The organism is Pseudomonas sp. KB_15 (genome assembly GCF_052114525.1).
Taxonomy (GTDB): Bacteria; Pseudomonadota; Gammaproteobacteria; order Pseudomonadales; family Pseudomonadaceae; genus Aquipseudomonas.
Genome location: NZ_JBFREX010000053.1, coordinates 1 through 40,712, shown reverse-complemented (window position 1 = coordinate 40,712; position 40,712 = coordinate 1). Strand labels below are relative to the sequence as shown.

General features: G+C 59.0%; 36 protein-coding genes and 1 pseudogene. 23 read left to right on the top strand and 14 right to left on the bottom strand.

The window, feature by feature from the left end; translation table 11 throughout:
* Window positions 1-481 precede the first annotated feature (481 nt).
* The 7 genes and pseudogenes from AB4Z35_RS26700 to AB4Z35_RS26670 form a co-directional block, all read left to right on the top strand.
* A complete protein-coding gene (locus AB4Z35_RS26700) occupies window positions 482-2,533 on the top strand; it encodes a putative bifunctional diguanylate cyclase/phosphodiesterase (RefSeq protein ID WP_442100382.1) in 2,052 nt (683 codons plus the stop codon).
* A 275-nt stretch (window positions 2,534-2,808) separates the two neighbouring features.
* Window positions 2,809-4,155 carry an imelysin family protein gene (locus AB4Z35_RS26695; protein ID WP_442100381.1) on the top strand — a complete coding sequence of 449 codons (1,347 nt, stop codon included), beginning with the start codon at window positions 2,809-2,811 and terminating at the stop codon, window positions 4,153-4,155.
* A gap of 283 nt (window positions 4,156-4,438) precedes the next feature.
* Window positions 4,439-5,866, top strand: a complete 1,428-nt coding sequence (locus AB4Z35_RS26690) for a di-heme oxidoreductase family protein (protein WP_442100380.1) — start codon at window positions 4,439-4,441, stop codon at window positions 5,864-5,866.
* 27 nt (window positions 5,867-5,893) lie between these two features.
* Window positions 5,894-6,958, top strand: coding sequence for an imelysin family protein (locus AB4Z35_RS26685; RefSeq protein WP_442100378.1), 1,065 nt, complete (start codon window positions 5,894-5,896; stop codon window positions 6,956-6,958).
* A gap of 14 nt (window positions 6,959-6,972) precedes the next feature.
* Window positions 6,973-8,073 (top strand): DUF1513 domain-containing protein, encoded by a 1,101-nt coding sequence (locus tag AB4Z35_RS26680; RefSeq protein WP_442100377.1) that lies wholly within the window; start codon window positions 6,973-6,975, stop codon window positions 8,071-8,073.
* 197 nt (window positions 8,074-8,270) lie between these two features.
* Entirely contained in the window at window positions 8,271-9,419 is a 1,149-nt protein-coding gene (locus tag AB4Z35_RS26675) for an efflux RND transporter periplasmic adaptor subunit (protein ID WP_442100376.1), read from the top strand.
* A gap of 13 nt (window positions 9,420-9,432) precedes the next feature.
* A pseudogene (locus AB4Z35_RS26670) lies at window positions 9,433-12,339 on the top strand (multidrug efflux RND transporter permease subunit); the annotation flags it as partial.
* 200 nt (window positions 12,340-12,539) lie between these two features.
* Here the strand turns inward: AB4Z35_RS26670 and AB4Z35_RS26665 are convergent.
* The 5 genes from AB4Z35_RS26665 to colR all read right to left on the bottom strand — a co-directional run bounded on the left by AB4Z35_RS26665 (window position 12,540) and on the right by colR (window position 16,258).
* Window positions 12,540-12,767, bottom strand: coding sequence for a hypothetical protein (locus tag AB4Z35_RS26665; protein WP_277531404.1), 228 nt, complete (start codon window positions 12,765-12,767; stop codon window positions 12,540-12,542).
* A gap of 2 nt (window positions 12,768-12,769) precedes the next feature.
* Window positions 12,770-13,483 (bottom strand): lipopolysaccharide kinase InaA family protein, encoded by a 714-nt coding sequence (locus tag AB4Z35_RS26660; protein ID WP_442100374.1) that lies wholly within the window; start codon window positions 13,481-13,483, stop codon window positions 12,770-12,772.
* Window positions 13,484-13,487: 4 nt separating this feature from the next.
* On the bottom strand, window positions 13,488-14,156 hold the full coding sequence (locus AB4Z35_RS26655; protein ID WP_442100384.1) for a class I SAM-dependent methyltransferase: 669 nt from the start codon (window positions 14,154-14,156) through the stop codon (window positions 13,488-13,490).
* 154 nt (window positions 14,157-14,310) lie between these two features.
* Window positions 14,311-15,585 carry a sensor histidine kinase gene (locus tag AB4Z35_RS26650; RefSeq protein WP_442100373.1) on the bottom strand — a complete coding sequence of 425 codons (1,275 nt, stop codon included), beginning with the start codon at window positions 15,583-15,585 and terminating at the stop codon, window positions 14,311-14,313.
* Window positions 15,575-16,258 (bottom strand): two-component system response regulator ColR, encoded by a 684-nt coding sequence (colR, locus tag AB4Z35_RS26645; protein WP_007985839.1) that lies wholly within the window; start codon window positions 16,256-16,258, stop codon window positions 15,575-15,577. The genes AB4Z35_RS26650 and colR overlap by 11 nt, the downstream gene beginning before the upstream one ends.
* A 202-nt stretch (window positions 16,259-16,460) precedes the next feature.
* On the opposite strand from colR, the gene AB4Z35_RS26640 reads away from it, so the two are divergent.
* Entirely contained in the window at window positions 16,461-18,410 is a 1,950-nt protein-coding gene (locus AB4Z35_RS26640) for an LTA synthase family protein (RefSeq protein ID WP_442100372.1), read from the top strand.
* A gap of 54 nt (window positions 18,411-18,464) precedes the next feature.
* Window positions 18,465-19,208, top strand: a complete 744-nt coding sequence (locus tag AB4Z35_RS26635; RefSeq protein ID WP_442100370.1) for a phosphatase PAP2 family protein — start codon at window positions 18,465-18,467, stop codon at window positions 19,206-19,208.
* Between the two features lie 189 nt (window positions 19,209-19,397).
* Here AB4Z35_RS26635 and groL read toward each other — a convergent pair whose 3' ends face one another.
* From groL to AB4Z35_RS26615, 4 genes are all read right to left on the bottom strand, one after another.
* A complete protein-coding gene (gene groL, locus AB4Z35_RS26630) occupies window positions 19,398-21,044 on the bottom strand; it encodes a chaperonin GroEL (protein WP_007985845.1) in 1,647 nt (548 codons plus the stop codon).
* A gap of 49 nt (window positions 21,045-21,093) precedes the next feature.
* Window positions 21,094-21,387, bottom strand: coding sequence for a co-chaperone GroES (locus tag AB4Z35_RS26625; protein WP_007985847.1), 294 nt, complete (start codon window positions 21,385-21,387; stop codon window positions 21,094-21,096).
* A 248-nt stretch (window positions 21,388-21,635) separates the two neighbouring features.
* Entirely contained in the window at window positions 21,636-22,112 is a 477-nt protein-coding gene (locus AB4Z35_RS26620) for an FxsA family protein (RefSeq protein WP_442100368.1), read from the bottom strand.
* A gap of 66 nt (window positions 22,113-22,178) precedes the next feature.
* Window positions 22,179-22,910, bottom strand: coding sequence for a HugZ family pyridoxamine 5'-phosphate oxidase (locus AB4Z35_RS26615; RefSeq protein ID WP_442100367.1), 732 nt, complete (start codon window positions 22,908-22,910; stop codon window positions 22,179-22,181).
* Between the two features lie 165 nt (window positions 22,911-23,075).
* Between AB4Z35_RS26615 and AB4Z35_RS26610 the strand changes: the two genes are divergently transcribed.
* Window positions 23,076-23,834 (top strand): SDR family oxidoreductase, encoded by a 759-nt coding sequence (locus AB4Z35_RS26610; RefSeq protein ID WP_442100365.1) that lies wholly within the window; start codon window positions 23,076-23,078, stop codon window positions 23,832-23,834.
* A 123-nt stretch (window positions 23,835-23,957) separates the two neighbouring features.
* Here the strand turns inward: AB4Z35_RS26610 and apbC are convergent, their stop codons facing one another.
* Window positions 23,958-25,052: an iron-sulfur cluster carrier protein ApbC gene (gene apbC, locus AB4Z35_RS26605; protein ID WP_442100364.1), complete on the bottom strand. Its 1,095-nt coding sequence runs from the start codon at window positions 25,050-25,052 to the stop codon at window positions 23,958-23,960.
* A gap of 328 nt (window positions 25,053-25,380) precedes the next feature.
* Here apbC and metG point away from each other — a divergent pair, with 328 nt between their 5' ends.
* The 8 genes from metG (at window position 25,381) to AB4Z35_RS26565 (ending at window position 32,365) form a co-directional block, all read left to right on the top strand.
* Entirely contained in the window at window positions 25,381-27,432 is a 2,052-nt protein-coding gene (gene metG / locus AB4Z35_RS26600) for a methionine--tRNA ligase (RefSeq protein WP_442100362.1), read from the top strand.
* A 244-nt stretch (window positions 27,433-27,676) separates the two neighbouring features.
* Entirely contained in the window at window positions 27,677-28,246 is a 570-nt protein-coding gene (locus AB4Z35_RS26595; protein WP_442100360.1) for an Rnf-Nqr domain containing protein, read from the top strand.
* A complete protein-coding gene (gene rsxB / locus AB4Z35_RS26590; protein ID WP_442100358.1) occupies window positions 28,243-29,256 on the top strand; it encodes an electron transport complex subunit RsxB in 1,014 nt (337 codons plus the stop codon). The genes AB4Z35_RS26595 and rsxB overlap by 4 nt, the downstream gene beginning before the upstream one ends.
* Window positions 29,243-30,229: an RnfABCDGE type electron transport complex subunit D gene (locus AB4Z35_RS26585; protein WP_442100356.1), complete on the top strand. Its 987-nt coding sequence runs from the start codon at window positions 29,243-29,245 to the stop codon at window positions 30,227-30,229. Before rsxB ends, AB4Z35_RS26585 begins: the two co-directional genes overlap by 14 nt.
* Complete coding sequence (locus AB4Z35_RS26580; RefSeq protein WP_442100354.1) at window positions 30,226-30,837, top strand: RnfABCDGE type electron transport complex subunit G; 612 nt, start codon at window positions 30,226-30,228, stop codon at window positions 30,835-30,837. Before AB4Z35_RS26585 ends, AB4Z35_RS26580 begins: the two co-directional genes overlap by 4 nt.
* On the top strand, window positions 30,830-31,414 hold the full coding sequence (locus AB4Z35_RS26575) for an Rnf-Nqr domain containing protein (RefSeq protein ID WP_442100352.1): 585 nt from the start codon (window positions 30,830-30,832) through the stop codon (window positions 31,412-31,414). The genes AB4Z35_RS26580 and AB4Z35_RS26575 overlap by 8 nt, the downstream gene beginning before the upstream one ends.
* Window positions 31,415-31,439: 25 nt before the next feature.
* Window positions 31,440-32,078, top strand: coding sequence for an endonuclease III (gene nth, locus AB4Z35_RS26570; protein ID WP_442100351.1), 639 nt, complete (start codon window positions 31,440-31,442; stop codon window positions 32,076-32,078).
* Between the two features lie 107 nt (window positions 32,079-32,185).
* Window positions 32,186-32,365: a PA3496 family putative envelope integrity protein gene (locus AB4Z35_RS26565; protein ID WP_007972325.1), complete on the top strand. Its 180-nt coding sequence runs from the start codon at window positions 32,186-32,188 to the stop codon at window positions 32,363-32,365.
* A 79-nt stretch (window positions 32,366-32,444) separates the two neighbouring features.
* On the opposite strand, the gene AB4Z35_RS26560 is transcribed toward AB4Z35_RS26565, so the two are convergent.
* On the bottom strand, window positions 32,445-33,071 hold the full coding sequence (locus AB4Z35_RS26560; protein WP_007997493.1) for a response regulator transcription factor: 627 nt from the start codon (window positions 33,069-33,071) through the stop codon (window positions 32,445-32,447).
* 542 nt (window positions 33,072-33,613) lie between these two features.
* On the opposite strand from AB4Z35_RS26560, the gene AB4Z35_RS26555 reads away from it, so the two are divergent.
* The gene (locus tag AB4Z35_RS26555) at window positions 33,614-34,312 is read left to right on the top strand and encodes a hypothetical protein (RefSeq protein ID WP_442100349.1); all 699 of its coding nucleotides are present in this window, start codon (window positions 33,614-33,616) and stop codon (window positions 34,310-34,312) included.
* A 149-nt stretch (window positions 34,313-34,461) separates the two neighbouring features.
* On the opposite strand, the gene AB4Z35_RS26550 is transcribed toward AB4Z35_RS26555, so the two are convergent.
* Window positions 34,462-35,679, bottom strand: a complete 1,218-nt coding sequence (locus AB4Z35_RS26550) for an argininosuccinate synthase (protein WP_007985864.1) — start codon at window positions 35,677-35,679, stop codon at window positions 34,462-34,464.
* A gap of 129 nt (window positions 35,680-35,808) precedes the next feature.
* Window positions 35,809-36,714 (bottom strand): flagellar protein MotY, encoded by a 906-nt coding sequence (locus tag AB4Z35_RS26545; protein ID WP_442100348.1) that lies wholly within the window; start codon window positions 36,712-36,714, stop codon window positions 35,809-35,811.
* Between the two features lie 159 nt (window positions 36,715-36,873).
* Here AB4Z35_RS26545 and pyrC point away from each other — a divergent pair, with 159 nt between their 5' ends.
* Together pyrC and rnt are read left to right on the top strand one after the other, a co-directional pair.
* Window positions 36,874-37,920: a dihydroorotase gene (gene pyrC, locus AB4Z35_RS26540; protein WP_442100346.1), complete on the top strand. Its 1,047-nt coding sequence runs from the start codon at window positions 36,874-36,876 to the stop codon at window positions 37,918-37,920.
* Entirely contained in the window at window positions 37,917-38,594 is a 678-nt protein-coding gene (rnt, locus tag AB4Z35_RS26535) for a ribonuclease T (protein WP_007997489.1), read from the top strand. The genes pyrC and rnt overlap by 4 nt, the downstream gene beginning before the upstream one ends.
* A gap of 198 nt (window positions 38,595-38,792) precedes the next feature.
* Here the strand turns inward: rnt and AB4Z35_RS26530 are convergent, their stop codons facing one another.
* Window positions 38,793-39,395, bottom strand: a complete 603-nt coding sequence (locus AB4Z35_RS26530) for a peroxiredoxin (RefSeq protein WP_007971324.1) — start codon at window positions 39,393-39,395, stop codon at window positions 38,793-38,795.
* 312 nt (window positions 39,396-39,707) lie between these two features.
* Between AB4Z35_RS26530 and AB4Z35_RS26525 the strand changes: the two genes are divergently transcribed.
* Window positions 39,708-39,926, top strand: a complete 219-nt coding sequence (locus tag AB4Z35_RS26525) for a bacterioferritin-associated ferredoxin (RefSeq protein ID WP_008053520.1) — start codon at window positions 39,708-39,710, stop codon at window positions 39,924-39,926.
* Window positions 39,927-40,124: 198 nt separating this feature from the next.
* On the top strand, window positions 40,125-40,601 hold the full coding sequence (bfr, locus tag AB4Z35_RS26520; protein WP_007997488.1) for a bacterioferritin: 477 nt from the start codon (window positions 40,125-40,127) through the stop codon (window positions 40,599-40,601).
* Window positions 40,602-40,712 lie beyond the last annotated feature (111 nt).

The following is a 40,712-nucleotide window of genomic DNA, read 5'->3' as shown; positions in this document are numbered from 1 at the left end:
GATGCCCCCGGATGAATGCCGGAGCGAAGGAACCCCGAGCCTAAGCGAGGGGCCGTACGTCAGGGGCGAGCGTTTTTTTGCTTACTTTTTTTAGGCGCTTGTAAAAAAAGTGAGTCGCCGTAAGGGCGAAACCATAAGCCGCCGTTACCGCAGCAACGGATATGTACTCGATTAAAAACCCACCCCCCCCCCCCCCCAGAATCCAGGGCATTTTCCAACGATGAAACAAGCCTTGCTCCCCTTGCCCCACCGCTACAGACGACTAACATCAAACAAAAGGAAAATATCTCCACCCCTGCCCCTCAAGTTGAAGGACTCAACAACCGACACAGTGCTAATAGGCTAACTCATCAAGACAACTGCAATTCGGCCAAGCTGCGGGCAAAATCCTTCAAGGATGATTGTCCCTTTGACTGCCATCACGGGATTGCCAATACTCATGGCAACTTGATGCTACCCGCACGGAACAAGGAATAACCCTTTGAAGCTGGAACTCAAGAACAGCTTGTCGGTGAAGTTGCTTCGGGTCGTGCTCCTGTCGGCATTGATCGTCGGCGTGGTCTTGAGCTGCGCGCAGATTGTGTTCGATGCCTATAAAACACGTCAGGCCGTCGCCAGCGATGCCGAGCGCATCCTCGACATGTTTCGCGACCCCTCGACCCAGGCCGTCTACAGCCTGGACCGGGAAATGGGCATGCAGGTGATCGAAGGCCTGTTTCAGGACGCCGCCGTGCGCCAGGCTTCCATCGGCCATCCCAACGAAGCCATGCTCGCGCAAAAAACCCGCGAGCTGCAGCACTCCCACAGCCGCTGGCTGACCGACCTGATTCTTGGCAAGGAGCGCACCTTCACCACCCAACTGGTCGGTCGCGGGCCTTACAGCGAATATTACGGCGACCTGAGCATCACCCTCGATACCGCCACCTATGGCCAAGGGTTCATCGTCAGCTCGGTGATCATCTTCATTTCCGGCGTACTGCGCGCGCTCGCCATGGGGCTGGTGTTGTATCTGGTCTATCACTGGCTGCTGACCAAGCCGCTGTCGCGGATCATCGAGCACCTCACGGAAATCAATCCTGATCGTCCCAGCGAACACAAGATTCCGCTGCTCAAGGGGCACGAGAAAAACGAACTGGGCATCTGGATCAACACCGCCAACCAGTTGCTCGAGTCCATCGAACGCAATACCCATCTGCGCCACGAAGCGGAAAACAGCCTGTTGCGCATGTCCCAGTACGATTTCCTGACGGGACTGCCGAACCGGCAGCAATTGCAGCAGCAACTGGACAAGATCCTCATCGACGCCGGCAGGCTACAGCGCCGGGTCGCGGTGTTGTGTGTCGGCCTCGATGACTTCAAGGGCATCAACGAGCAGTTCAGTTACCAGACTGGCGACCAATTGCTGCTGGCCCTGGCCGATCGCCTGCGCGGTCATAGCGGTCGCCTGGGCGCACTCGCCCGCCTCGGTGGCGACCAGTTCGCCCTGGTCCAGGCCGATATCGAGCAGCCCTACGAAGCCGCCGAGCTGGCACAAAGCATTCTCGATGACCTGGAAGCGGCGTTTGCCCTCGACCATCAGGAGATCCGCCTGCGCGCCACCATCGGCATCACCCTGTTCCCCGAGGACGGTGACAGCACCGAGAAATTGCTGCAAAAGGCCGAGCAGACCATGACGCTGGCCAAGACCCGCTCGCGCAACCGCTATCAGTTCTATATCGCCAGCGTCGACACCGAAATGCGCCGCCGCCGCGAGCTGGAAAAGGACCTGCGCGATGCCCTGATCCGCAATCAGTTCTACCTCGTCTACCAGCCGCAGATCAGCTATCGCGAAAACCGCGTGGTGGGCGTCGAAGCCCTGATTCGCTGGCAACACCCCGAGCACGGCATGGTGCCACCGGACCTGTTCATCCCGCTGGCCGAACAGAACGGCACCATCATTGCCATTGGCGAATGGGTGCTGGACCAGGCCTGCAAACAATTACGCGAGTGGCATGACCAGGGTTTCAGTGACCTGCGCATGGCGGTGAATCTGTCCACGGTTCAATTGCACCACGCCGAACTGCCGCGGGTGGTCAACAACCTGCTGCAGATGTATCGCCTGCCGCCGCGCAGCCTGGAGCTGGAAGTCACCGAAACCGGCCTGATGGAAGACATCAGCACCGCAGCCCAGCACTTGCTCAGCCTGCGCCGCTCCGGCGCGCTGATCGCCATCGACGACTTCGGAACCGGGTATTCGTCCTTGAGCTATCTGAAGAGCCTGCCGCTGGACAAGATCAAGATCGACAAGAGCTTCGTCCAGGACCTGCTCGATGACGACGACGATGCGACCATCGTTCGGGCCATCATCCAGCTGGGCAAGAGCCTGGGCATGCAGGTGATTGCCGAAGGCGTGGAAACCGCCGAGCAAGAGGCCTACATCATCTCCGAAGGCTGCCACGAAGGTCAGGGCTATCACTACAGCAAGCCGTTGCCGGCACGGGAACTGGGCCTTTACCTGAAGCAAGCCCAACGCAGTAACGCGGTCATTCTCTGAAACAACGCAGCCTTTGTAGCATCTGGCGGAGCCTGCGTGACGACGCAGTTCGCCTGACACACCGAGGTGCCTGATCTCACGACGGCTGCGCCGCCGAACGCAGGCTCCGCCAGCTGCTACAAGGCTGCGATCTTTTGATTTTCCGCAAACCACCCGCTGAATAAGAAATATTTCCAGGTACAACCCTTTACACATAATGCGAAAGATTTGCATTATGTCGCAGTTTTGCGTGTGCATAGCACGACTCCACCCCTTATCGAAGCAGGATGTTCGCCATGATTCGTATGCCTCTGGCTACCGCCAGTCTGTTGGCCATCGCTATTTCCCTCGCCGGTTGCGGCGAAGGTAAAGACCAAGAAAAAGCTGCCGCGCCTGCGCCAGCTGCCAGCACTGCGGCGGCTCCAGCCGCTGCGCCTGCCGCTGCCGGTAAAGTCGACGAAGCCGCCGCCAAAGCCGTTGTCGCCCATTACGCCGACATGGTTTTCGCCGTTTACAGCGATGCCGAATCCACCGCGAAGACCCTGCAAACCGCCGTAGACGCCTTCCTCGCCAAGCCGAACGCCGACACCCTGAAAGCCGCCAAGGCTGCCTGGGTCGCCGCTCGCGTGCCTTACCTGCAGAGCGAAGTGTTCCGCTTCGGCAACACCATCATTGACGACTGGGAAGGTCAGCTGAACTCCTGGCCGCTGGACGAAGGCCTGATCGACTACGTCGACAAGTCCTACGAACACGCATTGGGCAACCCGGGTGCCACTGCCAACATCATCGCCAACACCGAAGTTCAGATCGGCGAAGACAAGGTCGATGTCAAAGACATCACCCCGGAAAAACTCGCCAGCCTGAACGAGCTGGGCGGTTCCGAGGCCAACGTCGCCACCGGCTACCACGCCATCGAATTCCTGCTCTGGGGCCAGGACCTGAACGGCACCGGCCCTGGCGCCGGCAACCGTCCGGCGTCGGACTACCTGGAAGGCAAAGGTGCAACCGGCGGTCACAACGACCGTCGTCGTGCCTACCTGAAATCCGTGACCCAACTGCTGGTCAGCGACCTTGAAGAAATGGTCGGCAACTGGAAGCCGAACGTGGCCGACAACTACCGCGCCACCCTGGAAGCGGAACCGGCTGAGTCCGGCCTGCGCAAAATGCTGTTCGGCATGGGCAGCCTGTCCCTGGGCGAGCTGGCGGGCGAGCGCATGAAGGTTTCCCTGGAAGCCAACTCCCCGGAAGACGAACAGGATTGCTTCAGCGACAACACCCACAACTCGCACTTCTACGATGCCAAGGGCATTCGTAACGTGTACCTGGGCGAATACACCCGTGTTGATGGCAGCAAAATGACCGGCGCCAGCCTGTCGTCCCTGGTGGCCAAGGCCGACCCGGCTGCCGACACCGCGCTGAAGGCAGACCTGGCCGCCACCGAAGCCAAGATTCAGATCATGGTCGACCACGCCAACAAGGGTGAGCACTACGACCAGCTGATCGCTGCCGGCAATACCGCTGGCAACCAGATCGTCCGTGACGCCATCGCTTCCCTGGTCAAGCAGACCGGTTCGATCGAAGCCGCCGCTGGCAAACTGGGCATCAACGACCTGAACCCGGACAACGCTGATCACGAATTCTGATCAACGCTGGCTGAGTGAGTAAAAAGGCGACCTTCGGGTCGCCTTTTTTGTGTCCGCCACAACTCATCCCCTGTGGGAGCGAGCTTGCTCGCGATAGCGGTAGCACATTCAACATTGATATTGGTCATGATGGCCCCATCGCGAGCAAGCTCGCTCCCACAGAGGGATCATCGTTTCCAGATAAACTCTGCCCCACATCAAGCAAACGATAATTCCTCTTATTCAAATTCCCATCCCCTGTTAGACTTTGCGCCCTTGTTTTGCTCGTCTTGCAGGATGTCTGATGCCCTCGCTGCCTCTTCGCTTGTCCGCACTGTTTCTGGCCCTGGGCCTGAGTGCCTGCGATGACGCCCCGAAATTCACCCGGGCCGAACCCGGTGAAGCCCGCTCCGGCGGCAGTGCGACGGTGCGCAAGACCGATCAGAACTCGTTTTCCATGCCCTCGGCGAATCTGCCGCCGTCACGGCGCGTGGATTTCAGCGTCGGCAACAGTTTCTTCCGCAGCCCTTGGGTGATCGCCCCATCGACGACGACCGCTCGCGATGGCCTCGGCCCGCTGTTCAACACCAATGCCTGTCAGGGCTGCCACATCAAGGACGGCCGCGGCCACCCGCCAGCGCCCAACGACGTAAATGCCGTGTCGATGCTGGTGCGCCTGTCGATACCCGACGCCCCGGCGTATGCCAAGGTCATCGAGCAGATCGGCGTGGTGCCGGAGCCCGTCTACGGCGGTCAGTTCCAGGACATGGCCGTGCCCGGTGTGGCCCCCGAAGGCAAAGTGCGGGTCGATTACACCGCCGTGCCGGTTCGCTTCAAGGACGGTACTGAAATCGAGCTGCGCAAACCGAGCCTGAACATCACCCAGCTGGGTTACGGCCCCATGCACCCCGACACCCGTTTCTCGGCCCGTGTTGCGCCGCCGATGATTGGCCTGGGCCTGCTCGAAGCGATCCCCGACGAGGCAATCCTGGCCAACGCCGAGGCACAGGCCAAGGCGGAAAACGGCATCAGCGGACGACCGAACCGGGTCTGGGATGACACCCGGCAAAAGACCGTTCTGGGACGATTTGGCTGGAAAGCCGGACAACCGAACCTCAATCAACAAAATGTTCACGCGTTTTCGGGGGATATGGGGCTCACGACCAGCCTGAGACCCTTTGATGACTGCACGGACGCGCAAACGGCCTGCAAGCAGGCACCGAGTGGCAACGGCCCGAATGGCGAGCCGGAAGTCAGCGACAACATTCTGCGCCTGGTGCTGTTCTATAGCCGCAACCTTGCCGTACCGGCCCGTCGTGACGTTAACGCTCCTGAAGTGCTGGCCGGCAAGACCCTGTTTTATCAGGCAGGTTGCCAGTCCTGTCACACACCGAAATACACCACCGCCGCCAACGCTGCCGAACCTGAACTGGCCAATCAAGTCATTCGCCCGTACAGCGACCTGCTGTTGCATGACATGGGCGACGGCCTGGCCGACAACCGTACCGAGTTCCAGGCCAGTGGCCGTGAATGGCGCACCCCGCCGTTGTGGGGTATCGGCCTGACACAGGCGGTCAGCGGCCACACCCGGTTCCTGCACGACGGCCGCGCCCGCAACCTGCTTGAGGCGGTGCTCTGGCATGGCGGCGAGGCGACAGCGGCGCAGCAACAGGTTTTGTCTTTCAATGCCGAGCAACGCGCTGCGTTGCTGGCGTTCCTGAATTCCCTTTAACACGCATTCCACTCGCGGGAGCCCGACATGTTCCGTCCCAAATTGTTGTTCACCAGCCTTGCCGCCCTCGCCTTGGGCGCCTGCTCGCCCCAGGACCCGCAAGCGGTCACATCGGCGGCCATCGCCAAATCGGTGATCCTGCCAACCTACACCCGCTGGGTTGAAGCCGACCGTCAATTGGCGGTCAGCGCCCTCGCCTACTGCGAAGGCAAGGAAACCCTGGAAACCGCCCGTGCCGATTTCCTGCACGCGCAAAAAGCCTGGGCCGAGCTGCAACCCTTGCTGATCGGGCCGTTGGCCGAAGGCAACCGTTCGTGGCAAGTGCAGTTCTGGCCGGACAAGAAAAACCTGGTCGGCCGTCAGGTCGAGCAACTGGTCATCGCCCAGCCGCAAATCGATGCCGCCGCACTGGCCAAGTCCAGCGTTGTGGTACAGGGTCTTTCGGCTTACGAATACATTCTGTTCGACAGCAAGCCTGACGTGGCCAACGCTGAGCAGAAGGCCAAATACTGCCCGCTGCTGGTCGCCATCGGTGAGCGCCAGAAACAGTTGGCCGAAGACATTCTGCAAACCTGGAACAACACCGACGGCATGCTCTCGCAAATGAGCAAATTCCCGAACCAGCGCTATGCGGACTCCCATGAAGCGATCGCCGACCTGCTGCGCGTGCAAGTCACGGCCATCGACACCCTGAAGAAAAAACTCGGCACGCCGATGGGCCGCCAGAGCAAGGGCGTGCCGCAACCGTTCCAGGCCGATGCATGGCGTAGCCAGTCGTCCCTGACCAGCCTCGAAGCCAGCCTCGCGGCCGCCAAAACGGTCTGGGAAGGTGTGGATAACAAAGGCCTGCGCAGCCTGTTGCCGAGCGAGCAGAAACCGTTGGCCGACAAGATCGATGCTGCCTACGCCGCCTCGTTGAAACTGTTTGCCGGCAACCAGCGCTCGCTGACCGAAATGCTCGGTGACGACACCGGCCGCCAGCAGCTCAACGACCTGTACGAAAGCCTCAACGTTGTACATCGTCTGCACGAGGCTGACCTGGCCAAAGCGTTGGGCATCCAACTGGGCTTCAACGCCAACGACGGTGACTGATGAGGGCAAGGTCCATGCTGCGACGCCAGGTTCTGACTTTAGGTAGCTTGTTGCTGGGTGCGGTGACGCTGGGCGGCTGGAAGTTGTTCAAGCAAAAGGACAGGAGTCCGTTGTTGCTTTCGGCACGGGACGATACCGATGGCCAGCATTACGCCGTCGGTTATCGGCTGGATGGCACTCAGGTGTTCGCCACCCGGGTCGGCCAGCGTTGCCACGACATCATTAACCACCCGACCCTGCCGATTGCGCTGTTTGTCGCCCGCCGTCCGGGGACCGAGAGCTACCTGATCGACCTGCGCGACGGCGCGCTCCTGCAAACCGTGGTGTCACAACCGAACCGGCACTTCTACGGACACGCGGTCATTCACCATAGCGGCGACTGGCTGTACGCCACCGAAAACGACACCACCGATCCGGGTCGCGGCCTGCTCGGCGTGTATAAATTCGAAGGCGAACAGCTGGTGCACAGCGGCGAGATTTCCACCCACGGCCTCGGCCCGCACCAGGTGTCGTGGATGCCCGATGGCGAAACCCTGGTGGTGGCCAACGGCGGGATTCGCACCGAGGCCGAAAGCCGGGTGGAGATGAACCTCAACGCCATGGAGCCGAGCCTGGTCCTGATGCAACGTGACGGCACCCTGCTGAGCAAGGAAACCCTCGCCCAGCAGATGAACAGCGTGCGCCATCTGGCCATCGCCAGCGACGGCACCATCGTCGCCAGCCAGCAATTCATGGGCGCGGCCCACGAGTCGTCGGAGCTATTGGCGATCAAGCGTCCCGGTCAGCCTTTCGTCGCGTTCCCGGTGCCCGAGCACCAGTTGCAGGCCATGGGGCATTACACCGCCAGCGTCGCGGTACACAGCGACTTGCGTCTGGTGGCGTTGACTGCACCACGTGGCAACCGCTTTTTCATCTGGGACCTGGACAGCGGTGAAGTACGCCTGGATGCGCCACTGCCCGATTGTGCCGGGGTCGGCGCGGTGGCCGATGGTTTTGTCGTGACCTCCGGTCAAGGGCGCTGCCGCTACTACGACTGCCGCCAGACAAACCTTGTCGCAAAACCGCTGGAGCTACCTGCAGGGCTCTGGGACAACCATCTGCATCTGATGGCGTAAATCATTGAAAAGATCGCCGCCCAGGGCCGCACCTGCGGGATGTACGTCATCCCGCAGGCGCGGCCCTGGGCGGCGAATCTTTCAGCCTTTCACCTCTCTAATACCTCACAACCTGTAAAAACGGCAGTTGGATTACCCTCTACACTCCCGGTAATGTGCCCCACTGTCTCACCTGATTTTCTCCAAGGAACTGGAATATGCTGCGTCGCCGCATGCTGTTCATGTTGGGTGTTGTTCTACTGATTGTGCTGGTCCTGGCCGCGTACAAAGCCTTCTCGATTTACACGATGGTTCAAGGCTACTCTGCACCCAGACCGGCCATCAGCGTTTCCGTGGCCACCGCCACCGAGCGCCCATGGCAAGCCCGCCTGCCTACCGTTGGCACGCTCAAGGCATTGCAAGGCGTGGACCTGAGCCTGGAGACAGATGGCACCGTCATCGATTTGCAGTTCGAGTCAGGGCAAAAGGTCAAGGCCGGTCAACCACTCCTGCGCCTCGACAGCGCCGTAGAAAGTGCCCTGCTGGAAACTGCTCTGGCCGACCTCGGGCTGGCACAGCTCGATTACGGTCGCGGTAGCCAACTGGTCGGCAGCCAGGCCATTTCCAAAGGCGAGTTCGACCGACTTTCGGCGGTGCTGAAAAAGAGCAAGGCCACGGTCAATCAACTCAAGGCTGCGCTCGGCAAAAAAAGCATCGTCGCGCCCTTCAGCGGTACCATCGGCATTCGTCAGGTGGACGTCGGCGACTATGTGGCCACTGGCACCATGATCGCCACCCTGCAAGACCTCAGCAGCCTGTATGTCGACTTTTTTGTGCCCGAGCAGTCGGTGCCGAAGATTGCTCTCGGCCAGCCAGTGCAGGTCATTGTCGCGGCGTATCCGACCCTGGAGTACCCCGGCACCATCAGTGCAATCAACCCTAAAGTCGAGAACAGCACCCGTAACGTGCAGGTCCGCGCCACCCTGGCCAACCCCGATGGCAAGTTGATGCCAGGCATGTTCGCCAGTCTCCAGGTGCTCCTGCCCGATCCGCAACCGCGCATCGTGGTGCCGGAAAGCGCGATTACCTACACACTCTACGGCAACTCGGTGTACGTGGCCGTACCAAAGAAGGCCGAAGACGGCAGCCCGCAAAAGGACGACAAGGGTCAACCGGTGCTGATCGCCGAACGACGTTTTGTCGAAACCGGCGAACGCCGCGATGGGCAAGTGATGATCACCAAAGGCGTGCAGAGCGGCGAGAAAGTGGTGACCGCCGGCCAGCTCAAACTGGACAACGGCGCACACATTGCCATCAGCGACGACAAGACCCTGGCCGAGCGGAACAGCCCGCCACGCGCGGACTGATCAAGGAATCCCCATGGCTTTTACCGATCCGTTCATCCGCCGTCCGGTTCTCGCAACCGTGGTCAGCCTGCTGATTGTGCTGCTGGGCTTCCAGGCCTGGGGCAAGCTGCCACTGCGCCAGTATCCGCAGATGGAAAACGCCCTGATCACGGTGACCACCGCCTACCCCGGGGCCAACGCCGAGACCATCCAGGGCTACATCACCCAACCGATGCAGCAAAGCCTGGCCAGCGCCGAAGGCATCGACTACATGACCTCGGTCAGTCGCCAGAACTTCTCGGTAATCTCGATCTACGCGCGCATCGGCTCCAATAGCGACCGTCTGTTTACCGAACTGCTGGCCAAGGCCAACGAGGTCAAGAGCCAACTGCCCCAGGACGCTGAAGACCCGGTGCTGAGCAAACAGTCTGCCGATGCGTCAGTGCTGATGTACATGAGCTTCTTCAGCAAGGAATTGAGCAACCCGCAGATTACCGATTACCTGTCACGGGTGATCCAGCCCAAACTGGCGACCTTGCCCGGCATGGCCGAAGCCGAGATCCTCGGTAACCAGGTATTTGCCATGCGCCTGTGGCTGGACCCGATGAAGCTGGCGGGTTTCGGCCTGAGTGCCAGCGATGTGACCAACGCAGTGCGCCAGTACAACTTCCTCTCGGCCGCCGGCGAGGTGAAAGGCGAATACGTGGTCACCAGCATCAACGCCAATACCGAACTCAAGTCCGCCGAAGCGTTCGGGACCATTCCGCTCAAGGTCGATGGCGACAGCCGTGTGTTGCTGCGCGATGTGGCACGTGTGGAAATGGGTGCGGAAAACTACGACACCATCAGCTCGTTCGGTGGCACCCCGTCGGTGTACATCGGCATCAAGGCAACGCCCGGCGCCAACCCGCTGGAAGTGATCAAGGAAGTGCGCAAGATCATGCCGGACCTGGAGGCCCAGCTACCGCCGAACCTCAAGGGTGAAATTGCCTACGACGCCACCCTGTTCATCCAGGCCTCGATCGATGAAGTGGTGAAAACCCTGTTCGAAGCGGTGCTGATCGTGATCGTGGTGGTGTTCCTGTTCCTCGGTGCCCTGCGGTCGGTGGTGATCCCGGTGGTGACCATCCCGCTATCGATGATCGGCGTCATGTTCTTCATGCAGATGATGGGGTACTCGATCAACCTGCTCACCCTGCTGGCGATGGTATTGGCCATCGGCCTGGTGGTGGATGACGCCATCGTCGTGGTGGAAAACATTCACCGCCACATCGAGGAAGGCAAGACACCGCTCGAGGCTGCCATTGAAGGCGCCCGGGAAATCGCCATGCCGGTGGTCTCGATGACCATCACCCTGGCGGCGGTGTATGCGCCGATTGGTTTCCTGACCGGCCTGACCGGGGCGCTGTTCAAGGAGTTCGCCCTGACCCTGGCCGGCGCGGTGGTGATTTCCGGTATCGTCGCCCTGACCCTGTCGCCGATGATGTGTGCATTTCTGCTGCGTCACGACGAGAATCCCAGCGGCCTGGCCCATCGCCTGGACATGATTTTCGAAGGCCTCAAGCGCCGCTACCAGAGCCTGCTTCACGGCACCCTCAACACCCGGCCGGTGGTGCTGGTGTTCGCCGTGATCGTGCTGTGCCTGATTCCGGTCCTTCTCAAATTCACCAAATCGGAACTGGCGCCGGATGAGGACCAGGGCATCATTTTCATGATAGCCAACGCCCCGCAACCGACCAACCTCGACTACCTGAACACCTACACCGACGAGTTCATCTCGATCTTCAAGGCGTTTCCCGAGTACTACTCGTCGTTCCAGATCAACGGTTTCAACGGCGTGCAATCGGGCATTGGCGGTTTCCTGCTCAGGCCGTGGAACGAGCGCAGCCGCACGCAAATGGCGATCCTGCCCGAGGTGCAGGGCAAACTGGAAAAGATCCCGGGGTTGCAGATTTTCGGCTTCAACCTGCCGTCCCTGCCAGGCACCGGCGAAGGCGTGCCGTTCCAGTTCGTCATAAACTCCGCCAACGATTACGAATTGCTGCTGCAGGTGGTCGAACGGGTAAAAAAACGTGCGAAGGAATCAGGCAAGTTTGCGTTTGTCCACGTTGACCTGGCCTTCGACAAGCCGGAAGTGGTGGTGGATATCGACCGCGCCAAGGCCGCGCAGATGGGGGTTTCCATGCAGGATCTGGGGGGAACCCTGGCGACCCTGCTGGGTGAAGCCGAGATCAACCGCTTCACCATTGAAGGTCGCAGCTACAAGGTCATCGCCCAGGTCGAGCGGCCGTTCCGCGACAATCCGGACTGGCTGAACAATTACTACGTGAAAAACACCCAGGGCGAACTGTTGGCGTTGTCGACCCTGATCACTGTCACCGACCGCGCTCGACCGCGACAGCTGAACCAGTTCCAGCAACTCAACTCAGCCATCCTCTCCGGCGTGCCGCTGGTGAGCATGGGGGAAGCCATCGACCTCGTGCGCCAGATCGCCCGGGAAGAGGCACCCGCCGGTTTTGCCTTCGACTACGCCGGCGCATCACGGCAATATGTTCAGGAAGGCAGTGCCCTGTGGGTCACCTTTGCCCTGGCACTGGCGATCATTTTCCTGGTGCTGGCGGCTCAGTTCGAAAGTTTCCGCGACCCGCTGGTGATCCTGGTCACCGTACCGCTGTCTATCTGCGGCGCATTGATTCCGCTGTTCCTGGGGTGGTCGAGCATGAACATCTACACCCAGGTCGGGCTGGTGACCTTGATCGGGCTGATCAGCAAGCACGGCATTCTGATCGTCCAGTTCGCCAACCAGCTACGCAAGGACAAGGGCCTGACGGCACGCGAAGCAGTGGAGGAAGCGGCGGCCATCCGGTTGCGCCCGGTCTTGATGACTACCGCGGCGATGGTGTTCGGCATGGTGCCATTGATCATCGCCTCCGGTGCTGGCGGGTTTAAGCATGGGCACGGCCCCTTGTAGGAGCCAGCCTGCTGGCGATGGTCGTTAACGATAACGCGTATGAACTGGATGAACGCGGCGCACTTGAGTCCATCGCCAGCAGGCTGGCTCCTACAGTTTCCCGGGATTGCGTGAAGAACCAAAAAAAAGGCCTCGCAAGTGCGAGGCCTTTCATTTGGGCTTCAATCGGTTCAACTTTGCGGCCTCAATCCCTGAGAAAGTCCGAACATGAACAACAACAAATCATGATCGGGTTGGGTGGCCACGGATGCCTTCGCAACCCGTGGCAACGGACAATGTTCATCTGCGCTTATCGAACTGAGAACCTGGGGGCGCGGTTGCTCCCAGGCTGCCATCGCGATCGATGCAACTGCCAAGGCTCCTACCAGAAACAAACCTCGTGCAATTTCGAGTTTCATCGCTATAAACCCTTGATAGCGCTGCCAAACGCCGTCTCATAAAAGTAGACGAGCTTTTTCCAGTCTGCGTCGCTGAACGACGAGTGGCGACGCAATTGCTTCATGTCATGGGTAGAAGCGCGATAGGCGGTCAAGCGCTGTCGGCTTTTCTCCAGATCGATCAGGGCAACTTCGACCCTGGCCGACTCGCCCTCACCCGTCACGCGAACAAACACGTGCTTTTCATACATGCAGCCGTGTTGCCAACGACCCTTGTGCATACGGGCCAGGTTTTCAGCCAGGTCCTTGAGCACACGGTCGTTTACGGCTTCACCATGGCGCTCGCGACCGCCACCGGCGTACCAGTGCTCGATTTCCTCGAAGCCATCCAGCGACTTGGTGACCAGCAGGGCACGCCATTTGTGCACAGGATCGCGCTGTGCGCCACAGAAAACGATATGCGGAACCCGTACGCCAAGCTCGGTCACACCGGTGAGCGCATCACGCTCGCGCAGTACCGTAGGTCGACCGAAAGGGTGCTGCCAGCTACGATGGATATGCCCGGTCTGGCGCTTGACGTAGAGCAACTGACCATCACTGCCCATCACTCGTTGAACGCCGCTCTCCCCTCCGCGACGGACGTTGGGTTCTTCTACCCATTCACCGCGCTGATTCCAAAAGTAATCGAAGCGGTCCTGGGGAACGACTTCCGTTTCTGCTGCACACTGCACTGCCATCCTGTTACCTCTTGCGTAATACGTAAACTCGCCACATCGCATAGAGCGGCAAAAAGTCCAGTTGTTCCTGGATGCGGAAACCCGCCTGCTCAAATTCCTTTTCTACGGTAGCGGCCGGTAACACGAAGCGATTTTGGTAACCTTCCTGCCCACGGGTTTTCTCCGAACGCTTGCGTTTCCAGGCCTTGAAGTTGCCATCGACCCACAGCGACAAGATCACGCTGTCACGGGAAACACGCTCGAATTCGCGCAAAATAGCCATGCGATGCTCGGCTTCACCGATGTGGTGGAGCAAGCGCATGCAAAAAATGCTGTCGACGGCATTGTTTGGCAAGGCAATGTCGAATGCAGAAGTGTGCAAGGGTTGTACCCGTTTCACCACTTCGGCCGGTTGCGCCTGGGTTGCGATCTTCAGCATGGACTCCGAGTTATCGGCGCCGATGATCACGCGGTTGGATTTTTCCGCCAGCAAGGGCCAGAAACGCCCTGCACCGCACGGCAAGTCGAGGACCAGGCCAGGCTCGCCAACCAGGGCCAGTGCCTTGCGCGCCAGTTGTTCGTCACGCCAATGGGACAATCGGCGTCCGAGACCATCCTGATGTTTGCGCAAATAGCGTTGCGCGTGTTGATCGTCGTATTTTTCGGAAAAATCGAGCTTGATCGGGCCGTCCATCATCAGGCCTCCTGAGCTTCTGATAACAACCACCTTAGGTTTCGTGGTGTTGGTGACAGGTGATCCGATTGTGAAAATTTCATTGTAGAAAACCCTGAAGTATTACAGGGTTTTACATAATTGACAGGGGCTGCCGGACGCCTGACTCAACTGATCAAGTTCGGAACAACTCCACCTGAAAACGGCAGCCATTAGGCTCCATGGTTGTCAGGCTGACGCTCCAGCCCTGGTTTTCACAGATCCGCTGCACCAGTGAAAGCCCCAGGCCCAAACCCTCCCCGCGCTTTTCGCTGCCCCGAACGAATGGTTCGAACATCGCCTCGCGTTTTTCCTCGGGAATGCCCACACCACTGTCTTCTACCAGAAAGCCCGCGCCCGTCAGGGTCAGGCGGATGAAGCCCTTTTCGGTGTAGTGCAAGGCATTGCGCAGCAAGTTACCCATCACCGCGTGCAGCAGCGTTGCATTGTAGCCCTTGGCCTCAGGCTCGCCCGGTTCGAAGATCAGCTTCAACCCTTTGCTTTCAATGGGTTCGCGCCACAGACCGAGCAGATCCTCGGCCACCTGGCCCAGGGACTGTTGCGGCGACATGCTGGCGTCTTCGCGCTGGGCACGGGCCAGCATCAGGAAGGTTTGCACCAGCTCACGCATTTCTTCACATGCCCGGGCGATGCGCTCGACCTGGGCACGGCCGCGTTGATCGATACCGGGGTTTTCCAGCAACAACTCGCAGGAGCTGGCCAATATCATCAGGGGGGTACGCAATTCGTGGCTGACGTCGCTGGTGAACAACCGCTCGCGGGTCAAGGCCTGACGCAAGCGCCCGAGGGTGGCGTCGAAGGCGACGGCCAACTCGCCCACTTCGTCGGCGGCATAGTCCGGGGCCAAAGGGGGGGCCAGGCCGAGCAGTTGATCGCGATGGCGCACCTGGCGGGCCAGCCGCACCACCGGCGCCATGACCTTGCGTGCCAGGACCCAGCCGAGAAACACCGCCAGCGCCAGGCTCAGTACGAACCCCACCAGCACCACGGCGAACAGCACCCGCTCACGCTCTTCGAAGTCGCTCTGGTCCTGCAACAACACATAACGTCGGCCGTCGACGATTTCGACCATGGCGTGGTATGACAGGTTTTCACGGAACACTTCATGGAAACCCGGCTCCAGGTGCCGCAAATCCTTGGGCAGCTGGAAGTCGCCCGGTCCACCGCTGAAGTAAAACAATTGGTCCGGTTCGGGGCGATGGCTCCAGTCCGTGACATTGTCCATCAGTAACAGGCGCTGCAAATCGCCGCCCAGGCCTGCCGAAATCAGTTTTTCTTCCACCAGGTGCACGGTCGCCACGATGCCCATGGCAAAGGCACCCGCCACCAGTGCGCTCGTCAGCGCAAAGGCAATGATGATTCGTTGAGCAAGGCTCTGCTTAAACTCCATCACGGCCCTCGGCCAAGCGATACCCCACACCGTGCACGGTTTGCAGCAATGGCTTGGCGAACGGCTTGTCGATCACCTGGCGCAGTTGGTGGACATGGCTGCGCAGGCTGTCGCTGTCCGGACAGTCATCGCCCCACAACGCCTCTTCAAGAATTTCCCGGCGCAGCACATGAGGGCTTTTCTGCATCAACACGGCCAGCAACTTCAGGCCGACCGGGTTGAGTTTCAGCAAGCGGCCTTCGCGAGTGACTTCCAGAGTGTCGAGGTCATAGCTCAGGTCGCCGACCTGCAAGGTCCGCCGCCCGCCGCCCTGGGTTCGACGCATGACCGCTTCGATACGCGCCGCCAGTTCAGACAGGGCGAACGGTTTGATCAGGTAGTCATCGGCGCCGGACTTGAAGCCTTGCAGACGGTCATCCAGTTGATCGCGAGCCGTGAGCATGATCACCGGCGTTTCGCGGCGGGCATCCTCGCGCAGGCGCTTGCACAGGGTGTAGCCATCGATGCCGGGCAGCATGATATCGAGTACGATCAAATCGTAGTGCTCGGTGGCCGCCAGATGCAGACCCGACAGACCATCCTGCGCGCAATCCACGGTATAGCCTTTGAGCCCCAGGTAATCGGCCAGGTTGGCCAGGATATCGCGGTTGTCTTCAACCAATAGAATTCGCATGGGTATCTCTCCGTCCACAGTAACGGCCGTCATGGCCCGCGCAGCTTAAGGCCAAGTGTGGCTCACGGCTAGGGGAAGGCCATGGGTGAATCAATTCGATCAACTGAAAGGTATGATTGACAAGTTTTTCACTATCGATTCACGTGCTGACTACAGTGGTCAGCCGAGACTCTCACGCGGTTGATAATAAGGAATGCAAAAAATGGACTATTTGAAGACGGCACCCATGCGCTTTTTGCTGCTGGTGACCGGCTCCTGGCTGGCAATTTTTTTTCTGACTCGAACAGTCCTGCTCCTCACGCATCTGAATGAGGCCGGTAGCGGCTTCCTGTCGGTGTTTGGTATCGGCCTGCTTTACGACCTGGGCTTTATCGCTTACGCAGCGCTGCCCATGGGCCTCTACCTGTTGCTGTGCCCGCCGGCCTTGTGGCGCACTCGTGGCCATCGATGGTTTCTTCAGGGTCTGCTGACCGTCAGTCTGTTCGCGATGCTGTTCACCTCGGTGGCCGAGTGGCTGTTCTGGGATGAATTCGGCGTGCGCTTCAATTTCATCGCCGTCGACTACCTGGTGTATTCCGACGAAGTACTGAACAACCTGCTGGAGTCATACCCGATCGGCACGCTGCTGAGCATTCTCGCCGTGCTGGCCGTCGCCTTGAGTCTGGCATTGCGCAAACCCTTCAACGCCGCACTTGATGCGCCCTTGCCGCCGCTGCGTGGCCGCCTGCTCAATGCACTCGGTTTGTTGATCGTCGCCGGCCTGAGCCTGCAGTTGCTCAGCCAGGACGCCCCTCGCGCCCAGGGCGGCAATGCCTATCAGAACGAACTGGCGAGCAACGGTCCATACCAGTTCTTCGCCGCGTTCCGTAACAACGAACTGGACTACCCGCAGTTCTACAGCACGCTGCCACCGGCGGTCGTGGCACAACAGATTCGCGCCGAACTGGCCGAGCCCAATGCCCGCTTCGTGGGTGAGGACCCGCAGGACATACGCCGGCAGATCGATAACCCGGGCGCCCCGCGCAAACCCAATATCGTGCTGGTCACCATTGAAAGTTTCAGTGCCAAGTACATGGGCAGCAACGGTGACAACCGCAACCTGACGCCCAACCTTGATGCCTTGCGCAAGCAGAGCCTGTATTTCAATAATTTCTACGCCACCGGCACCCGCACCGACCGCGGCCTGGAAGCCATTACCCTGGCGATTCCGCCGACCCCCGGTCGCTCGATCGTCAAGCGCGTGGGTCGTGAAAGCGGCTTTGCCAGCCTTGGTCAGCAACTCAATGCCGTGGGCTACGACAGCGTATTTGTTTACGGCGGCCGCGGTTACTTCGACAACATGAATGCGTTCTTCAGCGGCAACGGCTACCGCGTCGTGGACCAGAGCAGCGTCGAGGAGTCAGAGATTCACTTCAAGAATGCCTGGGGCATGGCTGACGAGGATCTCTACAACCAGACACTGAAACTGGCCGATGCCGACTATGCCAAACAGCAGCCATTCCTGCTGCAGCTGATGACGACATCCAACCACCGCCCTTACACCTATCCGGACAACCGGATCGACATCAAGTCCGGCAACGGCCGTGACGGCGCAGTGAAATACACCGACTACGCCATTGGTCAGTTCCTTGATCAGGCGCGTCAAAAACCCTGGTTTGACAATACAATCTTCATCTTTGTCGCCGACCACACCGCAGGCAGCGCCGGTAAGGAAGACTTGCCCATCGCCAACTATCAGATTCCGCTGTTCATCTATGCACCGAAGTTGATCGAGGCTCGGGAAACTACGCAATTGGCCAGCCAGATCGATCTGGCGCCAACGTTGCTGGGCTTGCTCAATCTGGATTATGAATCGACGTTCTTTGGTCGTAACCTGTTGCAGGACAACCCGCTGCCGCCACGCGTGGTGGTCGGTAACTACCAGCACCTGGGTTTGTTCGACGGCAAGGACCTGGCGATTTTGAGCCCACGCCAGGGCTTGCGTCGTCACGATGAAGCGCTGACCGAAAGTCGCGAATCCCGGTCGACCGCCGATGACCCGTTGATCACCCGCGCCATCACCTATTACCAAACCGCCAGTTATGGCTTCAAGCAACAGCTGCTTGGCTGGAAGGCGCCCAAGGAGGGTGCCGGTCAAGTCGGCGAACGTTAACCGAATCGCCCCGGGCTGATGCCCCGGGGCATTTTCCTTTGTTCAGGATCCACCATGTCATCAACCGCTGTCCGCCCTTCCCCTCGCCCGCTCAACTTCTGGGTGTGCCTGGGAGTTCCCGCCGTTGCGGCGATCATTCTGGTGTTGCTCGAGCTGAGCTCACTGGACATGGACCTTGCCAAGCTGTTCTACGACCCGGTCGCGGGTGACTTCATCGGACGGCACAGTTACTTCCTGGAAAACATCCTGCATACCCGCGCCAAGCAGGTAGTCATTGCATTTTCGGTGTTCGCCATCCTCGGCTACGCCGCCTCGTTTTTCATGGCCAAACTCAAACCGTTCAAGCGCGAACTGGGCTGCCTGGTGCTGTCCCTGGGCCTGGCGACTTCCTTTGTCACGCCGATGAAAGCGGTGACGGCGGTGCAATGCCCATGGAGCCTTGAGCAGTTCGGCGGTCACGAGACTTACAGTGAGTTGTTGAGTCATCGCCCGGCTACCGAGAAACCCGGCCGTTGCTGGCCAGGTGGCCATGCGGCGACCGGCTTCACACTGTTTGCCCTGTTTTTCGTATTGCGTGACCGTCGCCCGCGCATGGCTCGCGCAGCGTTTGTCTTCGCCTTCGCCCTCGGTTCGGTGTTCTCCATCGGGCGGATGATGCAGGGCGCGCACTTCTTCTCGCACAACGTGTGGACGGCGGTTTTCTGCTGGCTGATTTGTTTGGGGTCGTATTACTTCGTACTGTATCGACCGGCGTTGAAGGCTGATCGCGAAGCAAGCGCGGCACCTGTAGCCGTCTGAAACACAAATCAAATGTGGGAGCGAGCCTGCTCGCGATTGCAGTTCAACATTCAACAATGATGTTGACTGATACACCATCGCGAGCAGGCTCGCTCCCACAATGAACGGCTGTGGCCTTTAGAGTCCGAACAATAAAAAACCCCGCCTGCTTTCGCAGGCGGGGTTTTTTCGTACAGGGGTAAGGCTGGCTTACATCATGCCGCCCATGCCGCCCATACCGCCCATGTCTGGCATACCGCCGCCAGCACCGCCGTCTTTCTTCGGCGCATCAGCAACAGCGGCTTCGGTGGTCAGGATCAGACCGCCGATCGACGATGCAGCTTGCAGCGCGGAACGGGTGACCTTGGTTGGGTCCAGGATGCCCATTTCGATCATGTCGCCGTATTCGCCAGTCGCAGCGTTGTAACCGAAGTTACCTTTGCCGTTCTTGACTTCGTTGACCACAACGCTTGGCTCGTCACCGCTGTTGGCAGCGATCTGACGCAGCGGTGCTTCAACGGCACGGCGCAGAACAGCGATACCCACGTCCTGATCAGCGTTGTCGCCTTTCAGATCGTTCAGGGTTTGCAGAGCGCGGATCAGCGCAACGCCACCGCCAGGTACCACGCCTTCTTCAACGGCTGCACGGGTAGCGTGCAGGGCGTCTTCAACGCGGGCTTTCTTCTCTTTCATTTCAACTTCGGAACCAGCGCCAACCTTGATCACTGCAACGCCGCCGGACAGCTTGGCCAGACGCTCTTGCAGTTTTTCACGGTCGTAATCCGAGGAAGTTTCGGCAACCTGAGCACGGATCTGAGTGATGCGTGCTTCGATGTCGCCGTGTACGCCAGCACCGTCAACGATGATGGTGTTTTCCTTGGACAGGGTCACGCGCTTGGCGCTGCCCAGGTTTTCCAGGGTTGCGCTTTCCAGGCTCAGGCCGATCTCTTCGGAGATAACGGTACCGCCGGTCAGAACGGCGATGTCTTGCAGCATGGCCTTGCGACGGTCGCCGAAGCCTGGAGCCTTGACGGCTGCGACTTTAACGATGCCACGCATGTTGTTCACAACCAGAGTCGCCAGGGCTTCGCCTTCAACGTCTTCGGCCACGATCAGCAGTGGACGGCCGGCTTTGGCAACGGCTTCCAGTACTGGCAGCATTTCGCGGATGTTCGAGATCTTTTTGTCGACCAGCAGGATCAGCGGGCCGTCCAGCTCAGCGACCATGGTCTCTGGCTTGTTGACGAAGTATGGGGACAGGTAACCACGGTCGAACTGCATGCCTTCAACAACCGACAGTTCGTTTTCCAGGCCCGAGCCTTCTTCAACGGTGATCACGCCTTCTTTACCGACTTTTTCCATGGCTTCGGCAATGATGTCGCCGATGGAGTTGTCGGAGTTGGCCGAGATGGTACCAACCTGAGCGATTGCCTTGGTGTCAGCGCATGGCTTGGACAGGTTTTTCAGCTCTTTGACGATGGCGATGGTCGCCTTGTCGATGCCGCGCTTCAGATCCATCGGGTTCATGCCGGCAGCGACGGCTTTCAGGCCTTCGTTGACGATCGACTGAGCCAGAACGGTAGCGGTGGTAGTACCGTCACCAGCGTCATCGTTGGCACGGGAGGCAACGTCTTTGACCAGCTGCGCGCCCATGTTTTCGAAACGGTCTTCCAGTTCGATTTCTTTGGCTACGGAAACGCCGTCCTTGGTGATGGTCGGAGCGCCGAAGCTCTTCTCGATGATCACGTTACGGCCTTTCGGGCCCAGGGTCGCTTTTACCGCGTCAGCCAGGACGTTGACGCCTTTGAGCATTTTCTTGCGGGCGGAATCGCCAAACAGAACTTCTTTAGCAGCCATGATCGATATTCCTTAAATACTTTGTAGTAGCGGAAAATGAACGGGGGTATCAGCCTTCGATAACAGCGAGGATTTCGTTCTCGCTCATTACCAGCAGGTCTTCGCCGTCGACTTTCACAGTGTTGCTGCCGGAGTAAGGACCGAACACAACCTTGTCGCCCACTTTTACGGACAGTGCACGCACTTCACCGTTTTCCAGTACGCGGCCGGTGCCTACAGCGAGGATTTCGCCGCTGTTGGCTTTTTCAGCAGCCGAACCTGGCAGGACGATACCGCCAGCGGTTTTCTTTTCTTCTTCGCTGCGACGGATGACGACGCGGTCATGCAGAGGACGAAGCTTCATTGTCGATCTCTCCTAATTGTGGTTTTCATCGGCCGGTGTAGTCCCGGCGGGTTTAACAAAGTCCGGCGGCGCCGGTTGCGGCTCGTCAAGCGAACCGCGGAAGTCTGTCTGGCGTGTTCGCCAGAAACCTTGCGGTGACCGTTACATAAGGGCGCATAAGCTTATTACAAGGGCGGCGATGAAAAATTTTTCAGGTCGATGCCCCGCAAACGAACACGGCACCCGAAGGTGCCGTGTGGATGTGCGTATTACTTGGAATCGCGGTGTTCGAACTCGCCTTCGATCACGGTCGGTTCACGACCCAGTGGCTCGCGCGGGGCAGGACCGCCCCGTGCCTGCAGGTCATCGGCGAATGCTCGCTGACGCATGGCCTGCTCTTCGGCGCGCTGGCGCATTTTACCCGCCAGCAGACGGCGACTGAACGGCAGCAGCATGAACAGGCCGATCACATCGCTGATGAAACCCGGAAGAATCAACAGGCCACCGGCCAATGCCAGCATCAGGCCTTCGAGCATGGTCTGTGCCGGCAGCTCACCGCGACTCAGGCTTTCACGGGCACGCAGGGCCGTGGCCAGGCCGGCGATGCGCAGCACGAACACACCGAACATCGAGCCGAGAATGATCAGCAGCAAGGCCGGGAAAAACCCGATAGACCCTGCCACCTTGACGAATACGAACAGCTCCAACACCGGGAACAGCAGAAAGAGCAACAAAAAAGGGCGCATCAAATGGTTCCTCAACGCAAGAATGCCTTGCCAGTTCACCTTAGATGACGTCGCCGTTTCGTTAATTCAAGCATCGGCCACTTCATTTTTCGGCCAATGCTCGGCGTGGGCCAGAGAAACCAAGGCTTCCCGGACTTGTGTCGGCGTATTACAAGGCGCTTGAAACGGCAACCAGTACAGGCTTTGACCGATCCGCAGGTGCATGCCTTCGGCATCGATACCGGCCATTTGCGCCGGCACGTTTTTCGGCAGCCCGGCCAGATCGACGTAATGGGCGATGGCCTTGGCGTGATCGGCGTTCATGTGCTCGACCATGCTCATTTCAGCCTTGCCGGCGAACGGGTTGGCCAGGGTCAGGTCGTTGACCCAGTGAATCGCACCAAAACCGCCGATGTAACGGTGGCGTACTGGCTTGAGCACCCAGAAATCGAAATCGTGGGCCTTGTGATAACCCTGTGACTCCGGGAAATAGCGGTAGTAACGCTCGGAGGCGGCTTCGATGGCGGCTTCGTCTTCAAGCTGCTGCGCTTGCGCCAGGTAAGTCAGCCGACCAACGGCTTGAACATCTTCGGCGCCACGCTCGCCGACAAAGAGCGAGCACTTCGGATCTTTTTGCAGATTGTGAGTGTGCTGGGCGATGCGGCTGATCAGGATCAGCGGCCGACCCAGCTCGTCCAGACAGTAAGGAACCACGGAGCCGAACGGAAAACCGGGCATCGATTTGGAGTGCGTCGAGAGCACCCCACGGTATTCCTTGAGAAGCAATTCTCGTGCATGCTTAGCCGCTTCAACGCTCAATTTATGACTCCTTAAATAGAATCCGTCATAAAAACGGACGAGCTGCTGGTGAAAGTTCCAGCACACCATCGGGGGCAGTTCTCATGTGCAGCCGGACCACGTCAGGCGCAGATCGAGAGGCTCTCTACAAGGAAACCACTCAGACCTGCTGCCGGGGACATGCGAATGCAACTCACTGACAAAGTAATCATTATCACTGGCGGTTGCCAGGGTTTAGGCCGTTCCATGGCCGAGTATCTCGCCGGCAAGGGCGCGAAACTCGCCCTGGTCGACCTGAACCAGGAAAAGCTCGATGACGCCGTCGCCGCCTGCAAGGCCCAAGGCGTCGAGGCCCGCGCCTACCTGTGCAACGTGGCCAACGAAGAGCAAGTGATCCACATGGTTGCCCAGGTCGCTGAAGACTTCGGTGCGATCCATGGCTTGATCAACAATGCCGGGATCCTGCGCGACGGTCTGCTGCTCAAGGTCAAGGATGGCGAAATGACCAAGATGAGCCTGGCCCAGTGGCAGGCGGTCATCGACGTCAACCTGACCGGCGTGTTCCTGTGCACCCGTGAAGTCGCGGCGAAAATGGTCGAGCTGAAAAACACCGGCGCGATCATCAATATCTCGTCGATTTCCCGCGCCGGCAACGTCGGTCAGACCAACTACTCCGCCGCCAAGGCCGGCGTCGCGGCGGCGACCGTGACCTGGGCCAGGGAACTGGCGCGCTACGGCATTCGTGTCGCCGGCATTGCACCGGGCTTCATCGAAACCGAAATGACCCTGGGCATGAAGCCTGAAGCGCTGGAGAAGATGACCTCCGGGATTCCGCTCAAGCGCATGGGCAAGCCGGATGAGATCGCCCATTCGGCGGCTTACATCTTCGAGAACGACTACTACACCGGCCGGATTCTGGAAATGGATGGCGGGTTGCGCCTCTAAGCCCAACACAAAACCCTTGTAGCAGCTGCCGAGGCACGAGGCTGCGTCGGGCTGCGCAGCAGCCCCGGAGGCGGTCCTGCGGACACGCAACGCAGCCTCGTGCCTCGGCAGCTGCTACAGGTCTTAATCGTCGCTGATGCTGATGTTCGGCATAGCCGGCGTCAACGCTTCCTGCAACACGATCCGCGCACCGACATGGCGGGCCAGTTCCTGGTAAACCATCGCAATCTGGCTGTCAGGCTCGGCGATCACCGTTGGCTTGCCGCCATCGGCCTGTTCGCGGATGACCATCGACAGCGGCAACGAGGCCAACAGCTCGACGCCATACTGGTTGGCCAGTTTCACGCCCCCGCCTTCACCGAACAGATGCTCGGCATGTCCGCAGTTGGAGCAGATGTGCACGGCCATGTTTTCCACCACGCCCAGCACCGGAATGTTGACCTTGCGGAACATTTCCACGCCCTTGCGCGCGTCCAGCAATGCCAGGTCCTGCGGGGTCGTGACGATGACCGCACCGGCCACCGGCACTTTCTGCGCCAGGGTCAGCTGGATGTCGCCGGTGCCTGGCGGCATGTCGATGACCAGGTAGTCCAGGTCGCCCCACGCGGTTTGGGTCACCAGTTGCAGCAAGGCGCCGGAAACCATCGGCCCGCGCCAGACCATCGGCGTGTTGTCGTCGGTCAGGAAGGCCATCGACATCACTTCAACACCATGGGACTTGAGTGGTACGAACCACTTCCGGTCCTTGACCTCGGGACGGGTGCGCTCCGGGATACCGAACATGATGCCCTGGCTCGGGCCGTAGATATCCGCATCGAGGATCCCGACCTTGGCGCCTTCGCGGGCCAGGGCCAGGGCCAGGTTGGCGGCCGTGGTGGATTTGCCCACACCGCCCTTGCCGGACGCCACGGCCACCACATTCTTGACGTTGGCCAGCCCCGGAATCTGCGCCTGGGCCTTGTGTGCGGCGATCACACTGGTGATCTCGACCCGGGCACCAGTCACGCCATCCAACCCCTGAATGGCCATTTCCAGCATTTGCGCCCAGCCACTCTTGAACAGGCCGGCGGCGTAACCCAATTCGAGCTGAACGCTGACGCGGTCACCCTGGATGTCGATGTTGCGCACGCACCCGGCGCTGACCGGGTCCTGGTTCAGGTAAGGGTCGGTGTATTGGCGAAGGACGGCTTCCACCGCTGCGCGATTGACGGCGCTCATGGGCAACTCCGAAAACAGGACTGGAAAAGATGACGGGTATCGTACCTGTTCTAAAGCCTGGGCGGCATGCTTTCAGAATGTCACAAATGTCCTGTGGCAAGACGCCCCGTAGCAGCTGGCGAAGCCTGCGTTCGGCTGCGCAGCAGTCGTAAAACCAGGCGCCACGGTGTTTCAGGTAATCCGGGTTGTCCGGATTGACGACTGCTGCGCAGTCGAACGCAGGCTTCGCCAGCTGCTACGAGGACCGTGGATACGGGTCGCGGGGGTGAAAAATATGCGCCGGCGCTTTATAGTGGCCGACCTCCGTTTCATCAAGTAGCCGAGCCCCATGTCCGAGCCACGCAAGATCCTCGTCACCAGCGCCCTGCCCTATGCCAATGGTTCGATTCACCTCGGCCATATGCTGGAATACATCCAGACCGATATGTGGGTGCGCTTCCAGAAGCACCGCGGCAATCAATGCATCTATGTCTGCGCCGACGACGCCCACGGTTCGGCGATCATGCTGCGCGCGGAAAAGGAAGGCATCACCCCGGAACAACTGATCGCCAACGTCCAGGCTGAACACAGCGCCGACTTTGCCGACTTCCTGGTGGACTTCGACAACTTCCACTCCACTCACGCCGAAGAAAACCGTGAGCTGTCGAGCCAGATCTACTTGAAGCTGCGTGACGCCGGGCACATTGCCACGCGCTCGATCACCCAGTATTTCGACCCGGAAAAGAAAATGTTCCTGGCCGACCGCTTCATCAAGGGCACCTGCCCGAAGTGCGGCACCGAAGACCAGTACGGCGATAACTGCGAAAAATGCGGCGCGACCTACGCACCGACCGACCTGAAGGATCCGAAGTCGGCGATCTCCGGCGCCACCCCGGTGCTCAAGGATTCCCAGCACTTCTTCTTCAAGCTGCCAGACTTCCAGCAAATGCTGCAAACCTGGACCCGCAGCGGCACCCTGCAGGATGCAGTGGCCAACAAGATCGCCGAATGGCTGGATGCTGGCCTGCAACAGTGGGACATCTCCCGTGATGCGCCGTATTTCGGCTTCGAGATTCCCGACGAGCCGGGCAAGTACTTCTACGTGTGGCTGGATGCGCCGATCGGCTACATGGCGAGCTTCAAGAACCTGTGCAACCGCACGCCGGAGCTGGACTTCGACGCGTTCTGGGGCAAGGACTCCACCGCCGAGCTGTACCACTTCATCGGCAAGGACATCGTCAATTTCCACGCCCTGTTCTGGCCAGCCATGCTCGAAGGCGCCGGCTACCGCAAGCCAACCGGGATCAACGTACACGGCTACCTGACCGTCAACGGCCAGAAAATGTCCAAGTCCCGTGGCACCTTCATCAAGGCCCGGACTTACCTGGACCACCTGTCGCCGGAATACCTGCGCTATTACTACGCGGCCAAGCTGGGCCGTGGCGTCGACGACCTCGATCTGAACCTCGAAGACTTCGTGCAGAAGGTCAACTCCGACCTGGTCGGCAAGGTCGTCAATATCGCCAGCCGTTGCGCCGGCTTCATCAACAAGGGCAATGCCGRTGTGATGGTCGACACCAACGCCGCGCCTGAGCTGACCGAAGCCTTCCTGGCCGCCGCGCCAGGTATCGCCGATGCCTACGAAGCCCGTGACTTCGCCCGCGCCATGCGCGAGATCATGGGCCTGGCCGACCGCGCCAACGCCTGGATCGCCGACAAGGCGCCGTGGTCGTTGAACAAACAGGAAGGCAAACAGGATGAAGTCCAGGCCATCTGCGCCACCGGCGTCAACCTGTTCCGCCAGCTGGTGATCTTCCTCAAGCCAGTGCTGCCGTTGCTGGCCGCCGACGCCGAGGCGTTCCTCAACGTTGCGCCGCTGACCTGGAACGACCACGCGACCTTGCTCAGCAACCATCAGTTGAACGAGTTCAAGCCGCTGATGACCCGTATCGACCCGGTCAAGGTACAAGCCATGACCGACGCTTCGAAAGAAGACCTGACCGCCAGCCAGACCGACACCGGCGAAACCGCACCTGTCGGCAACGGCGAACTGGCCAAGGATCCGCTGTCGCCGGAAATCGAGTTCGACACCTTTGCCGCAGTCGATTTGCGCGTCGCGCTGATCGTCAAGGCCGAACACGTGGAAGGCGCCGACAAGCTGCTGCGCCTGACCCTGGACATCGGTGACGAGCAACGCAACGTGTTCTCAGGGATCAAGAGCGCCTACCCGGACCCGTCCAAGCTCGATGGTCGCCTGACCATGATGATCGCCAACCTCAAGCCACGGAAAATGAAGTTCGGCATCTCCGAAGGCATGGTGATGGCGGCCGGCCCTGGCGGTGAAGAAATCTACTTGCTCAGCCCTGACAGCGGCGCCAAGCCGGGTCAGCGGATCAAGTAATTTCCCGCGGCAAACCGATCCCACAGTCGTGCCTGGCGCGGCTGTGGGATTTTCATGTCTGGCCCCCCCTCCCGCCTTGCCGGATAATGCCTACTCTTTTTAGAACATCTCCTGTAGGAGCGAGCTCGCTTGCGATGGTCGTTAACGATAACGCGTGCCCACAGGTTGAACGCGGCGCTCTTGAGTCCATCGTCGGAACGCCGCCCGGAGCAAGCTCGCTCCTACAAAACTGCCGGCACGATCAATGACCGAAATCCTGCTTACGCTTATCAGCGCCGCCCTGATCAACAACATCGTGTTGCACTGGCCGTTGGCCGTCGATCCGCTGTTGGCTGGCCAGCGCCGTCAGGTCCATGCCTTGGGCATTGCGACGACATGCCTGATGCTGGTCGTGGGCATGCTCGGCTACGCGCTCTATCACTGGTTGCTGTTGCCGCTGCAATTGACGCCGCTGCGCCTGTTTTTGTTTCTGCCATTGAGCGTGCTGCTGATCGACCCGTTGCTGAAGCTACTGGCGCGGGTGTTTTCGACACTGTCGTTCGAAGGCCTCTGGCCATTGCTGCTGGGCAACGCAGGCGTGCTCGGCGTGGCCTTGCTCAACGCTCAGGAGGACAAGGGCTTCTTTCACGCCACAGCCTTGAGCCTCGGTGCAGGGCTGGGCTTCTGGCTGGTGTTGAGCCTGTTCACGGATTTGCGTGAACGCACGGCCGACAGCGATGTTCCCCTGCCCTTTCGCGGCTTGCCGATCGACCTGATCGGTGCCGGCCTGATCGCAGTGGCCTTTCTCGGATTCAGCGGACTGATCAAAACATGAGTCTGATTCAACTCATCGACGCACTCTTGCCGCAAACCCAATGCGGCAAGTGCGGCCACCCCGGGTGCAAGCCGTACGCCGAAGGCATCGCCAACGGCGAGCCGATCAACAAGTGCCCGCCCGGCGGCAACGAAACCATCGCGGCCCTGGCTGAGTTGCTGAAGGTGCCGGTGCCGGAGCTGGACATCACTCGCGGCTCGGCACCTGCACAGATCGCCTATATCCGCGAAGCCGAGTGTATTGGTTGCACCAAGTGCATTCAGGCCTGTCCGGTCGATGCAATTGTCGGTGCAGCCAAACTGATGCACACGGTGATCATCGATGAGTGCACCGGTTGCGATCTCTGCGTGGCACCGTGCCCGGTGGACTGCATCGAAATGCGCCCGTTGCTGCCGGACACGGTACTGCCCGTTGTCGGGGGCCTGGCCCTCACACCGCAGGCACGGCAGGCCCGCACCCTCAAGCGCGATCACGCACGGCGCCGTTTCGAACAGCGCAATGCCCGCTTGCAGCGTGAGGAGCAACAGAAAATCGCCGAGCGCCAGGCTCGACAGCGAGCCGCGCAACCTGCAGAAGCGGCAGTCGATCCGGTGCAGGCCGCACTCGAGCGTGTCCGCGCCCAGAAAACTGCCAATGCCGATGCTGCGCTGAAAAAGGCCAAGATCGATGTGGCGATGAGCCGGGCACAGCTGCACAAATCGCTGAAGGCCTTCGGACATCCGCCAACCTTCGAACAGCAATCGCAGTTGATCGTCCTGCAACAACAGTTCGAAGCCGCCGAACAACACCTAGTGCAACTGGAAAGCGCCGCCCCACCCGTTCCTGCACCGACGGTCGAAGCCGTGTCGTCAAATGATGCCGATCTGAAACGGGCCAAGATCCAGTTGGCCATGCGCCGCGCCGAACTCAAGAAGGCACAGGCCAACGAAGCACCGGCGGAACACATCGAAGCCCTGGAGCGCGCACTCGGCGAAGCCGAACGCCAGGTGGACGCCCATGCCGGCCCTTGAAGCGGTTGATGTTCGCCTGCAACAGGCGATGAAACTGGTGCTGCTGGCCACGCTGCCGGGAATGCTGGCGGCGTTCTGGCTGTATGGCTGGGGCGTGTTGATCAATCTGGTTCTTGCAGCCGCTGCTGCGCTGGCCGTCGAGGCCGCCGTCGTGCATTGGCGCAAGCGACCGCTGAGGCCGACCCTGAGTGACGGTAGCGCATTGGTCAGTGCCACGTTGCTGGCTCTGGCGCTGCCGCCTTACTGCCCATGGTGGCTGACCCTCAGTGCAGCCGCTTTTGCGATGATTTTCGGCAAGCACCTGTATGGCGGCGTCGGCACGAATCCCTTCAACCCGGCGATGCTCGGATTTGCCTTGGTGCTGGTGACCTTTCCCCAACCCATGACCCATTGGCCATCGTCCCATGGCATGGACCTGCTGAGTGGCCTGCAGCAAGTGTTCGGGGTCGGCCATGCGCCGGATGCCTGGGTGCAGGCCACGGCACTGGACAGTCTGCGGATCAACAAAAGCCTGACCATGGATGAACTGTTTGCCGGCAACCCGGCATTCGGCCACTTCGGCGGCCGGGGGGTGGAATGGGTGAGCCTGGCGTTTCTGGCTGGCGGAATGCTTCTCCTGCAACGAAGGGTGATCAGCTGGCATGCACCGGTCGGCATGCTGGCCAGCCTGTTCATTATCAGCCTGCTGTGCTGGAACGGGTCGGGCTCCGACTCCCATGGCTCGCCGCTTTTTCACTTGCTTAGCGGCGCGACCATGCTGGGGGCGTTCTTCATCATCACCGAACCGGTGTCCGGCGCCAGAAGCCCAGGCGCGAAATTGCTGTTCGGCGTCGGCGTCGGGCTTCTGACTTATCTGATTCGTACCTTGGGCGGCTATCCGGACGGCATCGCCTTCGCCGTGCTGTTGATGAACCTGTGCGTGCCGACATTGGAGCGCTTCGTGGCGGCCAGACAACAGCCGGAGGCGCCATGAGCCGGACATCAAGCATCGCGCTTCTGGTGCTTTTGGCCGCACTGGGCTTCGGCATGACGTACTTCGTGCAGCTCGGCAGCGCGCCGCGCATTGCAGCCGAACAGCGCCTGATCGACAGCCGTAATCTGCTGGACCTGATCCCGCCAGACAGCTACGACAATCAACCGCTCGAACACCCCATCAGGATCGATGCAACCGCCCTGACCAACAGCACCTTGCTCGGTGGTTATCTGGCGACCCGGGCCGATCAACCCGTCGCGGTATTGCTGCGCAGTCAAACCCTTGGCTACGCCGGTGCCATCGACCTGTTGATCGCTGTCGACGCCAATGGCCGGTTGCTGGGCGTCAAAACCCTCAAACAGTCGGAAACACCAGGACTGGGAGCACGGATCGCCGACTGGCCCAATGCCTGGCTTCAGATTTTTTCCGGCAAATCTCGAACAGATCCCAACGACAGCGGCTGGGCGCTGAAAAAAGATCAGGGGCAGTTCGATCAGATCGCAGGCGCGACCATCACCTCAAGAGCGGTGATCAATGCCGTCCACGATGCCTTGCGCTACTTTGATGAACACCGGCAACAACTGCTCGGAAACCCTGCCCATGGATAACTCATCGACTCTGCGCAACGCCTTGATGCTGACGCCGCTGATTGGCGCCACCCACTCACTGGCAGCCGCACTTGGCCTGTGCCTGATGTTCATGGTGGTGACCCAGTTGTTCAGTCTGGCCATGGGCGCCCTGCGATCCCGACTGGTCCCGGCGACCCGCTTGCTGGCCAGCATCCTGTTGGCGGCCACGCTCACCAGTTGCGCGGAACTCATGGCACAAGCCTGGTCGCTGCAATGGCAGCAGCATCTGGGGTTTTATGGCGCCTTGATCGCCTTGCAATGCGTCGTTCTGGAACACACCGGGTTCTTTCAGAACGGCTGGCACCAACGCCTGCGACTCAATGGCCTGTTTGCCACGCTGATGATCGCGCTGGGCCTGCTGCGCGAACTTATCGGCAACGGGACACTCGCAAGCCACCTGTCGTGGCTGACCGGCACAACGCAAGCTGACTGGCAAGGCTGGGTGCTGATGGCCGATGGCGGTCTGCGCCTGGCCACATTGGTCCCTGGCGGGTTTATTCTGCTCGGATTGCTGATCGCCGCCTGGCAGGCCTGGCGCCCCACGCCCACACATTGATTGCCTTCGAGGAAACGCACCGCCCATGAATGCCGCAAAACGTCTGGAAATATTCCGCAGACTGCACGAGGACAACCCGGAACCAAAGACCGAGTTGGCCTATTCCTCTGCGTTCGAATTGCTGATTGCCGTGATTCTCTCGGCGCAGTCGACCGATGTCGGCGTCAACAAGGCCACAGCCAAACTGTTCCCGGTTGCCAATACCCCGGCAGCGATCCATGCCCTGGGTATCGAAGGACTGTCGGAGTACATCAAGACCATCGGTCTGTACAACAGCAAAGCGAAAAACGTGATCGAAACCTGCCGCTTGCTGGTCGAGCACCACGCCGGTGAAGTGCCACAAACCCGCGAAGAGCTGGAGGCGCTGCCCGGTGTCGGCCGCAAAACCGCCAATGTGGTACTCAATACCGCATTTCGTCAGCTGACCATGGCCGTCGACACGCATATTTTCCGGGTCAGCAACCGGACCGGCATTGCTCCCGGCAAGAATGTGGTGGAAGTCGAGAAAAAGCTGATGAAATTCGTGCCCAAGGAGTACCTGCTCGACTCCCATCACTGGCTGATCCTTCACGGCCGCTATGTTTGCCTGGCTCGCAAGCCACGATGCGGAAGCTGCCGGATCGAGGACTTGTGCGAATACAAGCACAAAACCTCCGACGATTGAGGCGCTCTTGGGTTTTTTGAATTATCGATTGAAAAAAACTTTTTTACCCGCCGGGAGATTGTCGATATAAGGAGCGCCAAAGGCCTTCTTAAGCCTGGAGTAATTAAATGAGTACTGGCAAAGAGCAATTGGACGTAGAAGACGACTTCACCACCGCCGAAACCGATGACGCTGAGCCGGTGGTTGAAGTAGCGAAAACTAATCTGAGCAAACGCCGCACCATCGACAATCTGCTGGAGGAGCGCCGACTGCAAAAGCAATTGGCCGATTACGATTTTGACTTATGACACCTGAAAGCCTCCCGAAACGGAGGCTTTTTTTATGGTGGCTGCCCTGGCAGGCGCTCCTTGTCGCGCAGTTACCTCATTACACCAGACCATTGCGTTGTGCCAGTTCGATCAGATCGACCAGAGACCGCGCATTCAGTTTGAGCAACAGACGGGTCTTGTAGGTACTGACGGTTTTATTACTGAGAAACATTCCATCGGCAATCTCTTTGTTGGTCTTCCCTTTAGCCAACTGTTGCAGAACCATCATTTCCCGCCCCGACAATCGATCAACCATATCGGCCTCACTTGCATTCCCCAGACTGCAACGCACGGTATGCAAGGCTTGATTGGGAAAGTAACTGTAGCCTGACAACACGGCCTTTATAGCACTGAGCAACTCCGTCAGGTCTTGTTGCTTGCAGACATAACCGGCCGCACCGGATTGCATGCAACGCATGGAAAAATGCCCCGGCGCCTGGGAAGTCAAAATCAGCACTTTCATCGGCATTGAGGTCGACGACAAACGCGCGATGACTTCCAACCCGTCCAGTTTCGGAATCCCGATATCCAGAATGACAATATCCGGCATAAGTTCACGGGCCAGTTGCAGTGCATCCACACCATTATCGGTTTCTGCAATAACTTCGTAGCCATGACGTTCCATCAGCATACGTACCGCAAGACGAATGACGGGGTGATCATCCACGATCAGCACTTTATTCATGGGCAAGTCCAATTTTCGCTGTTCGAATTTTTAGAGCCCGCACAATAGCCTAGTCGTTTCACCCATGGCATGTCGCCCCTTCCAGCCACCTGCACCAAGAGACATCCCCTACAAACAACACGGATTTCTCCTACAAGAAACCCTCGAGCGGAATGAGTTGAAAACTGTATCAGCGTCAGTGTGTCGCACTTTCCAGCAGTCGCCTCTATCGATTTACGACCAAAATTTTCCGAGAGCCTGCCTGAACCGTCGCGCCCTGAAAAATATAAGCCTCCAGTCCTCCGTTAAAATGTAACTGACATTTACGCACTCAACATTCACACAAGAAATATCACACACCAAGCATCCAATTACTCTTACAGCAAATAATTTTTTTTGAGCAATCATTAAAACACACCCGACATCCAAAAAAATCGAACAGCAACCAAACAAACAAAAACACCTGTCAAAACCAGAAAACAATAAAAATCACTACAATAATCGCCACATCAAACCAACTTCATAATCATTCGAGAAAAGACAATCCAGCATGAGTACAGAACATGATAAGAAAACAAATTACCAACCCGATGACAATTATCGCGATATTCGCAGCACTCTCTGAAACTTCGGCAGCCGTTTCTCTCCCCTTCCTTGACCAAGAGGAAAGAGAGCTCTATGTCTGGTTTCTGATCAGCTTTCCGTTTTACTTACTTTTGCTTTTTTTCGCGACACTCAACTTCAACTACAAATCACTTTATGCGCCGTCCGACTTTGAAAAGGGAAAACACTTCATGAAGGTCATGGATGATGCTGGGAGGCCGGAAAAAAAAGCGTCCGGGAAGCCGCCTGGGAATTCCGCTCTGGAAACCTCAACGAATGACCGGCAGACAGCCCGGACGCCCTGCGGCGCACAGGACCCACCAACAGAGATTGGTCTGCAAACCACCGTCTTTGTTCAGCATCAGCTTCAGTTACCGGAACTTGTAAAAGACCTGTACATCGTTGATGCACGATGGATGAGCAAGGAGGTCGAGTTTGGCGCGCTGCTGGAAAATACCCGCAAGCCACGGGAAAAGACGGCGTATGTGATTCTGTTTGTCACTTGTGCCGTTTCGGAGACTTTTCTGAAAGCCTGTGCGCTTAAATACTCAAAGCAGACCAGGAAGCGCTGTGCCGCCTTTTATGCTGCCTACAATCTGGACTCGCACAGGTTGTCGGTCGTTGATCAAGCCGGACAACCGGCCAACGACAACGCGTAGTACAGGACGGACTATTGGAAGGAGAAAAACAGAAAATCGTCAGCGGAAACGAAAACACCCGACAACGTAGTAACTGGCGTCACACCCCGCTTTCAGGTGCCTGACCTCGTCGAGGACGAGGTCAGGCACCCATCACGAGTTCAAAGGTCTCAGAACAGCTTCCGGCCTTTGTTCGCCGCAATGCGCATGCGCAGGGCATTGAGCTTGATGAAGCCCGCTGCATCCGCCTGGTTGTACGCGCCGCCATCTTCTTCGAAGGTAGCGATGTTGGCGTCGAACAGCGAGTCGTCGGACTTGCGGCCAGTAACGATCACATTGCCCTTGTACAGCTTCAGGCGCACAACGCCGTTTACGTTGACCTGGGACGCATCGATCATCTGTTGCAGCATCAGACGCTCAGGGCTCCACCAGTAGCCGGTGTAGATCAGGCTGGCGTACTTGGGCATCAGCTCGTCTTTGAGGTGAGCCACTTCGCGGTCCAGGGTGATCGATTCGATCGCACGGTGGGCGCGCAGCATGATGGTGCCGCCAGGGGTTTCGTAGCAGCCACGGGACTTCATGCCCACATAGCGGTTCTCGACGATGTCGAGACGGCCGATACCGTGCTCACCACCGATACGGTTCAGGGTCGCCAGCACGGTGGCCGGAGTCATTTCGACGCCGTCCAGCGCGACGATGTCGCCGTTGCGGTAGGTCAGTTCCAGGTACTGCGGCTTGTCTGGAGCGTTTTCCGGGGAAACGGTCCAGCGCCACATGTCTTCTTCGTGCTCGGTCCAGGTGTCTTCCAGCACGCCGCCTTCATAGGAGATGTGCAGCAGGTTGGCATCCATGGAGTACGGGGACTTCTTCTTGCCGTGGCGCTCGATCGGGATCGCGTGCTTATCGGCGTAGTCCATCAGCTTTTCACGGGACAGCAGGTCCCACTCGCGCCACGGAGCGATCACTTTCACACCTGGCTTCAAGGCGTACGCACCGAGTTCGAAACGAACCTGGTCGTTACCCTTGCCGGTGGCGCCATGGGAAATGGCGTCAGCGCCAGTTTCGTTGGCGATTTCGATCAGGCGCTTGGCGATCAACGGACGAGCGATGGAAGTACCCAGCAGGTACTCGCCTTCGTAAACGGTGTTGGCGCGGAACATCGGGAAAACGAAATCGCGCACGAACTCTTCGCGCAAGTCGTCGATGTAGATCTCTTTGACGCCCATGGCCTGAGCCTTGGCGCGTGCAGGTTCGACCTCTTCGCCCTGACCCAGGTCAGCGGTGAAGGTCACCACTTCACAGTTATAAGTATCCTGCAGCCACTTGAGGATCACCGAAGTGTCCAGGCCGCCGGAATATGCCAGAACGACCTTGTTTACGTCCGCCATGCCATCACTCCACGGGGTTCTACGGAAAGCCGTGAAGTCTACCGCTCATGCAGGATAATTTACAGTGGCGCGACAGCTTATGACGACAAAGCGACAGAATCTGTCGAGAGCGCGACGACGACCGAAGAGTCAGGAAGTTGCCGAAGTGGCCGCTTTCGTCGCCTGCGGGGCGACTTGTTCCGTAGGTGCTCCGCGCTCCAGACGTACCGCTACCCGACGGTTCTTCGCGCGGTTGGCGTTGCTGGTATTAGGCGCCAACGGATAACGTTCGCCATGGAAACGCACGGTGATTTGCGACTCCTGGATGCCGTTGGCCTTGAAGAACTCCATCACTGCCAGGGCTCGGCGCCGCGACAGGTCGCGGTTGGTCAGGCGGTTGCCGCTGTTGTCGGAGTGACCGTCGAGTTCGATGTGATTGACCGTCGGATCGGCCTTCATGTACTCCAGCATCACCTGCAGCCTGGCCTTCGCGGCGCTGTCGAGTTCGATTCCGCCGCCCGGGAAGCCGATTTCGGATTGCTTCACCTGCTCGAAATTCTGCGGCAACAATTTGGCCACGCAACCTTGGTAATCGGCAAAGGCCTTGTTGAACCTGACCGGCAACAAACGCACTTCCGAGACCCGGCCATCCCCCGAGGAATGGCGAACCACCGGGCTGCGACCGTCCATCAGACCGTTGATCAGGCGTCCGGCCTGAACCTGTGAACTGTTGAACAACACGTTGCCGCTGCCGATTCTCACCGTGCCCAGATTGATATCGTCACGCCCCGGTTGCCACGGTGCCGCAGCGGCCAGCAAGGTCACCGAACCGCCGCCGATCATCGGGTTGTAGGTTTTCAGACGAAAAATAGCCTGCTCGCCGGCACGACGCACGAACTCGCCGGTACCGAAGTCGGTGATCGGTTGCGTCAGACGGCATTCGAACTTGTCTCCTTCGACCGTCCACTCAATGTTCTCCAGACGGGTCTGGAAAGTGAGCGCCATTGCCGGGAGGCTGGCAAACACACTGAGCAAGGCTAAATAACGCTGGCGCACGGGAGGCTCCACTGGCTTCTACAACAAAAAGACCGACACACAGATGTTTACGGCATACCTGTTGGATATCGGATGCTTCCTGCAAAACTTGATAGCGAGTGCCTGCAAGAGTCTTTTCCGGTAGCATTCCCTTGAGTTTGACCCGCCTGGAATCCCCTCATGTCCGACCGCCTGACCCTGCTGCGTCCCGACGACTGGCATATTCATCTTCGCGATGGTGCCGTGTTGGCCAATACCGTCGCGGATGTCGCGCGCACCTTTGGCCGCGCCATCATCATGCCCAACCTGGTTCCACCGGTGCGCACCGCGGCCGAAGCCGACGGCTATCGCCAGCGGATTCTCGCTGCCCGCCCGGCTGGCAGCTCGTTCGAGCCGCTGATGGTCCTGTACCTGACCGACCGCACCCAGCCTGAAGAAATTCGCGAGGCCAAGGCCAGCGGATTCATTCACGCCGCCAAGCTGTACCCGGCCGGCGCGACCACCAACTCGGACTCTGGCGTCACCAGCATCGACAAGATCTTCCCAGCACTCGAGGCCATGGCCGAAGTCGGGATGCCGTTGTTGGTTCACGGTGAGGTCACCCGTGGCGATGTCGACGTGTTCGACCGCGAAAAAATCTTCATCGATGAGCACATGCGCCGTGTGGTCGAACGTTTCCCGACCCTCAAAGTGGTTTTCGAACACATCACCACCGCGGACGCCGTGCAGTTCGTCAACTCGGCTTCGGCCAACGTAGGCGCGACCATCACGGCTCACCACCTGCTGTACAACCGCAACCACATGCTGGTGGGCGGGATTCGGCCGCACTTCTATTGCCTGCCGATCCTCAAGCGCAATACGCACCAGGAAGCCCTGCTCGACGCCGCCACCAGCGGCAGCGAGAAGTTTTTCCTCGGCACCGACTCGGCGCCCCACGCCCAGCACGCCAAGGAGGCGGCCTGCGGTTGCGCCGGTTGCTACACCGCCTTTGCTGCCATCGAGATGTATGCCGAAGCCTTCGAACAGCGCAATGCGCTGGACAAGCTCGAAGCCTTCGCCAGCCTCTACGGCCCTCGGTTCTATGGTCTGCCGGCCAACACCGATCGCATCACCCTGGTCCGCGAAGAATGGACCGCCCCGACCAGCCTGCCGTTTGGCGAGCTGACCGTTATCCCGCTGCGCGCCGGTGAAAAACTGCGCTGGCGCCTGCTGGAGGAACACGCGTGAGTGAAGACCATTTCGACGACGAACTGGAAGGCAATGGCGGCGGAGGCGGCCCTCGTCATCCAATGGCCGCCAGGTTCCGTGGTTACCTGCCGGTTGTCGTCGACGTAGAAACCGGTGGCTTCAACTCGGCCACCGACGCCCTGCTGGAAATCGCCGCGACCACCATCGCCATGGATGAAAAGGGTTTTGTTTACCCGGATCACACTTACTTCTTCCGCGTCGAACCTTTCGAAGGCGCGAACATCGAAGCAGCCGCCCTGGAGTTCACCGGGATCAAGCTCGATCACCCGCTGCGCATGGCCGTGAGTGAAGAGTCTGCCCTGAACGATATCTTCCGCGGCGTGCGCAAGGCCCTCAAGGCCAATGGCTGCAAACGGGCGATCCTGGTCGGGCATAACAGCAGTTTCGACCTGGGCTTCCTGAATGCAGCGGTTGCGCGCCTGGACATGAAGCGCAATCCGTTCCATCCGTTCTCCAGTTTCGATACCGCCACGCTCGCGGGTCTCGCCTACGGCCAGACCGTGCTGGCCAAGGCGTGCCAGGCAGCGGACATCGACTTCGACGGTCGTGAGGCTCACTCGGCCCGCTACGACACCGAAAAGACCGCGGAGCTGTTTTGCGGCATCGTCAATCGCTGGAAACAAATGGGTGGCTGGGAAGACTTCAACGATTGATTGCACTCACGAATCAATGTGGGAGCGAGCTTGCTCGCGATGGTCGTTAACGATAACGCGGGCGTTCTGGTTCCCCGCGGTGTTCTTGAGTCCATCGCGAGCAAGCTCGCTCCTACAGGGATTTCAGTCGCAGATTTATTCCCGCCCATAAAAAAACCGGCCTCGATGGCCGGTTTTTTTGTAGCTGGAGCGTGCGCCTTACAGAGCGGCAGCGTGCTCGGTCAGGTAAGCCGCAACGCCTTCTGGCGAAGCGTTCATGCCTTTGTCGCCTTTCTTCCAGTTGGCAGGGCAGACTTCGCCGTGCTCTTCGTGGAATTGCAGAGCGTCGACCAGACGCAACAGCTCTTCCATGTTACGGCCCAGCGGCAGGTCGTTGATGATCTGCGAGCGGACAACGCCTTTGTCGTCGATCAGGAACGCGCCACGGAAAGCCACGCCGTCAGCGGACTGAACGTCGTAGGCCTTCATGATTTCCTGCTTGATGTCGGCAGCCATGGTGTAGCGGACTTCGCCGATACCGCCATTGTTGACCGGGGTGTTACGCCATGCGTTGTGGGTGAAGTGCGAGTCGATCGACACAGCGACCACTTCAACGTTGCGCGCCTTGAACTCGGACATGCGGTTGTCCAGAGCGATCAGCTCGGACGGGCAAACGAAGGTGAAGTCCAGTGGGTAGAAGAACACCAGGCCGTATTTGCCTTTGATCGCCGAAGACAGGGTGAAGCTGTCAACGATCTCGCCATTGCCGAGTACGGCCGGTACGGTGAAGTCAGGGGCTTGTTTGCCTACGAGTACGCTCATTGGATATCTCCTGGTGTAATAGCGTGAGAAACAGGGTTCGCACCAGCCTGCCACCCTGAGGCGACAGCCCTGTGACACGATCCCCGGTCGCAAAAGACTGGCCATCATACACCGCGTGTTTGAGCTGTCTTAGCTGTTTTTTCCCGGGACGGTAAAATCGACACTCGGCTTTCTTCACTGACTTTGTGCGCCAGACCGTTCGTCAGGCGCACACCCTTATGAGGAAAAGTGCTCTGAAAGCACTTTGACAATCATTCTCGTTAACATTAAGATCCATCGCAATTGAGTCACAATCAGCGACGGTCCTTCCTTATGTATGTTTGCCTCTGCACTGGCGTCACCGACGGTCAAATCCGCGATGCGATCTATGAAGGATGCTGCAGCTACAAGGAAGTCCGTGTGGCCACCGGCGTTGCAAGTCAATGCGGCAAATGTGCCTGCCTCGCCAAGGAAGTGGTCCGCGAGACCCTGACAAAACTGCAAACGGCCCAGGCTGCAATTCCTTTTCCAGCAGAATTTACAGCGGCTTGAATATCGAATTTCAAAGAACCGGACATATGTCCGGTTTTTTTATGCCTCAAAATCAACTAGTTATGCTCTAGACGCGGAACACAAACATTCTTATTCCGATTAATTTTCATTTAAGTTTCAATAACTTAGGTTTGACACTCTTAAATACGCGGCTCAAACTCTGCTCTATTGACAGCTAATAAAGGGCAGGACCCCATCATGAAAGGCGACGTTACAGTCATCCAGCATCTCAACAAGATCCTCGCCAATGAGCTGGTCGCGATCAATCAATACTTCCTGCATGCACGCATGTATGAAGATTGGGGCCTGAACAAGCTCGGCAAGCACGAGTACCACGAATCCATCGACGAGATGAAGCATGCGGACAAGCTGATCAAGCGGATCCTGTTCCTTGAAGGCCTGCCGAACGTCCAGGACCTGGGCAAGCTGCACATCGGCGAACACACCAAGGAAATGCTTGAGTGCGACCTGCGTATCGAACGCATTGGTCACGCAGATCTCAAAGTGGCTATCGCTCATTGCGAAACCGTTGGCGACTTCGGTAGTCGTGAACTGCTTGAAGACATCCTCGAGTCCGAAGAAGAACATATCGACTGGCTGGAAACCCAGTTGGGCCTGATCGATAAAATCGGTATCGAAAACTACCTGCAATCGCAGATGGGCGAAGACGAGTAAGTTCTACGCCATTAATCTCGATGTAATAAAAAGCCCCGCCCTCTTTCGAGTGGCGGGGCTTTTTGTTATCCGGAATTCAGGTTTACCCTGAAATCCTGATGTGGGAGCGGG

Coding starts and splice junctions, on each gene's coding strand:
- AB4Z35_RS26695 (WP_442100381.1), top strand. CDS start 2,809: ATGATTCGTATGCCTCTGGCTACCGCCAGTCTGTTGGCCATCGCTATT.
- AB4Z35_RS26690 (WP_442100380.1), top strand. CDS start 4,439: ATGCCCTCGCTGCCTCTTCGCTTGTCCGCACTGTTTCTGGCCCTGGGC.
- AB4Z35_RS26685 (WP_442100378.1), top strand. CDS start 5,894: ATGTTCCGTCCCAAATTGTTGTTCACCAGCCTTGCCGCCCTCGCCTTG.
- AB4Z35_RS26680 (WP_442100377.1), top strand. CDS start 6,973: ATGCTGCGACGCCAGGTTCTGACTTTAGGTAGCTTGTTGCTGGGTGCG.
- AB4Z35_RS26675 (WP_442100376.1), top strand. CDS start 8,271: ATGCTGCGTCGCCGCATGCTGTTCATGTTGGGTGTTGTTCTACTGATT.
- AB4Z35_RS26665 (WP_277531404.1), bottom strand. CDS start 12,767: ATGAAACTCGAAATTGCACGAGGTTTGTTTCTGGTAGGAGCCTTGGCA.
- AB4Z35_RS26660 (WP_442100374.1), bottom strand. CDS start 13,483: ATGGCAGTGCAGTGTGCAGCAGAAACGGAAGTCGTTCCCCAGGACCGC.
- AB4Z35_RS26655 (WP_442100384.1), bottom strand. CDS start 14,156: ATGGACGGCCCGATCAAGCTCGATTTTTCCGAAAAATACGACGATCAA.
- AB4Z35_RS26650 (WP_442100373.1), bottom strand. CDS start 15,585: ATGGAGTTTAAGCAGAGCCTTGCTCAACGAATCATCATTGCCTTTGCG.
- colR (WP_007985839.1), bottom strand. CDS start 16,258: ATGCGAATTCTATTGGTTGAAGACAACCGCGATATCCTGGCCAACCTG.
- AB4Z35_RS26640 (WP_442100372.1), top strand. CDS start 16,461: ATGGACTATTTGAAGACGGCACCCATGCGCTTTTTGCTGCTGGTGACC.
- AB4Z35_RS26635 (WP_442100370.1), top strand. CDS start 18,465: ATGTCATCAACCGCTGTCCGCCCTTCCCCTCGCCCGCTCAACTTCTGG.
- groL (WP_007985845.1), bottom strand. CDS start 21,044: ATGGCTGCTAAAGAAGTTCTGTTTGGCGATTCCGCCCGCAAGAAAATG.
- AB4Z35_RS26625 (WP_007985847.1), bottom strand. CDS start 21,387: ATGAAGCTTCGTCCTCTGCATGACCGCGTCGTCATCCGTCGCAGCGAA.
- AB4Z35_RS26620 (WP_442100368.1), bottom strand. CDS start 22,112: ATGCGCCCTTTTTTGTTGCTCTTTCTGCTGTTCCCGGTGTTGGAGCTG.
- AB4Z35_RS26610 (WP_442100365.1), top strand. CDS start 23,076: ATGCAACTCACTGACAAAGTAATCATTATCACTGGCGGTTGCCAGGGT.
- apbC (WP_442100364.1), bottom strand. CDS start 25,052: ATGAGCGCCGTCAATCGCGCAGCGGTGGAAGCCGTCCTTCGCCAATAC.
- AB4Z35_RS26595 (WP_442100360.1), top strand. CDS start 27,677: ATGACCGAAATCCTGCTTACGCTTATCAGCGCCGCCCTGATCAACAAC.
- rsxB (WP_442100358.1), top strand. CDS start 28,243: ATGAGTCTGATTCAACTCATCGACGCACTCTTGCCGCAAACCCAATGC.
- AB4Z35_RS26585 (WP_442100356.1), top strand. CDS start 29,243: ATGCCGGCCCTTGAAGCGGTTGATGTTCGCCTGCAACAGGCGATGAAA.
- AB4Z35_RS26580 (WP_442100354.1), top strand. CDS start 30,226: ATGAGCCGGACATCAAGCATCGCGCTTCTGGTGCTTTTGGCCGCACTG.
- AB4Z35_RS26575 (WP_442100352.1), top strand. CDS start 30,830: ATGGATAACTCATCGACTCTGCGCAACGCCTTGATGCTGACGCCGCTG.
- nth (WP_442100351.1), top strand. CDS start 31,440: ATGAATGCCGCAAAACGTCTGGAAATATTCCGCAGACTGCACGAGGAC.
- AB4Z35_RS26565 (WP_007972325.1), top strand. CDS start 32,186: ATGAGTACTGGCAAAGAGCAATTGGACGTAGAAGACGACTTCACCACC.
- AB4Z35_RS26560 (WP_007997493.1), bottom strand. CDS start 33,071: ATGAATAAAGTGCTGATCGTGGATGATCACCCCGTCATTCGTCTTGCG.
- AB4Z35_RS26555 (WP_442100349.1), top strand. CDS start 33,614: ATGATAAGAAAACAAATTACCAACCCGATGACAATTATCGCGATATTC.
- AB4Z35_RS26550 (WP_007985864.1), bottom strand. CDS start 35,679: ATGGCGGACGTAAACAAGGTCGTTCTGGCATATTCCGGCGGCCTGGAC.
- pyrC (WP_442100346.1), top strand. CDS start 36,874: ATGTCCGACCGCCTGACCCTGCTGCGTCCCGACGACTGGCATATTCAT.
- AB4Z35_RS26530 (WP_007971324.1), bottom strand. CDS start 39,395: ATGAGCGTACTCGTAGGCAAACAAGCCCCTGACTTCACCGTACCGGCC.
- AB4Z35_RS26525 (WP_008053520.1), top strand. CDS start 39,708: ATGTATGTTTGCCTCTGCACTGGCGTCACCGACGGTCAAATCCGCGAT.
- bfr (WP_007997488.1), top strand. CDS start 40,125: ATGAAAGGCGACGTTACAGTCATCCAGCATCTCAACAAGATCCTCGCC.